This is a genomic window from Streptomyces sp. NPDC043726 (assembly GCF_056436565.1).
On sequence record NZ_JBWKCI010000004.1, the window covers coordinates 1 to 57671 of the forward strand.

The 57671-nt window shown below is 71.5% G+C and carries 48 protein-coding genes (1 of these 48 running past the window's edge); 20 read left to right on the forward strand and 28 right to left on the reverse strand.

The features are described from left to right. Nucleotides 1-329: 329 nt before the first annotated feature. The gene (locus AC068Z_RS12335; protein WP_478554553.1) at nt 330-1337 is read right to left on the reverse strand and encodes a stage II sporulation protein M; all 1008 of its coding nucleotides are present in this window, start codon (nt 1335-1337) and stop codon (nt 330-332) included. A gap of 131 nt (nt 1338-1468) precedes the next feature. Here AC068Z_RS12335 and AC068Z_RS12340 point away from each other — a divergent pair, with 131 nt between their 5' ends. Continuing rightward, on the forward strand, nt 1469-2530 hold the full coding sequence (locus tag AC068Z_RS12340; RefSeq protein ID WP_478554554.1) for an RDD family protein: 1062 nt from the start codon (nt 1469-1471) through the stop codon (nt 2528-2530). Nucleotides 2531-2573: 43 nt separating this feature from the next. On the opposite strand, the gene AC068Z_RS12345 is transcribed toward AC068Z_RS12340, so the two are convergent. Continuing rightward, nucleotides 2574-3188 carry a hypothetical protein gene (locus tag AC068Z_RS12345; RefSeq protein WP_478554555.1) on the reverse strand — a complete coding sequence of 205 codons (615 nt, stop codon included), beginning with the start codon at nt 3186-3188 and terminating at the stop codon, nt 2574-2576. 177 nt (nt 3189-3365) lie between these two features. Further along, nucleotides 3366-4823, reverse strand: a complete 1458-nt coding sequence (gene ahcY, locus AC068Z_RS12350; RefSeq protein WP_478554556.1) for an adenosylhomocysteinase — start codon at nt 4821-4823, stop codon at nt 3366-3368. Between the two features lie 506 nt (nt 4824-5329). Between ahcY and AC068Z_RS12355 the strand changes: the two genes are divergently transcribed. Then, on the forward strand, nt 5330-7534 hold the full coding sequence (locus AC068Z_RS12355; RefSeq protein ID WP_478554557.1) for a fructose-specific PTS transporter subunit EIIC: 2205 nt from the start codon (nt 5330-5332) through the stop codon (nt 7532-7534). Between the two features lie 140 nt (nt 7535-7674). Then, nucleotides 7675-8352, forward strand: a complete 678-nt coding sequence (gene lepB, locus AC068Z_RS12360) for a signal peptidase I (protein WP_478554558.1) — start codon at nt 7675-7677, stop codon at nt 8350-8352. Nucleotides 8353-8418: 66 nt separating this feature from the next. Here the strand turns inward: lepB and AC068Z_RS12365 are convergent, their stop codons facing one another. The 6 genes from AC068Z_RS12365 to AC068Z_RS12390 all read right to left on the reverse strand — a co-directional run bounded on the left by AC068Z_RS12365 (nt 8419) and on the right by AC068Z_RS12390 (nt 14806). Then, nucleotides 8419-9399 (reverse strand): cation diffusion facilitator family transporter, encoded by a 981-nt coding sequence (locus AC068Z_RS12365; protein ID WP_478554559.1) that lies wholly within the window; start codon nt 9397-9399, stop codon nt 8419-8421. A 125-nt stretch (nt 9400-9524) separates the two neighbouring features. Continuing rightward, on the reverse strand, nt 9525-10676 hold the full coding sequence (manA, locus tag AC068Z_RS12370; protein WP_478554560.1) for a mannose-6-phosphate isomerase, class I: 1152 nt from the start codon (nt 10674-10676) through the stop codon (nt 9525-9527). Between the two features lie 66 nt (nt 10677-10742). Further along, nucleotides 10743-11870 (reverse strand): SIS domain-containing protein, encoded by a 1128-nt coding sequence (locus AC068Z_RS12375; protein ID WP_478554561.1) that lies wholly within the window; start codon nt 11868-11870, stop codon nt 10743-10745. Nucleotides 11871-11905: 35 nt separating this feature from the next. After that, nucleotides 11906-12076, reverse strand: a complete 171-nt coding sequence (locus AC068Z_RS12380; RefSeq protein WP_020940431.1) for a Trm112 family protein — start codon at nt 12074-12076, stop codon at nt 11906-11908. A gap of 533 nt (nt 12077-12609) precedes the next feature. Continuing rightward, nucleotides 12610-14226 carry an L-lactate permease gene (locus tag AC068Z_RS12385; protein ID WP_478554562.1) on the reverse strand — a complete coding sequence of 539 codons (1617 nt, stop codon included), beginning with the start codon at nt 14224-14226 and terminating at the stop codon, nt 12610-12612. A gap of 157 nt (nt 14227-14383) precedes the next feature. Further along, on the reverse strand, nt 14384-14806 hold the full coding sequence (locus AC068Z_RS12390) for a DUF3499 domain-containing protein (protein ID WP_478554563.1): 423 nt from the start codon (nt 14804-14806) through the stop codon (nt 14384-14386). A 294-nt stretch (nt 14807-15100) separates the two neighbouring features. Between AC068Z_RS12390 and AC068Z_RS12395 the strand changes: the two genes are divergently transcribed. Further along, nucleotides 15101-15550: a metallopeptidase family protein gene (locus AC068Z_RS12395; protein ID WP_451725970.1), complete on the forward strand. Its 450-nt coding sequence runs from the start codon at nt 15101-15103 to the stop codon at nt 15548-15550. Between the two features lie 69 nt (nt 15551-15619). Here AC068Z_RS12395 and AC068Z_RS12400 read toward each other — a convergent pair whose 3' ends face one another. The 4 genes from AC068Z_RS12400 to AC068Z_RS12415 form a co-directional block, all read right to left on the reverse strand. Next, nucleotides 15620-16420, reverse strand: coding sequence for an HAD-IIB family hydrolase (locus AC068Z_RS12400; RefSeq protein WP_478554564.1), 801 nt, complete (start codon nt 16418-16420; stop codon nt 15620-15622). Nucleotides 16421-16621: 201 nt separating this feature from the next. Continuing rightward, complete coding sequence (locus AC068Z_RS12405; RefSeq protein ID WP_478554565.1) at nt 16622-18145, reverse strand: DUF5719 family protein; 1524 nt, start codon at nt 18143-18145, stop codon at nt 16622-16624. Then, a complete protein-coding gene (locus tag AC068Z_RS12410; protein WP_478554566.1) occupies nt 18142-21777 on the reverse strand; it encodes a glycosyltransferase family 2 protein in 3636 nt (1211 codons plus the stop codon). The genes AC068Z_RS12405 and AC068Z_RS12410 overlap by 4 nt, the downstream gene beginning before the upstream one ends. Nucleotides 21778-21956: 179 nt before the next feature. Then, a complete protein-coding gene (locus AC068Z_RS12415; RefSeq protein ID WP_003975777.1) occupies nt 21957-22220 on the reverse strand; it encodes a WhiB family transcriptional regulator in 264 nt (87 codons plus the stop codon). Nucleotides 22221-22835: 615 nt separating this feature from the next. Here AC068Z_RS12415 and AC068Z_RS12420 point away from each other — a divergent pair. From AC068Z_RS12420 to AC068Z_RS12435, 4 genes are all read left to right on the forward strand, one after another. Continuing rightward, on the forward strand, nt 22836-23366 hold the full coding sequence (locus AC068Z_RS12420) for a cysteine dioxygenase (protein WP_478554567.1): 531 nt from the start codon (nt 22836-22838) through the stop codon (nt 23364-23366). A 34-nt stretch (nt 23367-23400) separates the two neighbouring features. Continuing rightward, the gene (cofD, locus tag AC068Z_RS12425) at nt 23401-24360 is read left to right on the forward strand and encodes a 2-phospho-L-lactate transferase (protein WP_478554568.1); all 960 of its coding nucleotides are present in this window, start codon (nt 23401-23403) and stop codon (nt 24358-24360) included. Continuing rightward, the gene (locus tag AC068Z_RS12430; RefSeq protein WP_478554569.1) at nt 24357-25667 is read left to right on the forward strand and encodes a coenzyme F420-0:L-glutamate ligase; all 1311 of its coding nucleotides are present in this window, start codon (nt 24357-24359) and stop codon (nt 25665-25667) included. The genes cofD and AC068Z_RS12430 overlap by 4 nt, the downstream gene beginning before the upstream one ends. 115 nt (nt 25668-25782) lie before the next feature. Then, nucleotides 25783-26784, forward strand: a complete 1002-nt coding sequence (locus AC068Z_RS12435) for a DNA-3-methyladenine glycosylase family protein (RefSeq protein WP_478554570.1) — start codon at nt 25783-25785, stop codon at nt 26782-26784. 67 nt (nt 26785-26851) lie between these two features. Here AC068Z_RS12435 and manB read toward each other — a convergent pair whose 3' ends face one another. Both manB and AC068Z_RS12445 read right to left on the reverse strand, forming a co-directional pair. Then, the gene (gene manB, locus AC068Z_RS12440) at nt 26852-27934 is read right to left on the reverse strand and encodes a mannose-1-phosphate guanylyltransferase (protein WP_478554571.1); all 1083 of its coding nucleotides are present in this window, start codon (nt 27932-27934) and stop codon (nt 26852-26854) included. A gap of 171 nt (nt 27935-28105) precedes the next feature. Beyond that, complete coding sequence (locus tag AC068Z_RS12445; protein ID WP_478554572.1) at nt 28106-29497, reverse strand: peptidoglycan recognition protein family protein; 1392 nt, start codon at nt 29495-29497, stop codon at nt 28106-28108. 140 nt (nt 29498-29637) lie between these two features. On the opposite strand from AC068Z_RS12445, the gene AC068Z_RS12450 reads away from it, so the two are divergent. From AC068Z_RS12450 to AC068Z_RS12475, 6 genes are all read left to right on the forward strand, one after another. Then, nucleotides 29638-30393, forward strand: a complete 756-nt coding sequence (locus AC068Z_RS12450) for a TIGR03089 family protein (RefSeq protein ID WP_478554573.1) — start codon at nt 29638-29640, stop codon at nt 30391-30393. A 157-nt stretch (nt 30394-30550) separates the two neighbouring features. Continuing rightward, nucleotides 30551-31699: an LCP family protein gene (locus AC068Z_RS12455; RefSeq protein WP_478554574.1), complete on the forward strand. Its 1149-nt coding sequence runs from the start codon at nt 30551-30553 to the stop codon at nt 31697-31699. Nucleotides 31700-31918: 219 nt separating this feature from the next. Beyond that, nucleotides 31919-33676 (forward strand): LCP family protein, encoded by a 1758-nt coding sequence (locus AC068Z_RS12460; protein WP_478554575.1) that lies wholly within the window; start codon nt 31919-31921, stop codon nt 33674-33676. A gap of 218 nt (nt 33677-33894) precedes the next feature. After that, complete coding sequence (locus AC068Z_RS12465) at nt 33895-35622, forward strand: LCP family protein (protein WP_478554576.1); 1728 nt, start codon at nt 33895-33897, stop codon at nt 35620-35622. Between the two features lie 116 nt (nt 35623-35738). After that, nucleotides 35739-37322 carry an LCP family protein gene (locus tag AC068Z_RS12470; RefSeq protein WP_478554577.1) on the forward strand — a complete coding sequence of 528 codons (1584 nt, stop codon included), beginning with the start codon at nt 35739-35741 and terminating at the stop codon, nt 37320-37322. 147 nt (nt 37323-37469) lie between these two features. Then, complete coding sequence (locus tag AC068Z_RS12475; RefSeq protein ID WP_478554578.1) at nt 37470-38915, forward strand: LCP family protein; 1446 nt, start codon at nt 37470-37472, stop codon at nt 38913-38915. Nucleotides 38916-38991: 76 nt separating this feature from the next. Here AC068Z_RS12475 and AC068Z_RS12480 read toward each other — a convergent pair whose 3' ends face one another. Beyond that, nucleotides 38992-39549 carry an acyl-CoA thioesterase gene (locus AC068Z_RS12480; RefSeq protein WP_478554579.1) on the reverse strand — a complete coding sequence of 186 codons (558 nt, stop codon included), beginning with the start codon at nt 39547-39549 and terminating at the stop codon, nt 38992-38994. A gap of 120 nt (nt 39550-39669) precedes the next feature. Between AC068Z_RS12480 and AC068Z_RS12485 the strand changes: the two genes are divergently transcribed. Further along, nucleotides 39670-40941, forward strand: coding sequence for an LCP family protein (locus tag AC068Z_RS12485; RefSeq protein ID WP_478554580.1), 1272 nt, complete (start codon nt 39670-39672; stop codon nt 40939-40941). Nucleotides 40942-40997: 56 nt separating this feature from the next. Here the strand turns inward: AC068Z_RS12485 and AC068Z_RS12490 are convergent, their stop codons facing one another. Together AC068Z_RS12490 and AC068Z_RS12495 are read right to left on the reverse strand one after the other, a co-directional pair. Then, a complete protein-coding gene (locus AC068Z_RS12490) occupies nt 40998-41828 on the reverse strand; it encodes an SAM-dependent methyltransferase (RefSeq protein ID WP_478554581.1) in 831 nt (276 codons plus the stop codon). Between the two features lie 148 nt (nt 41829-41976). Then, entirely contained in the window at nt 41977-43134 is a 1158-nt protein-coding gene (locus AC068Z_RS12495) for an acyl-CoA dehydrogenase family protein (protein WP_478554582.1), read from the reverse strand. 192 nt (nt 43135-43326) lie between these two features. Here AC068Z_RS12495 and AC068Z_RS12500 point away from each other — a divergent pair, with 192 nt between their 5' ends. After that, entirely contained in the window at nt 43327-44670 is a 1344-nt protein-coding gene (locus tag AC068Z_RS12500) for a UDP-glucose dehydrogenase family protein (protein ID WP_478554583.1), read from the forward strand. A 4-nt stretch (nt 44671-44674) separates the two neighbouring features. On the opposite strand, the gene AC068Z_RS12505 is transcribed toward AC068Z_RS12500, so the two are convergent. Further along, nucleotides 44675-45031: a winged helix-turn-helix transcriptional regulator gene (locus tag AC068Z_RS12505; protein WP_478554584.1), complete on the reverse strand. Its 357-nt coding sequence runs from the start codon at nt 45029-45031 to the stop codon at nt 44675-44677. Between the two features lie 65 nt (nt 45032-45096). On the opposite strand from AC068Z_RS12505, the gene AC068Z_RS12510 reads away from it, so the two are divergent. Beyond that, a complete protein-coding gene (locus AC068Z_RS12510; RefSeq protein ID WP_478554585.1) occupies nt 45097-45747 on the forward strand; it encodes an NADPH-dependent F420 reductase in 651 nt (216 codons plus the stop codon). A 293-nt stretch (nt 45748-46040) separates the two neighbouring features. Here the strand turns inward: AC068Z_RS12510 and AC068Z_RS12515 are convergent, their stop codons facing one another. Continuing rightward, nucleotides 46041-46541 carry a CGNR zinc finger domain-containing protein gene (locus AC068Z_RS12515; protein ID WP_478554586.1) on the reverse strand — a complete coding sequence of 167 codons (501 nt, stop codon included), beginning with the start codon at nt 46539-46541 and terminating at the stop codon, nt 46041-46043. Nucleotides 46542-46631: 90 nt separating this feature from the next. On the opposite strand from AC068Z_RS12515, the gene AC068Z_RS12520 reads away from it, so the two are divergent. Continuing rightward, entirely contained in the window at nt 46632-46991 is a 360-nt protein-coding gene (locus AC068Z_RS12520; RefSeq protein ID WP_478554587.1) for a VOC family protein, read from the forward strand. Between the two features lie 83 nt (nt 46992-47074). On the opposite strand, the gene AC068Z_RS12525 is transcribed toward AC068Z_RS12520, so the two are convergent. The 4 genes from AC068Z_RS12525 to AC068Z_RS12540 all read right to left on the reverse strand — a co-directional run bounded on the left by AC068Z_RS12525 (nt 47075) and on the right by AC068Z_RS12540 (nt 51195). Further along, complete coding sequence (locus AC068Z_RS12525) at nt 47075-48199, reverse strand: dipeptidase (RefSeq protein ID WP_478554588.1); 1125 nt, start codon at nt 48197-48199, stop codon at nt 47075-47077. 154 nt (nt 48200-48353) lie between these two features. Then, a complete protein-coding gene (locus tag AC068Z_RS12530) occupies nt 48354-49532 on the reverse strand; it encodes a dipeptidase (RefSeq protein ID WP_478555344.1) in 1179 nt (392 codons plus the stop codon). A gap of 5 nt (nt 49533-49537) precedes the next feature. Then, nucleotides 49538-50059, reverse strand: coding sequence for a 5-(carboxyamino)imidazole ribonucleotide mutase (purE, locus tag AC068Z_RS12535; protein ID WP_478554589.1), 522 nt, complete (start codon nt 50057-50059; stop codon nt 49538-49540). Then, the gene (locus AC068Z_RS12540) at nt 50056-51195 is read right to left on the reverse strand and encodes a 5-(carboxyamino)imidazole ribonucleotide synthase (protein WP_478554590.1); all 1140 of its coding nucleotides are present in this window, start codon (nt 51193-51195) and stop codon (nt 50056-50058) included. Before AC068Z_RS12540 ends, purE begins: the two co-directional genes overlap by 4 nt. Before the next feature lie 128 nt (nt 51196-51323). Here AC068Z_RS12540 and AC068Z_RS12545 point away from each other — a divergent pair, with 128 nt between their 5' ends. Next, nucleotides 51324-51848: a GtrA family protein gene (locus tag AC068Z_RS12545; RefSeq protein WP_478554591.1), complete on the forward strand. Its 525-nt coding sequence runs from the start codon at nt 51324-51326 to the stop codon at nt 51846-51848. 13 nt (nt 51849-51861) lie between these two features. Here the strand turns inward: AC068Z_RS12545 and AC068Z_RS12550 are convergent, their stop codons facing one another. Together AC068Z_RS12550 and AC068Z_RS12555 are read right to left on the reverse strand one after the other, a co-directional pair. Further along, entirely contained in the window at nt 51862-53130 is a 1269-nt protein-coding gene (locus AC068Z_RS12550) for an ATP-binding protein (protein ID WP_478554592.1), read from the reverse strand. Between the two features lie 91 nt (nt 53131-53221). Next, complete coding sequence (locus AC068Z_RS12555) at nt 53222-53899, reverse strand: response regulator transcription factor (RefSeq protein WP_478554593.1); 678 nt, start codon at nt 53897-53899, stop codon at nt 53222-53224. A 501-nt stretch (nt 53900-54400) separates the two neighbouring features. Here AC068Z_RS12555 and AC068Z_RS12560 point away from each other — a divergent pair. Continuing rightward, nucleotides 54401-55897, forward strand: coding sequence for an oligopeptide:H+ symporter (locus AC068Z_RS12560; RefSeq protein WP_478554594.1), 1497 nt, complete (start codon nt 54401-54403; stop codon nt 55895-55897). 61 nt (nt 55898-55958) lie between these two features. Here AC068Z_RS12560 and AC068Z_RS12565 read toward each other — a convergent pair whose 3' ends face one another. Further along, nucleotides 55959-57224, reverse strand: a complete 1266-nt coding sequence (locus tag AC068Z_RS12565; RefSeq protein WP_478554595.1) for a hypothetical protein — start codon at nt 57222-57224, stop codon at nt 55959-55961. Next, nucleotides 57221-57671, reverse strand: partial view of a hypothetical protein gene (locus AC068Z_RS12570; RefSeq protein WP_478554596.1) — the 3' end only. The gene runs 617 nt beyond the window's last position; only the last 451 of its 1068 coding nucleotides appear in the window; its start codon lies off the right edge, out of view; the stop codon is at nt 57221-57223. Before AC068Z_RS12570 ends, AC068Z_RS12565 begins: the two co-directional genes overlap by 4 nt.

The following is a 57671-nucleotide window of genomic DNA, read 5'->3' on the forward strand; positions in this document are numbered from 1 at the left end:
TCGTTCTTGCGTTTCCGACTCTATCAGATCTTTCCGATCCGATTTCCTCGGTGCTTTCCAGGTTCTCGCTTTCGCGTTTCCCTTTCCGGCGGTTCCGACTTTATCAGAAGTTTCGAGCCGGTCTGGCCGGCCATGCTTTCCGATTCATCGGGGGTGCTTCTCAGTAATCGATTTGCTCGACACTTCAAGAAGCCGACAGATTGTCACTGTCACCGACCGGACCAGGTCCAGTCCAGGCAACTGTTCGAATCTACCTCCCCGCGCGATCCGTGTCAACGGCTCTCTCGGGGCGAAGAGGAGACTAGCAGCTCATCAGGTGTGTCCGCACATCAGGCGGCCGCCGGAAGAGTGGCGCCGCGGTCGGCCTCCTCCACATCCCCCGTCTCGCCGGCCCGCGCCGCACGGCCGCCGACTGCATAGACGTAGGCCAGGAATGCCAGCTCCGCGACGACGCCGATGGTGATGCGGGCCCATGTGGGCAGGCCCGACGGGGTGACGAAGCCTTCGATGGCGCCCGAGACGAAGAGGACCACGGCGAGGCCTATCGCCATGCCCACGGCGGCTCGGCCCTCCTCGGCGAGGGCGGTGCGGCGCGTGCGAGGGCCGGGGTCGATGACGGTCCAGCCGAGGCGCAGACCCGTGCCCGCAGCGACGAACACCGCTGTCAGTTCGAGGAGGCCGTGCGGCAGGATCAGGCCCAAGAAGGTGTCGAGACGGCCCGCGGAGGACATCAGGCCGATTCCGACACCGAGGTTGAGCATGTTCTGGAAGAGGATCCAGAGGACCGGGAGCCCGAGGAAGACACCCAGGACCAGGCAGAGCGCGGCGGCCTGGGCGTTGTTCGTCCACACCTGGGCGGCGAACGACGTCGCGGGGTGGCTGGAGTAGTAGGTCTCGTACTGGCCACCGGGGCGGGTGAGCTCGCGCAGTTCGCTGGGGGCCGCGATCGAGGCCTGCACTTCGGGGGTGGCGCCGATCCACCAGCCCAGGAGGGCGGCCACGAGGGTCGACAGCAGGGCCGTGGGTACCCACCAGTGGCGCGCCTTGTAGACGGCCGCCGGGAAGCCATGGGTGAAGAAGCGGGTCGCGTCGCGCCAGGAGGCGCGACGGGTGCCTGTCACGGCGCTACGCGCGCGTGCCACGAGTTGGCTGAGCCGACCGGTCAGTTGTGGATCCGGGGCACTCGACTGGATCAGGGAGAGGTGGGTGGCGGTGCGCTGGTAGAGAGCGACGAGTTCGTCCGCCTCCGCGCCGGTCAGGCGGCGCTGGCGCTGGAGCAGGGCGTCGAGGCGGTCCCACTCGGCGCGGTGCGCGGTGACGAAGACGTCGAGGTCCATCTGTGTGCTTGCTCCTCGGCTGTTCGTCGGCGGCCCGTCGTGGATGTCAGCTTGTCGTACTGGCGCGCGATGCGCTCTCAGCTTGGCAGACTGGCCGTTCCAGGGGGCAGGTCAGGGAAGGACGGGCAGGCGTGAGTGAGCTGGTGACGGGCGAGGCGGTGGCGCTTGAGCTGCGCCCCGCAAAGTTGCCCAGCAGGGCCCTCGCCGTGTTGCTCGATCTGGTCGTCGCCGTCGCCGTCTACATCGCCGTGACGATCGGTCTGGTCGCGGCCACCGCGTCCTTGGACGAGGCCGCGCAGGTCGCGCTGTCGATCGCCTCCTTCGTTCTGGTGCTCGTGGGTGCGCCGATCGCGGTCGAGACGCTCAGCCACGGACGTTCCCTCGGGAAGCTGGCCTGCGGGCTACGGGTGGTGCGGGACGACGGCGGGCCGATCCGGTTCCGGCATGCGCTGGTACGGGGTGCGATCGGTGTCATCGAGATTCTGCTGACCTTCGGGGTCGTCGCCTGCGTCGCGTCGCTGGTCTCTGCTCGGGGTCGGCGACTCGGGGACGTGTTCGCGGGCACGCTCGTGGTGCGGGAGCGGGTGCCGCAGGCTCAGGGTGGCTTCGTACCGCCGCCTCCGCCGTGGCTGGCCGGACGGTTCTCGGAGCTGGACCTCTCGGCGGTTCCCGATGGTCTGTGGCTCGCCGTACGTCAGTACCTGACGCGGATGCAGCAGCTGGATCCCCAGGTCAGCTGGACCATGGCGGAACGGCTCGCGTCCGATCTGGCGGCCCGTACGGCTACGCCGGCGCTGCAGGGTGTGCCGCCGGCTGCGTATTTGGCGGCCATGTTGCAGGAACGGCAGGCCCGCGAGGCCCGGCGCGCCTTCGCGAACGGGGCGGCGGCGCCGACGGGCCCGACTCCGCGTCCGATCGGTCCGACGCCGACCGGTCCGACACCGACGGGTCCGACACCGACCGGTCCGTCGGCTGGGACGGCGGCGGCCGGCGGCCGGCCTCAGCCCGCACCCGCGCCCGGTCCCTACCCGGCTCCGACGTCAGGCGTCCACGGCTCCCCGACCGACCGGCCCGCCGTCGAAACCCCACCCGCGCCGAGCAACCAGCCTCACACCGCCGCGACTCAGCAGCCGGCTCCCGATGAGGAGCCCGCCGCCAATCGGCCGGGCACCGGGTTCGTGCCGCCTGCATGACCTTGGCCTGACGTCCCGGACCAGCCAGGCCGCCAGCCCTCGCTCAAGCGAACGACGACGGCGGCGACTCGAGGTCTTCCAACTCGATCCCCGGTGCTGAGAGCACCACGTCCCCGGCGATGTGGACGGCGTGCTGTTCGCCCGTGTCCAGGGCTGTGACCTGGTACTCGTCCACGGTCAGAGGGCCGTTGTCAGTGGCGTGTGCTTCTCTTTTCAGCAAGGCCCAGGACTGGTCGACGGTGCGCGGGGCGAGCACTGGGTCCGTGAAGGCGACGAGGCGTACGCGAGTGGCGGAGCCGGAAGGGGTGAGGCGCAGGAGACGGGTGGTGGCGACGAGGAACGCGGGGGACGTGCCGGTGAAGGCGTGGGCGCGCACATTGCCTTCCGTGGCGTGAGCCCCGGTCGGGTCCGTACGGACCCAGGTGACGCCGTCGAGCGCGGCACCGCGCACCTGCCAGCCGCCGGCGTGCAGTTCGAGGCGGATGGGGCGGCCGAGTTCGTCGAAGGTGAGGTCGACGGAGCCGCTGTGATCGCCCGAGGGGGTGGTCAGCTGGGATACGTAGCGCCAGCCGGAGGGGCCGGGCGCGCAGTGGAAGTGCTCTTCTGCGAGGGGGGTGTGATCGTGCGGATCGTGGAGCGAATAGCGGCCGCGGGGCATGGGGGTCCTGAGTCGTGACGGGCTGGTCCGGCCGCTGAGGGCCAGACGGGCAGGCCCCCGGCACGGGGGTGCGGGGGCCTGCCCTGAGGACCTGCTGCTGGTGAGCGCGTCAGTGCACGGACGCGCTCGTCACAGGCGACGGCTCGAGCGCTGTGTCAGTAGCGTTCGAGAGCCGTGTCAGTAGCGGTAGTGGTCCGGCTTGAAGGGACCGTCGACCTCGACGCCGATGTAGGCGGCCTGCTCGGGGCGGAGCTTGGTGAGCTTCACGCCGAGCGCGTCCAGGTGGAGGCGGGCGACCTTCTCGTCGAGGTGCTTGGGGAGCACGTAGACGTCGGTCGGGTACTCGTCGGGCTTGGTGAACAGCTCGATCTGGGCCAGGGTCTGGTCCGCGAAGGAGTTGGACATCACGAACGACGGGTGGCCGGTGGCGTTGCCCAGGTTCAGCAGGCGGCCCTCGGACAGGACGATGATCACCTTGCCGTCGGGGAAGGTCCAGGTGTGGACCTGCGGCTTGACCTCGTCCTTGACGATGCCCGGGACCTTGGCGAGGCCGGCCATGTCGATCTCGTTGTCGAAGTGACCGATGTTGCCGACGATCGCCTGGTGCTTCATCTTGGCCATGTCCGCGGCCATGATGATGTCCTTGTTGCCGGTCGTGGTGATGAAGATGTCGGCCTTGTCGATGACCTCGTCGAGGGTCGTGACCTGGTAGCCGTCCATCGCCGCCTGCAGGGCGCAGATCGGGTCGATCTCGGTGACGATCACGCGGGCGCCCTGTCCGCGCAGGGACTCCGCGCAGCCCTTGCCCACGTCGCCGTAGCCGCAGACGACCACGGTCTTGCCGCCGATGAGGACGTCGGTGGCGCGGTTGATGCCGTCGACCAGGGAGTGGCGGCAGCCGTACTTGTTGTCGAACTTCGACTTGGTGACGGCGTCGTTGACGTTGATCGCCGGGAACAGGAGGGTGCCGTCGCGGTGCATCTCGTACAGGCGGTGGACGCCGGTCGTGGTCTCCTCGGTCACGCCGCGGATCTCCGAGGCGAGCTGGGTCCACTTCTGCGAGCCGTCGGTGATGGTGCGGTGCAGGAGTTCGAGGATGACGCGGTGCTCGTCGGACTCGGCGGTGTCGACGGAGGGGACCTTGCCGTCCTTCTCGTACTCGACGCCCTTGTGGACGAGGAGGGTGGCGTCGCCGCCGTCGTCCAGGATCATGTTCGGGCCGCCGGTGGGGGTGTTCGGCCAGGTCAGCGCCTGCTCCGTGCACCACCAGTACTCCTCCAGGGTCTCGCCCTTCCAGGCGAAGACCGGGACGCCCTGGGGGTTGTCGGGCGTGCCGTTCGGGCCGACGGCGATGGCGGCGGCCGCGTGGTCCTGGGTGGAGAAGATGTTGCAGGACGCCCAGCGGACCTCGGCGCCGAGGGCGACCAGGGTCTCGATGAGGACGGCGGTCTGCACGGTCATGTGCAGGGAGCCGGTGACGCGCGCGCCGGCGAGGGGCTGGGCCTCGGCGTACTCCTTGCGGATCGCCATGAGGCCGGGCATCTCGTGCTCGGCGAGGGTGATCTCCTTGCGGCCGAATTCGGCCAGGGAGAGGTCGGCGACCTTGAAGTCCTGTCGGTTCTCGACAGTCGTCATTGCGAGCTGCTCCTCGGGGTTGGGGCGAGGTGGGTAGGGCTGGTCTGCGCGGCGGCGGACACAGGGGTGCCCGAAGAGGACACAGGCATGCCCGCGTGCGCGCAGCGCAGTCCGTCGGAGGCCCTCTCTCCCTCGGCCGGCCCGTGTCGGGACCGACCGACCGCCATCAGCAGCGACGTCTGGCTCTGTCCCAAGCTACACCGGACGACCCGGCGGCCCCAGTCCGCACCGGGAAGATCACGTCACCGAGGGCGGCTTCGGAAGCCCGGTGGACCGGGTGGGCGGGGGTTCGCGGGACCGGTGGAGGAGCGGTGACAGGACACCTACGAACGGCGGGACGGGAGGCCACAGATCGGGATGTGCCGGGACTTTCGGGCCTTTGAGCGGGGCCGGAGATGTTGCAGGATGCGGGGTGATCGGCAGGGCCGAGGGATCGGGACTGCTGATCGATCTTGCGGGGCGCCCGGGACGGCGTTCCGAGAGGACAGAGGCGTTAGGAGAACGACGTGACTAGTCCGGCCGGCCCTCCCCCCACGGGCGGCGGCAGTGCGCAGCGGCGGTTGAAGCTGCTCGCGGTGACCGCCTGCCCGACCGGCATCGCCCACACGTACATGGCGGCGGAGAAGCTCACGCAGGCCGCGGCGAGCCGTGGCATCGAGATGAAGGTGGAGACCCAGGGATCGATCGGGACCGAAAACGTCCTCGATGACAACGATGTCAACACCGCGGACGGCATCATCGTCGCCGCGGACAAGGACGTGGACCTGAGCCGTTTCGTCGGCAAGCGGGTCCTCACCGTCGGGGTCGCGGAGGGCATCCGCCATCCCGAGCGGCTGATCGAGCGGGTGCGCTCGGCGCCCGTGCACACGGCGGGAACCGCGCCCGCGCCCAAGGAAGGCGGCGCCGGCAAGGAGCGGAGCGTCGGGTACAAGGCGCTGATGAACGGGGTCAGTTACATGATCCCGTTCGTCGTGGTCGGCGGGCTGCTGATCGCGATCTCGCTCTCGCTCGGCGGGCACACCGACCCGTCGGGCGGTCTGGTCATCCCGGAGGACTCCTTCTGGATGGACGTGAACAACATCGGCGTCATCGGCTTCACGCTGATGGTGCCGATCCTGTCCGGGTACATCGCGTACGCCATCGGGGACCGTCCGGCGCTCGTCCCCGGCATGATCGGCGGCTGGATGGCGAACACGGGGTCGCTGTACGACTCCAAGGCGGGCGCCGGGTTCATCGGGGCGATCGTGACCGGGTTCCTGGCCGGGTATCTGGTGCTGTGGATCAAGAAGGTCAGGGTCCCGAAGTTCGCCCAGCCGATCATGCCGATCATCGTGATCCCGATCGTGGCGACGACGGCGCTCGGCCTGTTCTTCATCTACGTCATCGGCCGGCCGATCTCCTGGGTGTTCGAGCACCTGACCGACTGGCTGGGCGGGATGACCGGGACGAGCGCGATCCTGCTCGGCGCGATTCTCGGGCTCATGATCGCCTTCGACATGGGCGGGCCGGTCAACAAGACGGCGTTCCTGTTCGGCGCGGGGCTCATCGCGACCGGCAACCAGGCGGTCATGGGCATGTGCGCGGCGGCGATCCCGGTCATGCCGCTGGGCCAGGGCGTGGCCACGCTGCTCCGGAAGCGGCTGTACACCGAGCAGGAGCGGGAGACCGGTCTGGCCTCGCTGTTCATGGGCTGCTTCGGCATATCCGAGGGCGCGATCCCGTTCGCGGCGGCGCGGCCCGCGCAGGTCATCCCGGCCAACATGCTCGGCGGCGCGGTGGCCGGCGCGGTCGCGGGTCTCGCCGGGGTCGAGGACGCGGTGCCGCACGGCGGGCCGATCGTGGCGGTGCTGGGCGCGGTGAGCGGCGTGCCGATGTTCTTCGTGGCGGTGGCGATCGGCACCGCGGTGACCGCGCTGACGACGGTCGCGCTGGTCGACCTCGGTGAGCGGAGGCGGCGGGGCGAGCCGGTAGTCGGCGCGCCTGCCGTCGTACCCGAGCTCGCGCTGGTCGGCGCCGCAACGGCGGCCACGAAGGGCGGGGCGGTGCCGATGGCGCGTACGCCCGAAGAGGCCGCGCGCGAGGAGTCCGGGCCCGAGGAGTCCGTACCCGAAGAAACCGCGCCCCGGGGGTCCGTACCCGAAGATGCCGTACCCGAAGCGGCCGCGCCCGAAGCGGCCGCGCCCGAAGCGGCCGCGCCCGAAGCGGCCGCGCCCGAAGCGGCCGCGCCCGAAGAGGCGGCTGAAAAGGAGGCGGCCGAAGTCCTCTCCGGCTATCTCACCCCGGCCACCGTCAAGGTCCGGCTCGACGCCGATGAAAAGGGCGCCGCCATCCGGGAGATGGCCGAACTGTTGGCTCGTACCGGCAAGGTCGCGGACGTGGACGAGTTGGTCGCGACGGCGCTGCGGCGGGAGGCGCAGGGGACGACCGGGCTCGGCGAGGAGATCGCGATTCCGCATGCCAAGACGGACGCGGTGGCCGTGCCGGTCGTCGGGTTCGCGCGGTCCGCCGAGGGCGTCGAGTGGGACTCGCTGGACGGTACGAGGGCGAGGCTGGTCTTCATGATCGCCGTACCGGAGGCTGCCGCGGGCGATGAACACCTGCGGATTCTGGCGCTGTTGTCGCGAAAGCTGATGGACCCGGGGTTCCGGGAGCGGCTGACGGCGGCCGCGGACGAATCCGCGGTGCTCCGGGTGCTCAGCGAGATCGAGTAGCCGGGCGTCGGTCCCACGCGGGTGCCGCGCGGGCTTCCAGCAGCGGCCGTACGGGTCCGTGCACCGCGGGCCCGTACGGCCGTTCGCGTCGGGCCGATACTCTCTGCCGCCGCGGGAGTTCCGCGTGGGGAGGGAGTGGCATGGACGCGAGCACGGCGCGCAGGCTGACGGTGACGGCGTGGGTGATGGGACTGTTGGGACTGGCGATGGTGGCCGGATCCCTGGTGTGGCTGCGGACGGGATATGTGCTGTCCACCGTCAGCAGCGACAGCATGTCGCCCACGTACGGCGTCGGGGACCGGATCGTCGCCGAGCGCGTCGGCGGGGACGAGGTGCGGCCGGGCGATGTGGTGCTGTACTCGGCGCCCGAGCGGTACGGGTCCGGGGTGAACGTCATGCAGCGCGTCATCGGCGTGGGCGGCGACCGCGTCGTCTGCTGCGAGAACCAGGACACGCCCCGGGAGACGCTCACCGTCGACGGCGAGCCGCTGCGCGAGCCGTACGTCAAGGACGGCATCGCGGACGGGCTGCGTCGGCCGTACGAGGTGAACGTGCCCGAGGGTCGGCTCTTCCTGCTCGGCGACTACCGGCAGAATTCGCGCGATTCGCGGATGTTCCCCGAGGACCACGAGGGGACGGTCGCGCTGGATGCCGTACGGGGTCGGGTGATCGACAGCTACGCGGGGCCCCTGCTGCTGGGTGCCGCCGCCCTGATCGGGCTGGTGCTGGCCCTGATCGGGCTGATTCTCGCGATCGGGGTGCGGATCAGGCGGCGGCGTCCCGCGGTGGACACGGTGTTGTGGCCCGACCATCTGTGACGCGTCCGTCGTACGACGAAGGGGTCCGCCGAGTCACCTCGGCGGACCCCTTGTGCGTGACGGGCGTCAGTGGCCGGTGCTCTCCGGGGCCGGGCCTCCGGGCGTCGCCTCGCGGTCGGCGCCGCGGGCCGCCTCGGCCTCGCTGTAGACGTCCGGCTCCAGGTAGATGACACGGGCGATCGGGACGGCGTCGCGGATACGGGCCTCGGCGGCGTCGATGGCGGCGGCGATCTCGGTGGCCGTGTCGTCGTGCCGGACGGCGATCTTGGCGGCGACGAGCAGCTCCTCGGGGCCGAGGTGCAGCGTGCGCATGTGGATGATGCGGGTGACGGTGTCGCCGTCGACGATCGCGGCCTCGATCTTCTGGGTCTCCTCGGCGCCCGCGGCCTCGCCGAGCAGCAGCGACTTGGTCTCGATGGCCAGGACGACCGCGATCAGGATGAGGAGCACACCGATGCAGAGGGTGCCGATGCCGTCCCAGACGCCGTCGCCGGTGGCGAGGGCGAGGCTCACGCCGACCAGCGCCAGGATCAGACCGACCAGCGCGCCGAGGTCCTCCAGGAGGACGACGGGCAGCTCGGGGGCCTTGGCGTGGCGGACGAACTCCTTCCAGGACTTCTTGCCGCGCAGGGCGTTGGACTCCTTGATGGCCGTCCGGAAGGAGAAGGTCTCGGCGATGATCGCGAAGACGAGGACGCCCACCGGCCAGTACCAGTGCTCGATCTCGTGCGGGTGCTTGATCTTCTCGTAGCCCTCGTAGAGGGCGAACATGCCGCCGACGGAGAAGAGGATGATCGAGACGAGGAAGGCGTAGATGTAGCGCTCGCGGCCGTAGCCGAAGGGGTGTTGCGGGGTCGCCTCGCGCTTGGCCTTCTTGCCGCCGACGAGCAGCAGGCCCTGGTTGCCGGAGTCGGCCAGCGAGTGCACCGACTCCGCGAGCATCGAGGACGAGCCACTGAACAGGAACGCCACGAACTTCGCTACCGCGATTGCGAGGTTGGCGGCGAGTGCCGCCACGATCGCCTTGGTGCCGCCTGACGCGCTCATGTGTTCGCGTTGTCCCTTCGTACGCCGTCCCGGGCGCGGCCCCTTCTGGCTTTGCCCGTCCTTTGCCGGTGCGCCATTGTTGCAGCCTCGCCGGGGTGCGGTGCGTCAGGTGTCCACAGTGCCGGTCATACGATCACAGTGGCGCGGAAGAGCGTGCCCGTGCCGGACACTTCCGCCTTCTCCCCCGCCGCCGCGAAGACCGACTGACCGGGGCTCAGTTCGTGCTCGCCGACCCGGACGGAGCCCGCGGTGCAGAGCAGGATCTGCGGGGTGGCGCGGGTGAGGTCGTGGCGGGCGGTGCCCTCGGGCAGGACGTACCGCGACAGCCGGAACTCGTCGATCGGGGTCTCGTACACCTCCTCGCCGTCCGGGGCGGCCTCCGGGCGCAGGACGCCGGGGTCGGCGGGCTCGAAGCGGACGATGCGCAGGAGTTCGGGGACGTCGACGTGCTTGGGGGTCAGTCCGCAGCGCAGCACGTTGTCGGAGTTGGCCATGATCTCGACGCCGAGGCCGTTCAGGTAGGCGTGCGGGATGCCCGCACCGAGGAACAGGGCCTCGCCGGGCTGGAGTCGGACGTGGTTGAGGAGCATCGCGGCGATGACACCGGGGTCGCCCGGGTAGTGGTGGGCGAGATCGGCGTACGGCGCCCAGGCGCCGCCCAGGCGGTCGCAGGCGGCCGCGGTCTCGGTGACCGTGCGGGCCATCTCGTCCGGGTCGGCGGTGAGGATCGCGGTGAGGACCTCGCGCAGGGCAGCGTCCTCGGGATGCGCGTGCAGCAGATCGACGTACGGCTTGAGGGAGTCGACGCCGAGCCCGTCGAGCAGATCGGCGGCCTGCACCGGGTCGCGGAAGCCGCACAGGCCGTCGAACTCGGTGAGGGCGCAGATCAGTTCGGGCTTGTGGTTGGCGTCCTTGTAGTTGCGGTGCCCGGCGTCGACGGGGACGCCTCGGCGCTCTTCCTCGTCGTATCCCTCCTTGGCCTGAGCCAGATTCGGGTGGACCTGGAGGGAGAGCGGGGCGCCGGCCGCGAGGAGCTTCAGCAGGAAGGGCAGGCGCGGGCCGAACTTGGCCACGCACGCGTGCCCGAGTTCCCGCTCCGGGTCGGCGCCGATGATGTCGACGAGGGTGCCCCGGCCGGTGCGCGACGGAGCGCCCGGGTGGGCGCCCATCCACATCTCCGCCTGCGGTTCGCCGGTCGGTTCGACCCCCAGCAGCTGCGGGATCGCGGTGGTGGAACCCCAGGCGTAGGGGCGGATGGTGTTGTCGAGGCGGTCCATGCGGTTCTCTCTGCGTACGACGCGGGTTTCGCTCCGCGTACGACGGTCAGGGCGTCCTGAGCAAGATCAGGCGCCCGAAGCGAGCGCCAGGTAAACGGCGGCGAAATCCGTGATGGCGATCATCTCCGCGAGGTTCTCCAGCTCGCCGCCGGGCTCCGGTTCCAGTTCGCTGATCGGCGTGTCGTGGCTGAGGGCCAGTTCACGGGCGGCGGGGGCGGCGCTCAGCCCGCCGCTGGGGCGGTCCCGGAGCAGCACCACGCGTGCGTGGATCACGGGGGCCTCCTCCACGCGGTCGCGGAAGAAGTCGTCCGGGTCGGCGCTGGCGGCCAGCGGACCGGCGAGCAGGGTGCTGTGCGTGGCGAGCGCCTCGGGGAGTTCGGCGACGACGGCCGGGCGGCCGGCGAGTTCGGCGAGGGCTGCGGCGAAGCGACGGCCCGCGGGGCCGGCCGAGGTGCCCTCGGTCCAGATCACCGGGAGGGCGTCGGCGAGTTCGGCGGCCAGGGTCTTGGCAGGGTTGCTGTACGTCGCGATGGCGGGCCCGCAGCGCTCGGCGATGTGGTCGAGTCGGTCGGCGACCTTCTCCAGGGCGTCGGCCGGGGCGGTCAGCAGCCCGATCCGGTCCAGCAGCGCGAGCAGCGGGGTGAGCAGGGCCCACAGGACGCCGGGGGCGGAGGCGGCGAGGGGGGTGTCCTCCTCGTACGGCGCTGTCGCCATCGGTACGAACAGGCCGTGGGCGGTCTCGAGCGCCTCGGCGAGCGGGGTGCGCGGCGGGGCCACGGCCACGACGGTGCAGCCGCGGCGGTAGGCCTGCTCGGCGAGCAGGGACAGGCCCGGTTCGGTGCCGTCGGGGGTGGCGATGAGCAGCAGGTCCACGGAGCCGGCCCAGCCGGGCAGCTCCCAGCGCAGGGCGCCGGCGGCGGGGGCGACGCCCGCGGGGGCCAGCCGGGTGACGGGGCTGCCGGCGCCGGCGAGGGTCCCGAGGAGGTCGGCGACGCAGATGGCGGCGGCGCCGGGGCCGGCGATGAGGACGGCGCGGGGGCGGCCGTCGGGTTTGAGGTCCGTCACGCCGGCCTCGACGGCGTGCCGGGCGGCGGTGCGGACCCGGGCGCCTGCCTCGGCGGCGCCGCGGAGCAGCCCGCGACGGTCGGCCTCCGAGAGGGCCTCGGGGGTGTCGAGCAGCGATTCGTCGAGCACGGTCGGCAGCCTCCGATCGCCGGGGGGTTGGCGGGTTACGCGGGGCGGCGGGCCTCGTCGACCAGGAGGACCGGGATGCCGTCGCGGACGGGGTAGGCCAGGCCGCAGTCCTGGCCGGTGCAGATCAGCTCGGCGTCCTGCTCCTTGAGGGGGGCGTGGCAGGCCGGACAGGCGAGGATCTCCAGGAGACCGGCTTCGAGCGGCATGGGGGTCCCTTCGGGGCGGTGGGTGTCGCGGATGTGCCTGGTCAGGGTACCGCTGGTGAGGGCCGGACGCCGGGGGTTGGGGCGGGTCGGGTCCCGGGGGTGGGGGCGGGTCCGGTTCCGGGGGTTGGGGCGGGATGCCCGGGGGTTGGCGCGGGTCGGGTCCCAGGGGTTAGGGCGGGTCCGGTTCCGGGGGTGGGGGCGGGTCCGGTTCCGGGGGTTGGGGCGGGTCCGGTTCCGGGGGTTGGGGCGGGAAGCCCGGGGGTTGGGGCGGATCGGGTCCCAGCGGTTAGAGCGGGTCCGGTTCCGGGGGTTGGGGCGGGAAGCCCGGGGGTTGGGGCGGATCGGGTCCCAGCGGTTAGAGCGGGTCCGGTTCCGGGGGTTGGGGCGGGAAGCCCGGGGGTTGGCGCGGGTCGGGTCCCAGCGGTTAGGGCGGGTCGGGTTCCGGGGGTTGGGGCGGGTCCGGTTCCGGGGGTTGGGACGGGAAGCCCGGGGGTGAGGCACGCGTGAGCGTGGGGACGGCTCGCCCGCGACGATCACGGCAGCATCCACCCGAGCACCGGCGAGCTCTGCCCCACCACGATCAGGCACATCACCATCAACAGGCCGATGCTCCACGGCAACACCTTGCGCAGCAGGTCACCCTCCTTGCCCGCCAGCCCCACGGCCGCGCAGGCGATGGTGAGGTTCTGCGGCGAGATCATCTTGCCGAGGACCCCGCCGGAACTGTTCGCCGCCGCCAGCAGCTCGGGCGACAGGCCCGACTCGCGGGCCGCGGTCACCTGGAGGGCTCCGAAGAGCGCGTTGGCCGAGGTGTCGGAACCGGTGACGGCGACACCGAACCAGCCGAGGACGGGTGAGAGGAAGGCGAGCCCCGCCCCGGCCGCCGCGACGAAGTGGCCGATGGTGGCGGCCTGCCCCGAGAGGTTCATGACGTAGGCGAGCGCCAGGACGCTCGTCACGGTCAGCATCGCGAACCGCAGTTCGTACACGGTCGCCGCCCACTCCCGGACCGCCACGCGCGCGTGCACGCCCAGCACGAACGCCGTGCACACCCCGGCGAGCAGCACGAGCGTGCCGCCGGTGGACGCGACGGGCCAGGTGAACACGTTCCCGCCGACGGCCTCCCCGTCCGGACCGACGACGTCCAGGAAGGGCCAGTCGTACGTCTGCGTCGCCTCGGCCAGCCAGTCCTTGACGGCCGGGATCTGCGCGACGGAGAAGACCGCGACGATCAGGGCGTACGGCGAGTAGGCCCGTACGACCTCCCCGCGCGGGTCGGCCTCGTCGAGCTCCTCGCTGCGCGCCCCGGTCAGCACGGCCGCGCGCACCGGCTCCTCGGCGGGCCTGCGCGCCCGCGGTACGGCGACCAGGGCGCCCGCGCCGGCCAAGGCGGCGCCGATGTCGGCGAGTTGGGCGGAGACGTAGTTCGAGGCGGCGAACTGGGCCACGGCGAAGGCGATGCCGCACACCAGGGCGGGCACCCAGGTCTCGCGCAGTCCGCGCCGCCCGTCGACCAGCCAGACCAGCACCAGCGGCACCACGAGGGCGAGCAGCGGCGTCTGACGGCCCACCACGGCGGCGACGTCGTCCAGCGGCAGTCCGGTGACCTGGGCGAGCGTCACGACCGGTGTGCCCATGGCGCCGAAGGCGACCGGCGCGGTGTTGGCGACCAGCGCGACCACGGCGGCGCGCACGGGCTCGAAGCCCAGTGCGACGAGCATGACCGAGCAGATCGCGACGGGCGCCCCGAATCCGGCGAGGGCCTCCAGCAGGGCGCCGAAGCAGAAGGCGACGACCAGCGCCTGGATGCGGGGGTCGTCGGAGAGCCGCCCGAAGGAGCGGCGCAGGATGTCGAAGTGCCGGGTGCGGACGGTCATCCGGTACACCCACAGGGCGTTGACGACGATCCACAGGATGGGGAACAGCCCGAAGACAGCGCCCTGGGCGGCGCTGGAGACCGTCTGGCCGAGCGGCATGCCGTACGCGAGCCAGGCGACCAGCGCGGCCGCCAGCAGGCCCGTCAGGCCCGCCAGATGGGCCTTCACGCGGACGCCGCCGAGCAGCACCAGGACGATCACTAGGGGCAGGGCCGCCACGAGCGCGGACAGGCCGAGCGAGCCGGCGACGGGTTCCAGTTCCTGGACGTACACGGGCGCCTCCCGGGAGCCACGGATTCCGTCATGCGGAAAGCGATTTCTCACCTCGGCTGAAACGGAATGGTCGTGTCCGCGACAACGCCACGTCAATGGTCGTGCGTCATTCAATGGAACGCGCAGGCAAAGAGTTGCCGGAAAGAGTGACGCGCGGTCAGTTGTCCGGAGAGCGCAGGACCCTGAGGTGACCGCGGCGCGCGACCTCCATCGAGTCCGCGGAGCGGGCCCCGCCACCGGCCTCCGCGGCACGTTCCTGCGGGCGGGCCGCCTCGCGCACGGCGTTGGCAAGCGCTTCCAGGTCGTCGCCGCTGGGGCGGGCCGGGGCGGAGCCGTCGAGGAGGCGGACGACCTCCCACCCGCGCGGGGCGGTCAGGCGCTCGGAGTGCTCGGCGCACAGGTCGTAGCAGTGGGGTTCGGCGTAGGTCGCGAGCGGGCCGAGGACCGCGGTCGAGTCGGCGTAGACGTACGTCAGCGTCGCGACGGCGGGGCGGCCGCAAGCGGTGCGCGAACAGCGACGTACAGGGCTCACGACGTTGGACGGTACCGCACTCTTGAGCGGGCCGCGACGACTCTCCATCAGGTCACTCCACCGTGTCGTGGCGCGAAACGCCCCACACGCCCCATCTGACGCACCTCCCTGACCTGCGGCGACGGCGATTTTCGGCCGGTCGCGCAGAAGGGGGTCCGGTCATCACTTGGTACAAACCACGTCATTTGCCTGGAGATCGCCGGTCCGGGAGAGATACGGAATCGAGCCCAACCTTGGCTGGAATGGTCATCCGGCGACATGGCGTGCCGGGTGGGCGGGCGGTGGCCGCGAAGGGTGCGGCGCGGGGCACCCGGCCCCGGCGAGGACTACGCTTCACCAGTGATGGACAACCCCGTACCGCCCCGTGCCGCCGGCCCCGGGCCCCGCCGTCGTGATCGCCACGGTCGGGGCATGCGTGGGCCGATCGCGCCCCCGCAGGTGCCCCTGGCGGCGAGCCGTGCCGAGGCCTTCGCGGACCTGGTGCAGGACTCCGTGGAGCGTCTGGAGCGGCGGTGGCCGCAGCTCGCCGAGATCGACTTCCTGGTGCTGGAGGTGCCGCCCCTGAACGGGCGCGGGCAGGCCTGGAACGACGAGGCGGTGCCCCTGGGCGGCACGATCGCGGCGCGCGAGGGGCGCCCCGCGCGCGTGGTCATCTACCGGCGGCCGGTGGAGATCCGCACCAAGGGACGCGACGAGCGGGCGGCACTCGTGCACGAGGTCGTCGTCGAACAGGTCGCCGAGATCCTCGGGCTCACCCCGGAGACGGTCGATCCGCGGTACGGCGAGGACTGACCCCGCTGCCCGGACGTACGCGGAACCGCCGGGCGGCTGGGACCCGAACCACCCGGGAGCGAGGACACGTCAGCGCAGGTCCAGCGGCTCCAGTACGGGAGGAACCGGGCCGCCCGGGGTCTCGCCGAGCAGGGTGTCGATGTAGTCGGCGGTCTCCTCCCAGCCGGTGACGGCGACGCACGGGACGCCCATCTCCCGGACCGGGTAGTCGTTGCCGCCCTCGTCGAGGCGGTCGCCGATGAAGAGGACGTCCTCCAGCCGCAGATCGAGGTGCTCGAGCAGCCGCTGCATGCCGTACGCCTTGTCGATGCCCTTCTTCGTCACGTCGATGGACGTGGAGCCGCCGCTGCGGACCTCCAGGCCGGGCAGTCGCTCGGCCGCGTACGCCCGCAGCGCCGCGCGGCGCGAGCCGTCGGGGTCCCAGGCGGCCTTGGCCTGGTGGGGGGCCTGCTGGCCGAGGGCCGAGAAGGTGACCTGGCTGCCCCGGTCCTCGATCACCTCACCCCAGGTGTCGTCCTCCCAGAGCCCCAGGGACTTGGCGCCTTCCGTCAGCACCTCGATGACGAGGGACTTCTCGTCCTCCGAGAGGTTCTCGCAGTAGATGTCCTGCCAGCCGTCCGACTCCCACCGGAGGTAGCGCGTACCGCACGTGGGCATGAGGTGGAGGCGTTCGGCGAGCTCGGGGGTGAGCGGCAGTTCCTCCAGGACCTGGGTCTGGAACTGCTCGTACCGGCCGCCCGAGATGATGCAGACCTGCTTCTGGGACAGCAGGCGGATCAGGCACTGGGACATCCGGGGAGTGATCTTCGCCTTGGAGAGGGCGAGAGTGTCGTCCAGGTCGAACACCACGATGCGAGTCGACGGTTCCAAAGCGCATTCCTCTTCTTCATGATCGCCATCGGCCGGGCGGAGTCGTCTCCGGTGGCCGAGCCTGATTCTGCCGACCTCCGCGGCCGGCCGGACCAGGAACCCCCCAACCGCCTGATCTGAGCGCAACCTCCTCATCCTCGGAAAATTTGAACAACGCGTCAAGATTCGTCGGACGGGGCTCGGCGCGCCGGCCACGGGCCCTCAGTTGAGGACCGACAGATCCTGTTCCGCCTGCGGTACCTCCACCGTGCCCCGGTCGTCCGGCAGGGGCTGGATCGTGAAGGCGGGAACCTCTCCCTGGGGTGCGGACAGGGTGCGGGAGCCGTAGACCGGGCCGCCCGAGACCGTCTCGACCGTGAGCGCGTAGGTGCCCTTCAGGCCCGACGGCACCGGCAGGGCGACGGCCTGGGTCGTGCCCTTCTTGATCGTGTACGTCTTCGTCGACGCCGTTCCCGCCTCGGTGCCCGCGGACGCCGTGACCTTCACCTGGGCCGTCGCGGTCGGCGCCGTGAGCGCGAGGGTCGTGCCCTTCGCCGTGTTCTCCGCCGAGGTCGCGCGCGTGCCCACCGCGCGCGTGGCCGGGATGAACGCGGTCTCCTGGTCGGCGCCCTTGCCGCGGGTCACCCTGAGCGCGGCCACCACCGGGACCGAGCGGTCGGTGGGGGTCAGGACCACCGAGCCCGGCTCGCCGCGCGTGACATCGCCGAGGTCGACCGCGGCGGTCATGCCCGCCTTCACGTGCAGCGTCTCGTTGCCGGCCGGGGTGATCAGGCCGGACGGGGAGGCGAGCTGGACCTTCAGGTCGGCGTCGGAGTCGCCGGGGGTGAAGGCGACCAGGCGGACCGCCGTGGCGTCCTTGGGGATGCCGGGCAGGACGAGGCTGGCCGTGGGGTCCTCGGACGCCGCCAACCAGTCGCCGCCGAGCTTGTCGTCCAGGGCCTGCACCGCGGCACCGACCCGCCCGCTGCGGACGCTGACGTGCACGGTGAGGTTGGTCTCCCGCTTGCCGTCGACGAGCGTCGACAGCAGGACCGGCTCGGTGGAGTGCGGGTCGACCTGGACGCCGTCCGGGATCGACGTCTCCAGGGCGCCGTCCTTGCCGTACAGCTCGATGTCGACGACGGCCGCGGAGTCGTCCGGGTTGGTCAGGTGCACGTAGTCCGTGCGGTCGGCCGCCGTGCTGGCGCCCGGGAACCAGAACTCGGTGTCCGGCGCGGTGCAGTTGACGCCCTGGAGGCCGCGTCCGGTGCCGGCGGAGACGTCCGTGGTCTGCTGCACGGTCCAGCCGGGCGCGAACTTCCCCTCGGCGGTGCCGACGAGGGCGGGCGAGTCGGCCCCGGAGGCGTCCCCGGTGACCGGCTTGCCGGGCTCCTTCGGCTCCAGGACGGACTTGCCGTCACCCTTGGCGTCGCCTGTCCCGTCGTCCTTGGCGTCGCCCGTCCCGTCGCCCTTCTCGTCCGTCGACGTCCCGTCCGCGGCCCGCAGTTCCGCCGTTCCGTCGCTCCCCGTGCCCTTGGTGACCGGGGTGAAGGACGTGTACGTCGTCTCGGCGAGGTCCGAGGTGCTGGGCGTGGGGCAGAGCAGGCTGGTGCGCTCCACGGGCAGCACGGCGGCCGCCTCGGCGCTGTCCTTGCCGGACGCCTCGGGCGCGCTCAGCGCGGCGAACCCGGTGACGGCGGCGAGCGCGGTCACTCCGGCGAGCAGGGAGAGGGTGGTGCGGTTCACTGCTGGCTCCCGTCAGGACGCTCGTGCGGCTGCGCCGGGTCGTAACCGGGGTCGTACCCCTGCTGCTGATACCCCTGGTCGTAGGCGGTCTGGTCGTACGTGCCCTGCTGGGCCTGTCCGCCGTACGCGTACGGGTCGTACTGGCCCGCCTGGTACGGATCCGCCTGGTAGGCCTGGTCGTAGCCGCCCGCCGGGTACGCCTGACCGCTCTGGTACTGGTCGCCGTAGCCGCCGTACTCGGGGGCGCCCGCGTAGCTCGGGGTGTCGTAGTCGCCGTAGGGCTGCTGCTGCGGGACGGGGGCGGCGGGCGCCCCTTGCGGAGGTGCCGGGAACTCCTCGGGCCCGTCCTGTTCCTCGGCCTCCGCCTGGGCGCGCAGGCGGCGGGCGCGGCGGCCCTCGCCGGCCACGGCCTGCGCCGGGACGGAGGGCTCCTCGGGGAGGTCGTCGTCGATGTCTCGGCGGCGGCCGGGCAGGGCGAGGACGACGAGGACGACGGCGAGGGAGCCCTGGGCCCACAGCCAGGCGGTGTGGCCGAACGGGTCCTCGAAGGTGACGTCCAGCTGCCCGCCCGAGGCGGGCAGTTCGAAGCCCTGGGCCCAGCCGTCGACGGTGGTGCGGGTGAGCGGCTTGCCGTCCAGGGTGGCCGTCCAGCCCTCGTCGGCGGTGTCGGCCAGGCGCAGGATCCGGCCGTCGGCCCCCGCCTTGATCTCGGTGTGGATCTCGACGGGACCGGCGGCGACGGGCTGCGGGGCCGCCGACCCGGCGACGATCATGGCCCGCGCGACGTCGTCGCCGACCCGCCACAGCGCGGTCCCGCTCTTCTTGCTGAGCCGCTTCAGGCCGGGGGTGGCGTCCAGCACGCGCGCGACCTCGCGCGGGGAGCCCTGCTGGACGAGGACGTAGGCCACGGCGTACTTGCCGAGCTGGTCGGCCTGGTCGGCGCCGGAACCGGCGACCAGGTTGGCGACGGCCTTGTCGAGCCCGGTGTTCTCACCAGCGGCGGCGGCGAGTTCGGCGTCGCCGAGACGGGCGCCGGAGCCGCGGACCAGGGTGTAGCTGACGTGGGCCGCGGAGTCGCTGTCGAGGACCAGGGTGCGGCCCTGGTCGCGGTTGCCGCTCTCCTCGGCGACGAACGCCGGCACCTGGACCGGCTCGCGCCGCTCCACGGGTCCGTCGGCGCCGTCGATCATCCAGCCGGCGGCGGCGAGCAGCGGGCCCACGGCGCAGGCCAGGGCGATCAGCGCGGCCACCGGCTGGCGCCAGCCGAAGCTCTGCTCGGCCACCCGCGAGCGCGCCCCGTCGGCACCGAGCAGGGCGGCGGCCAGCAGGGCGAGGCCGTAGACGAGGGTGGCGGGTCCGGCCCAGGTGGAGTTGTTGGACAGGACCGCGAAGACGAGGCCCACCAGGGCGACCGCCCAGGCGGTCCGGACGCCGAACTGGCGCTCCGAGCGCAGCAGGGCGGCCAGCGCGGCGAGGACCACGCCGATCAGCATCAGTCCGCTGACCGTGCCGGGGCCGCCGGGGCTGGCGCCGAGCAGGTCGAGGGCGGAGGCGGCCGAGGAGCCGTACTCCAGACCGGCCTCCTGGAAGAAGCCGAACGGCAGCAGGGTCAGCGACCAGGGCGCGAGGACCAGCAGCGGGGTGCCGAGCTGGGCCAGGAAGCGCGGGCCGTAGGCGGTGATCTCGGTGCGGCGCACGGCCAGCAGGGCGACGCCCAGCAGCAGCGCGACCGGCCACACGATCGGGGTGAACGCGGTGGTGACCGTCAGCAGCAGGGCGTACGCCCAGGTGGCCCGCCAACTGCCGCGCGCGCCGGAGGTGTTCGCGAGGCCGCCGGCGGCGACGCCGGCCCGCGCGACGAGCGGCAGCAGGACGGCGAGGACGGCGGTGCCGATCCGTCCGCCGGCCAGGGCGCCGGTCGCGGCGGGCAGGAAGGCGTAGACGACGGCCGCCCACGCGCGCAGCAGGCGCGACTCGACGAGCGGACGGGAGGCGAAGTAGGCGCTGATCCCGGCGAGCGGCACCGAGCAGACGAGCAGGACGGTCACCGCGAGTCCGGTCGAGCCGAACAGGACGGAGGCCAGCATCGCCACGAGGGCCAGGTACGGGGGCGCGGACGCGGTGCCGCCGGCGCCGACCGGATGCCAGGAGTCCAGGTAGTGCGACCACAGGTCGGCGGAGTCGGCCGGGGCGGGCAGCAGGGCGCCGCCCGCGAGGGCCCCGGCGCCGAGCAGGGCACGGCAGGCGGCGAGCGAGACGAGCAGCAGCACCAGGAAGAGCACCGGTCCCGGCTTGCGGGCGACGCGCTTGAGGCGGGCGAACTGCTCGATCTCCAGGAAGTCGGCGTCGTCGCCGCCGGGTCCGGACTCGATGCCGCCGCCGTGCCGTCCGGCGCCCGCGGTGGTCTCGGTGTCGGAGCTGCCGAAGAGGCTGCCCGCGGCCTGCTCCACGGTGGCCCGCACGGTCGCGCCGGGCGGCGGGAACAGCGGCCGCAGCTCACCCTTGTCGACGACCGGGCGGCCACGGGTGCGCCGTCCGGCGATGATCCGCTCGGGCCGCAGCAGTACGCCCAGCAGACCGCGGATCTCGTCGACGGCCTGTCCCGGCACCTTGCCGACGAGGTAGGCGACGGTCCTGAGCAGGGTGCCGAGCACCAGGCGCAGCAGCACCCAGGGCAGCACGGCCGAGCGCGTGTTGACGAGCAGGGTGTAGACGGCGCCGGCCTTGTCGACCTTGTGCGGGGAGGCCGTGGTGCGGCCCGCGCAGTCGACGGTACGGCGCTCGCGGGAGGCCGCCTCGGCATGGCGTACGACCGCCTCGGGGGCGACGAGGACGCGGTGGCCGGCGGCCTGGGCGCGCCAGCAGAGGTCGACGTCGTCGCGCATCAGGGGCAGCCGCCGGTCGAAGCCGCCGAGCTGTTCGAAGACGTCGCGGCGGATCAGCATGCCTGCGGTGGACACCGAGAGCACGGACCGGACGTGGTCGTGCTGGCCCTGGTCCTGCTCGCGGCGGTCCAGGCCGGTCCAGCGGCGGCCGGAGTGGGCGATGGAGACGCCGACCTCCAGCAGCTGCCTGCGGTCGTACCAGCCGCGCAGCTTGGGGCCGACGACGGCGACGTCGTCCCGGCCCAGCTCGAGTTCGTTCTCCACGACGCGCAGCAGCTGGGCCAGGGCGTCGGGCTCGGGGGCGCAGTCGTCGTGCAGGAGCCACAGCCACTGCACCGGCTCGCCGTGCGGGAGCTCGGGCAGGTCGTAGGCGTCGTCGCGCCACGTGCGCGTGACGGGGTCCCAGCCGCTCGGCCGCTTCAGGTACGGCAGCTCCTCGGGGGTGAGGAGGGGAGCGGTGCGGGCCGCTTCCTCGACGGCCTGGCCGAAGCCGGTGCGCCGGGCGAGGTGCAGCACCCGGTCGGCGCCGAGGGTCTCGGTGACCAGTTGCGCGGAGTCGTCGGCGCTGCCGGTGTCGGCGGCCATGACGGCCTGCACGGGGCGCTCCTGGCCGAGCAGCCCGGCGAGCGCGTCGGGCAGCCAGCGGGCACCGTCGTGGGAGACGAGGACCGCGGTCACCACATGACGCGGGAACTCTGGTGTGGCAGCGGCGTCTTGACGCGCTGTCGGGTGGCTGTGCACGGACATCGAGGTACGGGCCCCGGTTCGGTGGACTGCGGTGGACGCCTGTGCCTCCTCGGGTGCGAGGGGACAGCGGGGCGTCTCGGACGAGCGACCACACTATCGGCTGGGCACGACGGCGGCCCGCCGCCTGTGGATTACCCACCTGCGACGGGCCGCCGGTTGCGTGCGAAGGGGCCGTTCGGTCAGACGGCGGCCTTCTTCAGACGTCGTCGTTCGCGTTCGGACAGGCCGCCCCAGATGCCGAAGCGTTCGTCGTTGGCGAGGGCGTACTCGAGGCACTCGGAGCGGACCTCACAGGCGAGGCAGACCTTCTTGGCCTCGCGGGTGGAACCGCCCTTCTCGGGAAAGAAGGACTCGGGGTCGGTCTGGGCGCACAGCGCGCGCTCCTGCCAGCCGAGTTCCTCGTCCGCGTCGTCGACCAGCAGTTGCTGCACCAGCTCGGTCATGTGCGCCCCTCGTCTGTCTTTCGCGTCCCCGTGATGTAGCCGTTACCGATTTCGGCTGAACGACACGAGTGAAATTACAAGTGTGCTGCTCCGGGCGAGTCAAGCCGAGATCTGCTATTGGGCCCCTTATTCACTCTGCGGAACCAAGGCCTAGCGGAAAGTGTTCAAATCGGCATAAACCTTGACACGCGGACGAGACCCGGGAGGGCCTCCGGGGCCGTACAGACCTAGTACGGAAAAAGACGCCCAGGAGTTCGATCTCGTTCCGGCGCGCGCTCGGTGGTGCCCCATGTGTCCCGGGTACGTCCTGCACAAACCTTTCACCAGCCAGATGAACCGGATGAGGTGAACCACGTCCCACAATCCGGGCGTCGAGTTGACAGTGGAGGTGTGAACCGCTGTCCTTGTGGGCATGCTCGCGAACTTGGCACTCACCTCGACCCGCACCGCCGGGTCCCTCGGTGCTGCCCACGCTCGCTGTAGCTGTTGTTGCTGTCCCAGCTGTTGAGCCACCCCTGCTCCAGCTGTCGGCCGAGCCCCGACGTCCCCCGCGGCCCGGCGTTCCGTTCCCTCTGACCTTCTCCGCCTGAGTCTCACTGAGGAACCACCGCACCCATGAACAGCGACAGCGACCTCCAGATCGCCGGCGACATCCTCGAAGTCCCGCACCTCCTCCAGCCTCCGCGCGAGCACCCGGCCACCGTCGCCGAGTTCGTCGGCCTGGCCCGCGCCATCGCCGCCGACCGCTCCCAGTGGGAGCACCTCGTCCGGTACGACGCCACCTCCCGCTGGTACCACCGGCTGCGCACCGGCCCCGGCTACGAGGTGTGGCTGCTGTCCTGGGTGCCCGGACAGGGCAGCGGACCGCACGACCACGGCCCCTCCTCCGGTGTGCTGACCGTCCTGGAAGGCACGCTGACCGAGCGCACGGAGCGCGGCACGCGCGCGTTGACGCCCGGGGCGGAGCAGGTGTTCGCGCCGGGGTACGCGCACGAGGTGGCCAACGACGCGCTGGAGCCGGCGGTCAGCCTGCACGTCTACTACCCGGGCCTCACCGAGATGCCGATGCTCCCCCAGTCTCACCTTCGTTCGACCGGGGCGACCCCCATGGCCGCCCGCTGCGAGGCGCGTCCCGTGACCGCCTGACGCGTTGTCGGACCCGCCTGCCATGCTTGCTTCCATGCGCATTGTGGTTCTGGCAGGCGGCATCGGCGGTGCCCGGTTCCTGCGCGGTCTGAAGCAGGCCGCGCCGGACGCGGACATCACCGTCATCGGCAACACCGGCGACGACATCCACCTCTTCGGGCTGAAGGTCTGCCCGGACCTCGACACGGTGATGTACACCCTCGGCGGCGGCATCAACGAGGAGCAGGGCTGGGGGCGGGCCGAGGAGACCTTCCGCGTCAAGGAGGAGCTCGCGGCGTACGGCGTGGGCCCCGAGTGGTTCGGGCTCGGCGACCGGGACTTCGCCACGCACATCGTGCGGACGCAGATGATCGGCGCCGGATTCCCGCTGAGCGCGGTGACCGAGGCGCTGTGCGACCGGTGGCGGCCGGGCGTCCGGCTGATCCCGATGACCGACGACCGCGTGGAGACCCATGTCGCCGTCGAGATCGACGGCGAGCGCCGGGCCGTCCACTTCCAGGAGTACTGGGTGCGGTTGCGGGCCTCCGTCCCCGCCGAGGCCGTCGTGCCGGTGGGCGCCGAGCAGTCCAAGCCCGCGCCGGGCGTGCTGGAGGCCATCGCCGAGGCGGACGTCGTGCTGTTCCCGCCGTCCAACCCGGTCGTCTCCGTCGGCACGATCCTCGCCGTGCCCGGCATCCGCGAGGCCATCGCCGAGGCCGGAGTGCCCGTGGTGGGCCTCTCCCCCATCGTCGGGGACGCTCCGGTGCGCGGGATGGCCGACAAGGTGCTCGCGGCGGTGGGCGTGGAGTCGACGGCCGCGGCCGTCGCCGAGCACTACGGCTCGGGGCTGCTCGACGGCTGGCTCGTCGACACCGTGGACGCGGCCTGCGTGGAGCGGATCGAGGCGGCCGGCATCCGCTGCCGGGCCGTACCGCTGATGATGACCGACCTCGACGCGACCGCGCGGATGGCCGCCGACGCGCTGGCGCTGGCCGAGGAGGTGCGGGGGGCGTGAGCGAACTGCCGTCCGAGGGCTTCCGGGTCTGGGCCGTGCCCGGGCTCCCCGAGGTCGCCGCGGGCGACGACCTCGCCAAGCTGATCGCCGCCGCGGAGCCCGCGCTGGCCGACGGTGACGTGCTGCTCGTCACCTCCAAGATCGTGTCCAAGGCCGAGGGCCGGGTCGTCGAGGCGGCCGACCGGGAGGCCGCGATCGACGCCGAGACCGTACGGGTCGTGGCCCGGCGCGGGACGCTGCGGATCGTCGAGAACCGGCAGGGCCTGGTCATGGCCGCGGCCGGTGTGGACGCCTCCAACACCCCGTCCGGGACGGTGCTGTTGCTGCCCGAGGACCCGGACGCCTCCGCGCGCGGCATCCGGGACGGGCTGCGCGACGCCCTCGGCGTCAACGTCGGGGTGATCGTCACCGACACCTTCGGGCGACCCTGGCGCTCGGGGCTCACGGACATGGCGATCGGCGCCGCCGGAGTGCGGGTGCTCGACGATCTGCGCGGCGGCACGGACGCGTACGGCAATACGCTCGGCGCGACCGTCGTGGCGACCGCGGACGAACTGGCCGCGGCGGGCGATCTCGTCAAGGGCAAGGCCGCCGGGCTCCCCGTCGCCGTGGTGCGCGGGCTGCCGCACGTCGTGGCCGACGAGCACGGGGAGGGGGCGCGCGCCATGGTGCGCGGCCGGAACGACGACATGTTCCGGCTGGGGACCTCGGAGGCGGTGCGGCTGGCGGTCACCCAGCGCCGTACGGTCCGGGCCTTCACCGACGACCCCGTCGACCCCGGCGCGGTCCGGCGGGCGGTGGCCGCGGCGGTGACCGCGCCCGCGCCGCATCACACGACGCCATGGCGGTTCGTGCTGCTGGAGTCCGCCGAGTCGCGGCTGCGGCTGCTCGACGCGATGCGGGACGCCTGGATCACTGATCTGCGGCGGGACGGCAAGAGCGAGGAGTCGATCGCCAAGCGGGTGCGGCGCGGGGACGTCCTGCGCAACGCGCCGTATCTGGTGGTGCCGTGCCTCGTCATGGACGGATCGCACACGTACGGCGATCCGCGGCGGGACGCGGCCGAGCGGGAGATGTTCGTGGTGGCCACCGGGGCCGGGGTGCAGAACTTCCTGGTGGCACTGGCCGGCGAGCGGCTGGGGTCGGCGTGGGTGTCGTCGACGATGTTCTGCCGGGACGTGGTGCGCGAGGTGCTGGGGCTGCCGGAGTCGTGGGACCCGATGGGCGCGGTGGCGGTCGGGCGGCCCGCGGAGGAGCCGAGGCCCCGGCCGGACCGGGACGCGGGGGCGTTCATCGAGGTGCGCTGAGCCCCACCGGCCGCGTCGCCCTCGGTTCCTCGGCGGTTTCGCCCGACCTCGTGAGGCCGGTCCCGGGCTTCTCGTAGGGTGGGCCTCTCTTCCCCGGATCCCTAGGACCTCATTCGTGGCTGGACGTTTCTCTCCCCGGCCCACGCGGACGACCGTGCGCGGTGGGCATGTCGGTGTGCCCGCCGGGGTGCCCCGGCAGGCTCCGGTGGTGGGGCGGGTGCGGACGTGGGTGCCGGAGGGGCCGCTCGACCTGGGGCTCGTGCTCGGGCCGTTGCGGCGCGGGCCCGGGGATCCGACGTTCCGGGCGACGCCGGACGGGTCGGTGTGGCGGGCGTCCCGGACGCCGGGTGGCCCCGGCACGCTGCGGATCGCGCTGACGGGTTCGGCGGTGCGGGCCGAGGCCTGGGGGCCCGGCGCCGAGTGGCTGCTGGAGCGGGTGCCGCAGTTCCTCGGGGCCGCGGACGACCCCTCGGCGTTCGTGCCCCGGCACCGGGTGGTGGCCGAGGCCCGGCATCGGCGGCCGGGGCTGCGGCTGACGCGGACCGGGCTGGTGATGGAGTCGTTGATCCCGTCGATCCTGGAGCAGAAGGTCACGACCGATGAGGCGTACCGGGCGTGGCGGTTGCTGGTACGGAAGTTCGGGGAGCCGGCGCCGGGTCCCGCGCCCGCGCGGATGTCCGTGATGCCGGACGCGCGGACGTGGGCGTCGATCCCGTCCTGGGAGTGGCACCGGGCGGGGGTCGACAACAAGCGGGCGTCGACGATTTTGCGGTGCGTGCGGGTCGCCGCGCGCATGGAGGAGGCCTCGGCGATGGCGCCGGAGGCCGCGCAGGCGCGGCTGGAAGTGGTCGCGGGGGTGGGTCCGTGGACCTCCGCGGAAGTGGTGCAGCGCAGTCACGGGGCGGCGGACGCCGTGACCGTGGGGGATCTGCATCTGCCGGGCATCGTGGGGTTCGCGCTCGCCGGGGACCGGGACGCGGACGACGCGCTGATGCTGAAGCTGCTGGAGCCGTACGCGGGGCAGCGGCACCGGGCGGCACGGCTGATCCTGCTGAGCGGGCGGGTGCCGGCGCGGCGGGCGCCGAAGATGCCCCGGTGGGACATCGGGCGGCTGTGACGGGGAAACCGCCGGACGGGCTGGGGGGACGGCCCGACCGGCGCTCGAGGACCTGACGGCAGGATGCTTACTGGTCCGGGGAGAAGCGGAGAGCCCTCGGGGGGATCTGGGCGTCGCACCAGACCCGGGCGCCGTCGGTCAGCTCGTTGTCGGGGCCCACTATCGCGCCGTCCCCGATGACCGTGCCCGTCAGGATCGAGCGTTCGCCCACCACGGCCCTGTTGCCGATCAGGGAGTCGGTGACGACCGCGCCCGGTTCGATCACCGCGCCCGGGAGGATCGTGCTGCCGAAGACGCGGGCGCCCTCCGCCACGAACGCTCCCTCGCCGACCACCGTGCCGCCGGCCAGCTTCGCGTCCGGCGCGACCCTGGCCGTCGGAAGGATGAGCCGGTCCCCGCAGCGGCCCGGCACCGCCGGGGAGGGGGCGCGGCCCAGGACCAGGTCCGCCGATCCCCGTACGAAGGCCGCCGGGGTGCCCAGGTCGAGCCAGTACGTCGAGTCCACCATGCCCTGGAGGTGCGCCCCCGCGGAGAGGAGGTCGGGGAAGGTCTCCCGCTCCACCGACACCGGGCGACCGGTGGGGATCGTGTCGATGACCGAGCGGCGGAAGACGTACGCGCCCGCGTTGATCTGGTCGGTGACGATCTCCTCGGGGGTCTGCGGCTTCTCCAGGAACGCCGTGACGCGGCCCGTCTCGTCCGTGGGGACCAGGCCGTACGCCCTCGGGTCGGTGACCTGCGTCAGATGCAGGGAGATGTCGGCCGCCGTGCGCCGGTGGGTGTCCACCAGGGCCCTGATGTCCAGGCCCGTCAGGATGTCGCCGTTGAAGATGAGGACCGGGTCGTCGGGGGCGGAGTGCAGGCGGGAGGCGACGTTGCGGATGGCGCCGCCGGTGCCGAGGGGCTCCTCCTCGGTGACGTACTCGATGTGCAGGCCCAGTGAGGAGCCGTCGCCGAAGTACGGCTCGAAGACCTCGGCCAGGTACGACGTGGCGAGGACGATGTGGTCCACCCCGGCCGCTCTCGCTCTCGCGAGCTGGTGGGTGAGGAAGGGGACCCCGGCCGCCCGGACCATGGGCTTGGGCGTGTGCACGGTGAGCGGACGCAGCCGTGTGCCCTTGCCGCCGACCAGGAGGATCGCTTCTGTCACCTGTTGTCTCCGCTTCCTGCCGGGACCGGCCGAACTGTCTTTCGGCCGGTCAGTGTATGCAGACCGTGGTGTGCGGACCGTGTGTGGTGCCCTCGACGGCAGTGCGGCGTTCAAGTTGTTCCGCCTTGTCCCCCGATGGCGGTGAATGTGCTCCGACGACCGGCTACGGCGTCAGCGCCCCTGGAGCTTGGCAGCTGTCGTACGGGTGCTGCCGAGCTTTCGGTACATCTGCCAGCCCGGGCACTCTGTGGCGAAGCCGTCGCGGTGGCCCGAGATCACATTCAGTCGTACGTTCCTACCTTTTGCGTAGAGATTGCCACCTCCGGACTTCAGGTATGTCTTTCCGCGCGGATTGGCGCCGAAGAGACCGAGTTTCCAGGCCGTGAGCCGGGCCACGGCCTTCACGGCGGCAGCGGACGGCTTGGTCGAGGCGTGGCTGCCGAGGAGGGCGATCCCCATGCTGTGGGTGTTGAAACCGAGGGTGTGGGCGCCGAGGACGGGCTTGGCCACGCCACCGGCCCGGCCCTCGTAGATGTTTCCGCACTTGTCGACGACGAAGTTGTAGCCGATGTCCCGCCAGCCCATGCTCATCACGTGGTAGCGGTAGATACCGCGAATGACGGAGGGCGCCTGCGAACACTTGTATCCGTTGCCGGACGCCGTGTGGTGGACGAAGGCCGCCTTCACCTTCTTCGTGTAGACGAACTTCTTCTCCCGCCACGACTCGTTCGCGCCCCAGCCGCCGCGGGTGACGATGCGGGGGCGGGGACCGATGTACGGCTTCGCCCTCTGTTCCGCCGTCAGTTCCGTGCCGCGGAGGGCGAACAGTTCTTCGCGGGTCTGGTCGGCGGTGAGGGCCGGGATCTCCGGCGCGCCCATGGGGGCCAGTTCGGCGTTGGCGGCGGAGGCGGCGGCCGTCTCGGCGGTGAGGGTGGTGGCGGGGGTGTCCAGGACGTCCTGCGGGGCGTCCTGAGGGGCGGCGGCCCGGGTGGGGGGCCGGGGCGCGTCTTCGCCCGGGTCGACCAGCTCCAGGCGCAGGCCGGTGGGGAGCGGCGGTGTGTACGGGTCCTGCTGCTCCGCGCTGACGCGCACCTCCACCCCGTCCGAATCGCCCACCCACAGAGGGGCCGTGGCGCCGCGCACCCGGGACGAGGCGCGTTCGGCCGTGTCCGGGTCGGCCGCGTGTTCGGCGTTGTGGGTCTCCAGGTCCTGCCAGGCGGACCAGGTGCCGGTCGCCGTCGCGCGGGTACGGACCTGGACCAGGCCGTGCAGTTCGACGTCGGGGTCGTCCCAGACGACGCCGACCAGGGAGAAGCGTCGTACGTCTCGCGGGGGCAGGCCCTGTTCCGGGACGGCGGGGGTGGCGGTGGCCCTGGTCGTACCCCCGAGCGGGGCCAGGGGGAGGGACTCGGTGTGGCCGGGGGCCGGTCTCTCGCCTGCTGTCGTGGCCGCCTCCGCCGTCGGCGCGGGTCTCGTGGTCGCCGCGGCGGCGGAGGGTGGCAGCGGAAGGGCGAGAACGGCCGCGCAAGTGACACCGATCGAGGAAGTAAGGAATCCACGCATGCCCCTGATGTTGGACATAGTCATACAAATCTGTCTATCGGGGATTTGACGGTGCGTCGGGTGGCGTTCGCCCGAACCGGTGGTGGGCGCGGGGGGCGGGCGAGGGGTGCGGGGGGCTCGGCGCGCGTACGCTGACTCGGGTGAATGCCACCGATCGCACCCCTGCCGACCTGCTGCGTTCCGCGCTCGCCGCGGATCCCGGGCGTCCCCTGGTGACCTTTTACGACGACGCCACCGGGGAACGGGTCGAATTGTCCGTGGCCACCTTCGCCAATTGGGTGGCCAAGACCGCGAATCTGCTCCAGGGCGACCTGGGCGCCGGCCCCGGCGACCGGGTGGCACTGCTGCTGCCCGCGCACTGGCAGACGGCGGTGTGGCTGCTGGCCTGTTCCTCCGTGGGGGCGGTGGCGGACGTGGCCGGGGACGCGGCGGCGGCCGATGTCGTGGTGAGCGGACCGGACACGCTGGACGCGGCGCGGGCGTGCGGCGGGGAGCGGGTCGCTCTCGCGCTACGGCCGCTGGGGGGCCGTTTCCCGCAGACGCCGGCCGGGTTCGTGGACTACGCCGTGGAGGTGCCGGGGCAGGGGGACCGGTTCGTGCCGTTCTCTCCCGTGGACCCCGAGGAGGCCGCGCTGATCGTGGCCGGACGGGAGTTCACGGGTGCGGAAGTCGTGGAGCGGGCGCGCGACGAGGCGACGGGACTGGGACTGACCGGGCCCGGGTCCCGGATCCTGTCCGGCCTCGGCTACGACACCTGGGAGGGGCTGAACGCCGGCCTGTTCGGCGCACTCGCCACCGGCGGTTCCGTGGTGCTGTGCCGGAACCTCGACGCCCTGGGCGAGGAGGAACTGGCCAAGCGGATCGAGAGCGAACGGGTCACGGCCGTCGCACGGTGACGTGACCCGCCAGGACCGCCCGGGAGAGGCGCGGCCTCTCGCGCCCCCTCCCCCATTCGGCCCAGCAACACCCCGCACCCCGGGCCCCGCCCCCGCATGGTCGTAGAGGAGACCAAGGCAGACATCGGCCCGTACGCCATGAGGGGTGGACGTCGACGTGACCGAGAGTGTTGGTGGGGCCAGGGCCAGTGGGGTGGGGCTCATACGTCGGCGTCGGCGGCGGTGGATCCGGGGGGCCGGGGCGGGCGTGGGGGTGCTGCTGGCCGGGGGGCTCGGGGTGGGCGCGGTGCTGTACGCGAAGCTGGACGGGAACATCACGCCCGACCAGGCCGCCGCCGCCGAACTCGCCCGGTACGAGAGCGAGCGGCCCACCTCGCTCGTCAAGGACGCGCAGAACATCCTCGTCATCGGTTCCGACTCCCGGGCCGGCCGCGACAACCGGCGCTACGGGCGGGACTCCGGCACCGAGCGCTCCGACACCACGATCCTGCTGCATCTGTCCGGCGGGCGGCGCAGTGCCACCGCCGTCTCGCTGCCCCGGGACCTCATGGTGGACGTGCCCGCCTGCCTCCAGGGCGACGGGAAACGCTCCGAACCCATGTTCGCCATGTTCAACTACGCCTTCGAGATGGGCGGTTCGGCGTGCACCATCCGAACCGTCGAGAAGCTCACCGGCGTGCGGATCGACCACCACATGGTCGTCGACTTCCGCGGGTTCAAGAAGATGGTGGACGCCGTGGGCGGCGTCCAGGTCTGCCTCGCGGAGCCCATCCACGACAAGGCCGCCAAGCTCCGGCTGCCCGCCGGACGCGTCACGCTCAATGGGGAGCAGGCCCTGGGGTACGTCCGCGCCCGCAAGTCGCTCGGCAACGGCAGCGACACCGACCGGATGGACCGCCAGCAACGCTTTCTCGGGGCGCTCGTCAACAAGGTGCAGAGCAATGACGTACTGCTGAATCCGGTGCGGCTGTATCCCGTTCTCGACGCCGCCACCTCGTCACTCACCACGGACCCGGAACTGGCCAGTCTGCGTGGTTTGTACGAACTTGTGCGGGGCGTGCGCGATATCCCCACCGAACGTGTGCAGTTCCTTACCGTCCCCCGGGAGTCGTACGTCTACAACTCCAATCGCGACCAGCTCGTGGAGCCGGAAGCTGAAAGGCTGTTCGAGCGGCTGCGGAACGACACGCCCGTCGAAGTCAGTCAAAAGGGTCCTACGGAAGCATCCGGCGGTCCCGGTCGCGACCCCGCCTCCCCCGCCCCCACCTTCAGCGGGAACACCGCGGCCCAGAACGCCTGCGGGTAAAGCGCTCACCAAACCGGCGAACCCCCCTTCAGGGAAATGCTCCGTATTGACCGGTTGTAGGGGCGTGGAATTTGTCACGGGCGTCGCTCGACGCTGAACTGGGCGGATAGTGTGAGCGACCCGGTGCACCCGGCCACGAGGTCGCGCACTGTGTGAACCGATCCGGGCGCCTTGGAGGGGGAAGGCGCCGCGTGGCCCCGACGGAGGATTCGGACAACCGTGGACGCGCAAGGCCGTGGGCGGGCGGAGAACATCGACCCCGCAGACCAGTGGGTGCTCAATCCGACCACCGGCGAATACGAACTGCGACTGACCCCTTCCGCAGCGCGGTCGGCCGTTCCAAGCCCTCGCAGAGCCTCCAGGGCCGCCAGATCCGCAGGAGCCAAAACCGCCGGATCCGCCGCCCGGACCGCGACACCCGTACGCGACCCGCGTCCCGGACGTGAGGTCCCGCCGCCCCGACGGCGGCGCGGGGCGCCCGAGGAGCCCCTGCCCGGGCGCCGCGGACGGCGGCCGGGGAAGAAGCAGTCCAAGGTCAAGAAGGTCCTGTTGTGGACCGGCGGAACCATGGCCTTCCTGCTCGTCGCCACCGCCGGGGCCGGGTACCTCTACCTGGAGCACCTCAACGACAACATCGACTCCGTCTCGGACGACGGCGCGAGCACCGGTGGCTTCAAGAAGGACCAGGCCATCAACATCCTGCTGATCGGCACCGACAAGCGCACCGGCTCCGGCAACGAGGGCTACGGCGACAGCGGCAGCGTCGGCCACGCCGACACCACGATCCTGCTGCACGTCTCCAAGGACCGCTCGAACGCCACCGCGCTGAGCATTCCGCGCGACCTCGTCGTCGACATCCCGGACTGTCCGACGACGCAGGAGGACGGCTCCCAGAAGGTCATCGCCGGCTCCACGGGCGTCCGTTTCAACACCAGCCTCGGCCAGGACGGCCGTACGCCCAGCTGCACCATGCGGACCGTGACCGAGCTGACCGGGATCACCCCGGACAACTTCATGGTCGCCGACTTCAACGCGGTCAAGACGCTGACCAGCGCGGTCGGTGGCGTCGAGGTGTGCCTGGCCAAGGACATCGACGACCCGGACTCGCATCTGAAGCTGTCCAAGGGCACTCACACCATCGAGGGCGAGCAGGCGCTGGCCTTCGTGCGCACCCGGCACTCGGTCGGCTTCGGCGGCGACCTGAGCCGGATCGGGATCCAGCAGCAGTTCCTCGGCTCGCTGATGCGCAAGCTGAAGTCCAACGACACGCTCACCAGCCCGACGAAGATGGTGAAGCTGGCGGAGGCCGGCACCGAGGCGCTCACCGTCGACTCCCAGCTCGACAGCATCGGCAAGCTGAAGGACCTGGGTCTGGAGCTGGGCAAGCTCAACACCAAGAACCTGACGTTCACCACGGTTCCGGTGATCGACAACCCGGCCGAGACGGTGAAGGCGACGGTCGTCGTCAACGAGTCGACGGCTCCCGAGGTCTTCGACATGATCAAGAACGATGTGTCGTTCACCGAGGTCAAGGCGCAGAAGAAGAAGGAAGCTGCCGCCGTCGCCGCCCGGCTGAAGGGCACCAAGGCGGACCCCTCCGAGGTGCGGGTGCAGGTCCTGAACGGCGGCGCCGAGACCGGCAGCGCCCAGGAGGTGCTGACCTGGCTGCAGACCGAGGAAGGCGTCACCAAGTCGGAGAACGCGGGCAACGCCGACGCCGTACAGGCGAAGACGACGCTGGAGTACGCGCCCGAACAGGCCGATCAGGCGCGGCGGTTGGCGGACCTGATGGGGCTGGCGGGCTCCGCGATGAAGCCCGGGGAGAGCGTCACCAACTCCCAGGGGCTGCCCACGATGACGCTCACCCTCGGCAAGGACTTCAAGGGCGCCGGCGTCCCGATCACCGGGTCGTCGTCGGGGAAGGCCCCGGAGGGCGTGGACAAGTCCACGGCGGATCAGGTCGAGTGCGCCAAGTGACCTGACGTGACCGGTCAGTTCAAGGAGAGCGACCGGTTCGACCAGGGAATTGGCCCGAATTGACCGCTTGTAGGGACACCGGAATCGGTTGTACGCACGTGGAATTTCTCACCGACGTCGCTCGGCGTCGAAGTGTGCGGATAGTGTGAGCGATCCGGTGCATCGGGCCGTGTGGCAATTCCCGCGCGGCGCCTTCCCGACGGAGGATTCGGACAACCGTGGACGCAGGCCGTGGGCGGTCGGAGAACATCGACCCCGCAGACCAATGGGTGCTCAATCCGAACACCGGTGAATACGAATTGCGACTGGGCCCTTCCGCACCGCAATCGCCGCACCCCGGCCGGACTCCCGTCCCCGGCCCGCGCCGACGGACCCCGCAGCGCCCCGACGCCTCCACCGCGAGCCCCGCGGCCCCCGGCCGTGAGGTGCCGCCGCCGCGTCGGCGCCGGCCCGCGCCCGAGGAACCGGGGCGCCGCGGGCGGGGACCCGGTAAGCCGAAGGCGTCCAAGGCGAAGAAGGCCGTGCTGTGGACCGGCGGCGCGATGGCGTTCGTTCTCGTCGCCGCCGCCACCGGCGGCTACCTCTACCTCAAGCACCTGGAAGGCAACGTCGACACGATCGACGTCGGTGACGCGGGCGCGAGCAGCTTCCGGAAGGACGAGGCCTTCAACATCCTGATCGTCGGCACCGACAAGCGCACCGGCGCGGGCAACGAGGGCTACGGCGACAAGGGAAGCAGCGGGCACGCGGACACCACGATCCTGCTGCACGTCGCCAAGGACCGGTCGAACGCCACCGCGCTGAGCATTCCGCGGGACCTCATCGTCGACATCCCGGACTGCGAGACGACGCTGGAGGACGGGTCCAAGGAGACGATCTCCGGGCTGCAGGGCGTCCGCTTCAACCGCAGCCTCGGGGAGAGCGGCCGGGACCCCGGCTGCACGATGCGCACGGTCAAGGAGTTCAGCGGTATCCAGGTCGACCACTTCATGATGGCCGACTTCAACGCCGTGAAGACGCTGACCACGGCCGTGGACGGGGTCACGGTGTGCCTGGACCGCGCCATCGACGACGACAAGTCCAAGCTCAAGCTGCCCAAGGGCGAGTCGACCGTGGAGGGCGAGGAGGCGCTGGCCTTCCTGCGCACCCGCAAGAGCTTCGGCAACAGCGGTGACCTGGACCGGATCAAGGCGCAACAGGCCTTCCTGGGCTCGCTGATGCGCAAGATGTCCTCCAGCGACACCCTCACCAGCCCCACCAAGCTGCTGAAGCTGGCCGAGGCGGCCACCGAGGCGCTCACCGTGGACAAGGCCATAGGCAAGGTGGGCACGCTCAAGGATCTGGCGCTGGAGTTGAAGAAGGTGCCGACGAAGAACATCACCTTCGCCACCGTCCCGGTCAAGGACAACCCGGCCGAGGTGGTGAAGGCGACCGTCGTGGTCAACGAGGCGACGGCGCCCCAGGTCTTCGACATGATCAAGAACGATGTGTCGTTCACCGAGGTCAAGGCCCAGCAGAAGAAGGAGGCCGCCGCCGTCGCCGCCCGGCTGAAGGGCACCAAGGCGGACGCCTCCGAGGTGCGGGTGCGCGTCCTCAACGGCGGGGCCGAGTCCGGCAGCGCCCAGGACCAGCTCCTCTACCTCCAGACGCAAGAGGGCGTCACCAAGTCCGAGAACGCGGGCAACGCCGACGCCGTACAGGCGAAGACGACCCTGGAGTACGCTCCTGACCAGGCCGATCAGGCCCGCCGGCTGGCGGACATCATGGGTCTGTCCGGTTCGGCGCTCAAGCCCGGCGAGAGCGAGCTCAACGCCCAGGGCCTGCCGACGATGACCCTGATCCTGGGCAAGGACTTCAAAGGGGCGGGCGTCAAGCTCAACGCCGCCTCGGCGAAGACGCCGGACGTGGAGAAGTCGACGGCGGACAAGGTGCAGTGCTCCGGTTGACCCGGGTACTCGGCGACTGAGGTGACCTGAAGGGCCTGTCGAGCGTCTGACATGACGTACGACAGGCCCGTGCCGTGGGGGGCGATCAGGGTGATCAGGGTGGGGAGGGACAGGGAGTGACGCAGAGCAGTGTGCGTGAGGCCGCTCCGGAAGCCGCGGGGGGCGGCGCGGGGGCGGCCGACGGCGGGGAGGCACAGGCCGGCCGCCGCGGAAGCACGCCCGGGCGGGGGCGGCGGATCATGAAGTGGTCCGCGGCCGTGCTCGCGGTGCTGATAGTCGGTACGGCGGGTGCGGGGTACGCCTACTACCAGCACCTGAACGGCAACATCAAGCACGACGACCTGAACCTGGGGGACAACAAGGTCGCCGGGCCGACCCCGAACGCCGCCGGGCAGACCCCGCTGAACATCCTCCTCATCGGCTCCGACGCCCGGGACACCGAGGAGAACCAGAAGCTCGGCGGCGCCAAGGAGACCTTCGGGTCGGCGCCGCTGGCGGACGTGCAGATGCTGCTGCACCTGTCGGCGGACCGCTCCAACATGTCGGTCGTCAGCATGCCGCGCGACACCCTCGTCCAGATCCCCAAGTGCACCGACCCGGACGACAACGAGGTGTACCCGGCGAGCGACGGCCGGACGCTGACCAACCAGAGCCTCGGCCACGGCGGCCCGGGCTGCACGGTGGCCACCTGGCAGGAGCTCACCGGCATCCACATCGACCACTTCATCATGGTCGACTTCGCCGGCGTGGTGTCGATGGCGGACGCCATCGGCGGCGTCCCGGTGTGCGTGGACGCCAACATCCACTCACGCGACAGCCAGGGCCACGGCTCGGGCCTGAAGCTGGAGAAGGGCACGCACCCGATCAAGGGCGAGCAGGCCCTGCAGTGGCTGCGCACCCGGTACGGCTTCGAGGACGGCAGCGACCTCGCCCGCGCCAAGGCGCAGCACATGTACATGACCTCGATGGTGCGCGAGCTGCGCGAGAACGCCACCCTCAGCAACCCGATGAAGCTGCGCCGGCTCGCCGAGGAGGCCACCGACGCGCTCACGGTCGACCCGGGCCTGGACGACGTCAAGAAGCTCTACGACCTCAGCAACGAGCTGCGGAAGGTGGAGCCGGAGCGCATCACCATGACCACGATGCCGAACCGGTACGTGGGCGCGCGGGTGGAACCCACCGAGGACGCCGAGCAGTTGTTCCGGCTGGTGCGTGAGGACATCGCGCTGGACGGCAAGGACGAGAAGAAGCCGAAGACCGAGGAGAAGGTCTCCGACGACCCGGCGGCGCCCGACGCGGAGATCGGCGTCCAGGTCCAGAACGGCACCCGCACCGACGCCCTCGGCCCGGCGAGCGGACGGGCGAACACGGTCGCGGGGCTGCTGAACGAGGAGGGCTTCACGCGGGCCGCCGCGGACGGCTCGGTGGTGCTGAGCGAGGACCGGACGGTCGTCCGCTACCCGAGCGCCGAGCTGGAGGGCGACGCCCAGCGGGTCGCCAAGTCGCTGGGGATCCCGCTGAGTTCGGTGAAGCGCTCCACGGCCGTCTCCGGGGTGACGCTGGTCGTCGGCGCGGACTGGCGCGAGGGTACGGCGTACGAGGCGCCGAAGCAGGACGACAAGCTGCCCGACTCCGACGACAACCTCAACGGCGCCGACGACACGGCCTGCATGCACGTGAACCCGGGCTTCACCTTCTAGGCCGGGTTCCGCTCGCCCGTCGGACAGCGCGCGTTACCGCGAACGGGGGACACCGGTGCGCGCCCCCGGGGCGGTGCGCCGGGCGGCAGATCGTATGGGCCTACGGTGCTCAAGATCCCACGTACGGCCCTCGCGGAGGTGTCCCCCATGCCCACGCCGCCCCGCTCCCCCGCCAGACCCCGGCGGCGCCGCCCGCAGCCCCCCGTACGGCGGAAGAAGCCGCGCTGGGCCATGCGGGCGGTGACGACCCTCTCCGTGGTGGTGCTGGCGTCCGCCGGGATCGGGCACGCGGTGATGTCCAGCCTGGAGGCGGACATCGCGCGGGTGGACCCCTTCAAGGACATGAAGAACCGGCCGCGCGCCGGGCACGGGATGAACGTGCTGCTCGTCGGCACCGACGGGCGGGACCAGATCTCACAGACCGAGCGGCGCAAGTACCGGCTGGGCGGGGCGCCTTGCCACTGCACGGACACGATCATGATCGTGCACATCTCGGAGGACCGGGAGCGGGCGAGTGTGGTGAGCCTGCCGCGGGACTCGTACGCGATGACACCGCCGCACGTGGACGGTACGACCGGGGAGCGGCACCACGGGCATCCGCTGAAGCTGAACGCGGCGTACGCGGAGGGCGGGCCGCAGCTGACCGTGCGGACGGTCGAGTCCATGACCCGGGTGAAGATCGACCACTACCTGGAGGTCGACTTCACCAGCTTCATGAAGACGGTGGACGTGCTGGGCGGGGTCAAGGTGTGCACGGCGAGCCCGCTGAAGGACTCGTACACCGGCCTCGACCTCCCGGCGGGCACGCACGACCTGAAGGGCGGCGAGGCGCTCCAGTACGTCCGCGCCCGGCACGCCGACGGCTCCTCGGACCTCGGGCGCATGCAGCGCCAGCAGCGCTTCCTGGCGGCGCTCGTCGAGCGGGCGACCTCGTCCGGGATCCTGCTGAACCCGATGAAGTTCCGGGACGTGACACGGGCCGTGCTGGGGTCGGTGCGGGCGGACAAGGGCTTCGGCACGGACGAACTGCTGGACCTCGGCCGGGCGATGCGGAACTTCTCCCCCTCGTCGTCGGAGTTCACGACGGTGCCGATCGGGCGGATGGGATACGTCGTGGAGGGCGTCGGTTCCACGCTGCGCTGGGACCCGGAGAAGTCCGGCCGCCTGTTCGCGGCCCTGCGCGCGGACCGGCCGCTCGCGGCGCACAAGCCCCGCAGCGAGGCCCTGGAGGTGGACGTCGCCCCGCAGCAGATCCGGGTCCAGGTGGAGAACGGGACGGCGACGGCGGGCCTGGGCAAGCGGGTGGACTCGGCGCTGGCCTCGACGGGCTTCCGGACGACGCGGGCGCCGGTGAACGGGACGGACCGCGCGGTGAAGCGGACGGTCGTGGCGTACGACCCGCGCTGGGACCGGTCCGCGAAGTCACTGGCCACGGCTCTGCCGGGCAGTGAACTGCGGGCGGTGAAGGGGCTGGGGCCGACGCTGAAGGTGATCGCGGGGGCCGACTTCGAGCGGGTGCGGAAGGTCCGGGCGGACAGCCCGGCGCAGGGGGAGTCCGGGGTGGTGCGGGGCGACGAGGTGGTGTGCAAGTAGCAGCACCGCACATGCTCCGGGGCGAAGGAGGTGGGTCGGTGCCACACCCTTCGCCCCGGGGCTGTGAGGTGTCCGCCTAGTCCTCGATGCCCTCCGCCGCCCGCTTCTGCCGGAGTTCCATGATGGCCCTGCGGCGGGCCAGGCGGTGGGTGCGGCGGATCTGGGCCTCCTGGTAGCGGCGCTTGTCACGCTCCGTCTCCGGGAGGACCGGGGGCACCCGGCGGGGCTTGCCGTCGGCGTCGACCGCGGCGAAGACCAGGTAGGCCGAGCCGACCTGGGTGGCCGGGGTGGACTCGTTCCAGCGTTCCGCGAGGACCCGGACGCCCACCTCCATGGAGGTCCGGCCGGTCCAGTTGACCTGGGCCTTCACATGGACCAGGTCGCCCACCCGGACCGGCTCGAGGAACGCCATCTCGTCCATGGACGCCGTCACGGCGGGGCCCCCGCTGTGGCGGCCGGCCACGGCGCCCGCCGCGTCGTCGACGAGCTTCATGATCACACCTCCGTGCACGGTCCCCAGCAGGTTGGTGTCACTGTGGGTCATGATGTGGCTCAAGGTGGTGCGGGACGCGGACGTCGGCTTGCCCGGGATGTCCGGGGTGTCCGCTTCCGCGGTGGAGACCTGGTGTGTCATGTCCTCCACCTTATGCCGAGGGACAATCCGTCGACTTTTGTGTTGGCTTCGCAACAGCCGTGCCCCTATTTTTCGTCGACCCTTGTAAGACGCACAGTCGTTCCCTGCACACTGGGGCGCATGAACAACTGGCCCGAGGGATGGTCCGACGACAACCGCGGTGGCGGCTACGGACACGGCAGCGCGAGCGCACAGCCTGATGGCGCCCGCGTCATGCGGCAGGTCCGCCGCGGTCCGACGGCACCGCCCGGCGGGGGCCAGGCGGCACCGCCGTACGGAGTGCCGCAGCAGCAGCCGTACTACGGCGGTCAAGGCGATGACGGCTACGACAGCGGCTACAACACCGGACAGGTCTACGGCGGGCCCCCGAGCGGGCCCGGCGGTGCCGGGACGCGCGAGCCGCAGCCCGCGCCGAACTGGAGACGCCGGATCAAGGTGACCGCGATCACCGTCGTGACCGCGCTCGTCGTCGTCACCGTCGGCACCTACTTCTGGGCCGACTCCAAACTCAACCGCGAGGTCGACCTCTCCAAGGTCATCGACCGGCCGGAGGCGGGCGAGGGCACCAACTACCTGATCGTCGGTTCCGACAGCCGTGAGGGCATGTCCGCCGAGGAGAAGAAGGAACTGCACACCGGGTCCGCCAAGGGCAAGCGCACGGACTCGATGATGATCCTGCACACCGGCGACAACGGCCCGACACTGATCTCGCTCCCCCGCGACTCCGACGTGGAGATCCCCACCTTCGTGGGCTCGGAGTCCGGCAAGACCTACCCGGGCACCGGGCGGCACGTGAAGCTGAACGCCGCCTACGCGGAGGACGGCCCGGAGCTGCTGGTGCGCACGGTCGAGTTCAACACCGGGCTGCACATCGACCACTACGTCGAGATCGGCTTCGCGGGCTTCGCCAACATCGTGGACGCGGTCGGCGGCGTGGAGATCGAGATCCCGAAGGGCGGCATCAAGGACTCCAAGTCCGGGGCCGACCTGAAGGAGGGCAAGCAGACCCTGAACGGCGAGGAGGCGCTCGCCTTCGTCCGTACCCGGTACGCGCTGGCCGGCTCCGACCTGGACCGCACCAAGAACCAGCAGAAGTTCCTCGCGGCCCTGGCCAACCAGACCGCGACGCCGAGCACCGTGCTGAACCCCTTCAAGCTGTACCCGACGATGAGCGCCGGTCTGGACACCCTGATCGTCGACAAGGAGATGGGCCTGTTCGACCTGTCCTCGATGTTCTGGGGCATGAAGGGCGTCACGGGCGGCGAGGGCACGTCCATGAACATGCCGATCTCGGGCTCCTCCGGCGGCAACCTCGTCTGGGACAAGGCGAAGGTGAAGACGCTGGTGGAGCAGCTCAACAACGACGAGAAGGTCACCGTCTCCGGGAACTGAGACCGCGTGACGGACAAGGGCGGTCCCACCGGGCTCGGTGGGACCGCCCTTCGCGTTCACGCCTTGCGGCCCACTCCCCCGAAGTGCGTGACGTCCACGATCTCCGCCTCCGGGGTGTCGGGGCGCCAGCGGGAGCAGGAGACGATGCCGGGCTCCAGCAGTTCCACGCCCTCGAAGATCCGGACCAGGTCGGTGCGGCTGCGCAGGGTCATGGCGGCCGAGCCCTGGCCGTTCCAGTACTCCACCGCCGTCTTCATGGCCTCGCCGTCCACCTCGGTGGTGGGGTGGGAGACGACCAGGTAGCTGCCGGCGGGGACGCCGTCGAGGAGTCGGCGGACGATGGCGGCGGCCTCGTCGGTGTCCAGGACGAAGTTCAGGATGCCCAGCATGGTGATGGCGACCGGGCGGGTCAGGTCCAGGGTGCGGGCGGCGCCCGCGAGGATCGCCTCCGGGTCGTGGACGTCCGCCTCGATGTAGTCCGTGGCGCCCTCCGGCGCGCTGGTGAGCAGGGCGTGCGCGTGGGTGAGGACCAGCGGGTCGTTGTCGACGTAGACGATCCGGCAGGCCGGGTCGACGGACTGGGCCACCTCGTGGGTGTTGTCGGCGGTCGGCAGTCCGGTGCCGATGTCCAGGAACTGCCGTATGCCCGCCTCCCCCGCGAGGTGCCGCACGGCGCGGGCGAGGAAGTGGCGGTCGGCCACCGCCGAGCGGGGCAGGGCCGGCACGAACGACAGGATCTGGTCGCCGACCTCCTCGTCCACCGGGTAGTGGTCCTTGCCGCCCAGCCAGTAGTTCCAGATCCGCGCCGAGTGGGAGACGTCGGTGCGCAGCCGGGCGGTGCGGGCCACGCCCTCGTCGTCGGGCGATGGCGTGGTGAGGTCGGACATGCGTCGGCGCTCCTTCGGACACATACGGTCGGGATGCGCACCAACGTAGGCACAACTCGGCCTCTTCGGCGGGAACTTGACCAAGGTCCCACACAAAGCGAAGGCCCCCGGCGGCTGTTGCGCACCGGGGGCCTCACACGTCCTGCGGTTACGGCAGGTTGCGCGCCATGACGATGCGCTGGACCTGGTTGGTGCCCTCGTAGATCTGGGTGATCTTGGCGTCGCGCATCATGCGCTCGACCGGGTAGTCACGGGTGTAGCCGTAGCCGCCGAGGAGCTGGACGGCGTCGGTGGAGACCTCCATGGCGACGTCGGAGGCGAAGCACTTGGCGGCGGCGCCGAGGTAGGTCAGGTCCGCGTCGCCGCGCTCGGAGGCGGCGGCGGCCTGGTAGGTCAGGGCGCGGGCGGCGGAGATCTTCATGGCCATGTCGGCGAGCATGAACTGGATGCCCTGGAAGTCGGCGATCGGCTTGCCGAACTGCTTGCGCTCCTGGACGTAGCCCTTGGCGTAGTCCAGGGCGCCCTGGGCGATGCCGAGGGCCTGGGCGGCGATGGTGATGCGGGTGTGGTCCAGGGTCTTCATCGCGGTGGCGAAGCCGGTGCCCTCCTCGCCGATCATGCGGTCGGCGGGGATGCGGACGTTGTCGAGGTAGACCTCGCGGGTCGGGGAGCCCTTGATGCCGAGCTTCTTCTCCGGGGCGCCGAAGGAGACGCCCTCGTCGCCCTTCTCCACCACGAAGGCGGAGATGCCCTTGGAGCGCTTGGCGGGGTCGGTGACGGCCATCACCGTGTAGTACTCGGATACGCCGGCGTTGGTGATCCAGCGCTTGACGCCGTTGAGGACCCAGGAGTCGCCGTCGCGGACCGCCTTGGTCTTCATGCCGGCCGCGTCGGAGCCGGCGTCGGGCTCGGAGAGGCAGTAGGAGAACATGCCCTCGCCCTTGGCGAGCGGGGTCATGTAGCGCTTCTTGAGGTCCTCGGAGCCGGAGAGGATCACGGGCAGCGAGCCGAGCTTGTTCACGGCCGGGATGAGGGAGGAGGAGGCGCACACCCGCGCGACCTCCTCGATCACGATGACGGTGGCGAGCGCGTCGGCGCCGGCGCCGCCGAACTCCTCGGGGACGTGAACGGCGTGCAGGTCGTTGGCGACCAGCGCGTCGTGCGCCTCCTGCGGGAAGCGCGCCTCCTCGTCCACCGCGGCGGCGAACGGCGAGATCTTCGCCTCGGCCAGGGAGCGGACGGCGTCGCGGAGCATGTCGTGCTCCTCGGACGGGCGGTACAGGTCGAAGTCAGCCGATCCGGCCAAGGTCTCTCACGCTCCAAAGACGCTGTGATGCTGGCGCTAATTACCGTTAAGTAACTCAAATTTTAGAGGTCCGCCTCCGCCCGTGATACGTGAGCTTGGCGACAGCGGGAAAAGTGCCCGGTGGGGCGCACTCCCACGCCCCGACTATGCTCGGGCGGGCACCGCCGCCGTACCAGTCAATGGAGTCCCCCCATGGCCCTCAAGATCACCGTGATCGGCACCGGCTACCTCGGCGCCACGCACGCCGCGGCCATGGCCGAACTCGGTTTCGAGGTCCTCGGGCTCGATGTCGTGCCCGAGAAGATCGAGCTGCTCCGGCGCGGCGAGGTCCCGATGTTCGAGCCGGGCCTTCAGGAGCTGCTGCGCAAGCACGTGGCCGGGATCGAGGGCTCCACCGGACGGCTGCGGTTCACCATGGACTTCGCCGAGGTGGGGGCCTTCGGCGATGTGCACTTCGTCTGCGTGAACACCCCGCAGCGGCACGGCGAGTACGCGTGTGACATGAGTTACGTCGACGCCGCCTTCGCCTCGCTCGCCCCGCACCTGAAGGAAGCCGCGCTGGTCGTCGGCAAGTCGACGGTGCCGGTCGGTTCCGCGGACCGGCTCGCCGACTACCTCGCCGCGCACGCTCCGGCCGGGGCGGGCGCCGAGCTGGCCTGGAACCCCGAGTTCCTGCGCGAGGGCTTCGCCGTCAACGACACCCTGCACCCCGACCGGATCGTGGTCGGCGTGCGCAGCGAGCGGGCCGAGCAGCTGCTGCGGGAGGTGTACGCGGCGCCGATCGCCGACGGGTCGCCGTTCGTGGTCACCGACTTCCCGACCTCCGAGCTGGTGAAGACCTCGGCGAACTCCTTCCTGGCCACGAAGATCTCCTTCATCAACGCGATGGCGGAGATGTGCGAGGCCTCCGGCGGGGACGTCGCCAAGCTGGCGGAGGCCATCGGGCACGACGACCGGATCGGGAAGAAGTTCCTGCGGGCCGGGATCGGCTTCGGCGGCGGCTGTCTGCCGAAGGACATCCGGGCGTTCATGGCGCGCGCCGGCGAGCTGGGCGCGGACCAGGCGCTGACCTTCCTGCGCGAGATCGACTCCATCAACATGCGCCAGCGCGGCCAGATGGTGGACCTGACCCGTCAGGCGCTGGGCGGGGGCTCCTTCCTCGGCAAGCGGGTCGCGGTGCTCGGTGCGACCTTCAAGCCGGACTCGGACGACGTACGGGACTCTCCCGCGCTGAACGTGGCCGGGCAGATCCACCTCCAGGGCGGCCAGGTCACGGTCTACGACCCCAAGGGCATGGTGAACGCCCGGCGGCTGTTCCCGACCCTCGGGTACGCGGACTCGGCGGTCGAGGCGGTGCGGGGCGCGGACGTCGTGCTGCATCTGACGGAATGGCGCGAGTTCCGCGAGCTGGACCCGGCGGCGCTGGGCGAGGTCGCGGCGGCACGGGTGGTGCTGGACGGGCGGAACGCGCTGGATCCGGTGCTGTGGCGGAAGGCCGGGTGGACGTACCGGGCGATGGGGCGTCCCAAGGCCTAGGCGCCTAGACCTCACCCGCGCGTTCCTGGGCGGCCATCACCTCGTCGCCGTGTTCGAAGGCCCACGCGCCGAACGCCTCTATCGCGGGGAGCAGGGTGCGGCCCAGGTCGGTGAGGGCGTAGTCCACGCGGGGCGGTGAGCCGGGGTGGGAGCGGCGGGTCAGCAGGCCGTTGAACTCCAGGCGGCGCAGGGTCTCCGTCAGGACCTTGGGGCTGATGCCGCCGATGCGCTCGCGCAGCACGCCCGGGCGCTCCGGGCCCTCCCGCAACGCCCAGATCACCACCGCGTTCCAGGTGTTGGCCAGCAGGTCGAAGGCCAGCCGGGCTCGGCAGTCGGCGAGGAAGCTCTGGTCGGCGGTCACTTACCGAATGGTGCCCGAGCCGGTGCCTAATGTCCTTTCCCGAGCGACGACTTGGGAGGGAAGCGATGAGAATCGGGATCATCGGAGCCGGGGCCATGGCCGAGGGGCTCGGTGAACAGTGGAGGCGGGCCGGGCACGACGTCCTCGTGGGGGCGCGGGACGAGGAGCGCGGGAAAGCGGTCGCGGCGCGGATCGGCGCCCGCGCCGGAAGCCTCCGGGAAGCGGTCCTGCACGGTTCGGACGCGGTGCTGCTCGCCGTGCCGTACGCGGCGGCCGTCCCGGTGGTGACCTCGCTGGCGGACGGCCTCGGCGGCCGGACGCTGGTCGACTGCACCAACCCCGTCGGCCCCGGCTTCCGGCTGGAGACCGGCGGCGGGACCTCGGCCGCCGAGCGGATCGCCGCCGCCGCGCCGGGCGCGTACGTCGTCAAGGCGTTCAACCTCTGCCACGAGAGTGTGTGGCGGCTGACCCCGCCCGTCTTCGACGGCCGCCCCCTCGCGGTCCCGCTGTGCGGCGACGAGGCCACGGCCCTTCAGTCCGTACGACGGCTCGTGCGCGACCTGGGCTGTGAGCCGGTGAACGGCGGCGGTCTGGAGCGGGCGGGCCTGCTGGAGGCGACGGCCGCGTTCCTGATCGGCCTGTGGGTGGGCGAGAGCGCCGACGCCCAGGCCATCGCGCCACCACTGCGGTACGCGGGGGTGCTGGGGCGGCCGTAGCGGCCGTCCGTGAAGTCGAGGCCGGTCCGGTACACGGGGGCGCCGGGACGCCCGCAGTGGGCCCTCCGTGAAGGCGACGCCGGTCTGGTACTCGGGGGTCAGCGCGGCCGTACCGGACCCTCCGCGAAGGCGACGCAGGTCCGGTACGCGGGGGTCAGCGCGACCGTAGCGGGCCGCCGTGCAGGCGACGCCGCTTCGGCCGAGGCTCAGTCGGCCGAAACGGCGTCTGCCCGCATTCTGCCGCACACCGGGGCGCACCGGCCCTGGAGTCGACAACAGGTACTCCCGTACCGCTACTTGGCCCGGTACCGCCGCATCTTCGCCCGCGCCCCGCACACCTGCATCGAGCACCAGCGGCCGCGGCCGGCCGGGCTGCGGTCGTAGTACGCCCAGTGGCAGTCGGCGGCCTCGCAGGCCTTCAGGCGGGACCAGGTGCCCGCGACCAGGGACTCGGCGACCGCCGCGGCGACGCGGGAGGCCAGCGGGCCGGCATCCGCGGGGGTGAGGGAGGCCGAGCCGTCGCCCTCGTCGACCGTGACGCGGAGCGGGGCGCGGGAGAGCAGATCCGTCAGGGGGGTCACCTCGCGGTGCGGCAGGTGACCGGCGTGGGCGAGCAGCGTCGCGCGCAGCGACTCGCGCAGTTCCCGGGCCGCGGGGAGCTCCTCCTCGGTCAGCCCCAGGCGTGCCCGGCCCTCCGCGGTGTCCAGCGCGTCGGCACCCGACTCCAGGTCCAGGGTGTTGACCAGCGACTGGACGAGTTCCAGGCCGCCGGGCGCGGGCACTCGGTCATTCATGGTTGCGACGTTACCTCCAATGCGGGAGCATGCAGTAACCGCGTTACCGGATAAGACGCTTTGCCGGTAACCACTCTTCGAGGAGGAGTCATGGCTCTCGCCACACTGGACGTCGTCGTCCTGGACTGCCCCGACCCGCGCGCCCTCGCCGGCTTCTACGCGGGCGTCCTCGGCGGCACCATCGAGGACCAGGGCGACTGGGTGGACCTCAAGCTCCCGGGCGGACGGCAGCTCGCCTTCCAGGAGGCGCCCGGCTTCGTACCGCCGAAGTGGCCCTCGCCGGAGCACTCCCAGCAGTTCCACCTCGACCTCCAGGTCGACGATCTGGACACCGCCGAGAAGGGGGTCCTGGAACTGGGCGCGAGGCCATTGGACACGGAGGACCGCGAGCGCACGTTCCGGGTCTACGCGGACCCGGCGGGCCACCCGTTCTGCCTCTGCGCCGGCTGACCCGGCGGAGGCCGGCGTGACCCTGGCGCGCTTCCGTTCCGTGGTGATCGACTGCCCGCAGCCGCCCGCGCGAGAGCGGAGCGCTACGCGTCCAGTTCCGCGATCTTCGCCCCGGACGGCTCCCGCCGCTCCTGTGCCGCCCGGGCGGTGAAGTCCGCCGTACGCAGGACCCGCTGGACGTTGCCCCAGGTCAGCAGGGCCAGGTCGGTCTCCGTCCAGTCCCGGCGCAGGAGCTCGGCGATCAGGTGCGGATAGCACCCCGCGTCGGTCAGGTCCTGCGGATGCGCCGTGCCGACGTCGTACGTGCCGGACAGGCCCACGCACTCGGTGCCCGCGACCGCGCGCACATGGTCGAGGTGGTCGGCGACGTCCCGCACCGACGGGCCGGTCTGCTCGGCGGTGAGCGGCACCATGCACAGCCCCTTCACCGCGCCCAGCTCGGCCAGCAGGTCGTCGGGGAGGTTGGCCGGGTGCGGGCGCAGGGCGCGGGCCGCCGAGCGGGTGCACAGCACCGGTGTCCTGGAGGCGGCCAGCGCCCGGCGGATCGTCTGCTCGGAGGCGCCGGAGAGATCGGCAAGGACACCGAGCCGGTTCATCTCGCGGACCACCTCCTCGCCGAACCGGGTCAGCCCCGCCTCGCTGGCCCAGGAGGTCCCGGACAGGGTGAGGACCCGCAGGCCCAGACTGTGCAGGACGCGCAGGATGCCGAGGGAGTCGTCCAGCGCGGCGGCCGTGGCCGGGCCCAGCAGCACCGCGGCGCGTCCGCAGTTGCGGGCGTCGATGACCTGGCCCGCGGTGCGCGCGAGCCGTAGCCCTTCGGGGTGGGCCGCGATGACCGTGCGCACCAGGTCCAGCTGCTCCAGGGTCGCGGCGACCGCCCGGTCCGCGGCCAGCCCTTCGGGCAGGTGCAGGGAGCAGAACAGGGCGCCGACATGGCCCTGCCGCAGCCGCGGTACGTCGGTGTCGACCGCGCTCTCCCCCAGTTCCAGGTCGTACCAGGGCAGGTGGCGCAGCGCCCAGGGCAGTCCGCTGTAGCCGTCGGCGACGGGGTGCGCGGCGAGGATGGCCCGGGCGCGTTCCAGGGGTTCGGCGTCCGGGTCGGTGCCGAGCGGGGCGGGCGGCTCCACCGGGAAGGGGTCGGCCAGGGGCAGCTCGTCGAGCGCGCCCACCTCGGCGGCGGTGTGCAGGTCGTCCTGGAGGTCTGCCATGGCGGGCTCCGTACGTGCGCGGTGATCGCTGTACGGCCACCGTCGCACGCGGTACCGGGGCCTTCCTGGTGGACGGGGCGTTCGGGGGTCCGCCGGTTCAGCGACTCCCCGCGGGGGGCGGGGACGAGTCTCCTCGCCCCCGCTCCCGGCGAGCTCACGCGTCCAGTGACTCGATCGTCGCGTTCGAAGGTGCCCGCGTGGCCCGGAGATCGCGGGCCACGTCCTCCGCGGCGCCCAGCACGCGCACGGAGTTCTGCCAGGTCAGCTTGGCCAGGTCGGCCGTGGACCAGCCGCGGTCCAGCAGTTCCGCGAGCAGGTTCGGATAGCCGGAGACGTCGTTCAGGCCGTCCGGGGTGAAGGCCGTGCCGTCGTAGTCACCGCCGATGCCGAGGTGGTCGATGCCCGCCACCTCGCGCATGTGGTCGAGGTGGTCCGCCACCGTCGAGACGGTCGCGACCGGACGCGGGTGGCGCTCCTCGAAGGCGCGGTGCACCTTCATCGCCTCGGCCGTGGTGTCGAGGTGGTGGAAGCCGTGCTCCCGCATGTTCTCGTCCGCCGCGGCCGTCCAGTCGACCGCCGCCTGGAGCACGAACTTCGGCACGAACGTCACCATCGCCACCCCGCCGTTGCCGGCCAGCCGCTCCAGGACGTCGTCCGGGATGTTGCGCGGGTGGTCGCACACGGCCCGCGCGGACGAGTGCGAGAAGATCACCGGCGCCAGGGTGGCGTCCAGCGCGTCCCGCATCGTCGTGGCGGCGACATGGGAGAGGTCGACCAGCATGCCCTCGCGGTTCATCTCCCGCACGACCGCGCGGCCGAACGCCGACAGACCGCCGACGCCGGGCTCGTCGGTCGCGGAGTCCGCCCAGTCCACGTTGTCGTTGTGGGTGAGCGTCATGTACCGCACACCGAGGGCGGCCAGCGCGCGCAGGGTGCCGAGGGAGTTGGCGATCGAGTGCCCGCCCTCCGCGCCCATCAGCGAGGCGATACGGCCCTCCCGCCGCGCCGCCTCCAGGTCGGCGGCGGTCAGCGCGGCCCGCAGGTCGGCCGGATGCCGGTCGATCAGCTGACGTACGCAGTCGATCTGCTCCAGTGTCGCGGTCACCGGGTCCGGCAGGTCCGAGCGGACGTACACCGACCAGTACTGCGCCCCGACCCCGCCCGCGCGCAGGCGGCCGAGGTCGGTGTGCAGATGCGCGCTCTGGTCGGCGGCGATGTCCCGGGCGTCGAGGTCGTAGCGGACCTGCTCGCGCAGCGCCCAGGGCAGGTCGTTGTGCCCGTCGACCACGGGGAACTCCCGCAGCAATTCCCGGGCGGCCGCCACGGAGCCCACGGCCGTCACTTCCCGAAGCCGAAGCCGTTGGACCCCTCGACCTTGGTGCGCAGCCGCCTGCCCTTCTCGGTCGCCTGGTCGTTCAGCTCCTGCTGGAACTCCCGCATCCGGCCGAGGAGCTCCTCGTCGGAGGTGGCGAGGATGCGGGCGGCGAGCAGTCCGGCGTTGCGGGCACCGGCGACGGAGACGGTGGCGACGGGGACCCCGGCCGGCATCTGCACGATCGACAGCAGGGAGTCCATGCCGTCCAGGTACTTCAGCGGCACCGGCACACCGATCACCGGCAGCGGGGTGACGGAGGCGAGCATGCCGGGCAGGTGCGCGGCACCGCCGGCGCCCGCGATGATCACCTTCAGGCCCCGCTCGGCGGCCTGCTCGCCGTACGCCACCATCTCGCGCGGCATGCGGTGGGCGGAGACGACGTCGACCTCGTACTCGATCTCGAAGTCGTCGAGCGCCTGTGCGGCGGCCTCCATGACGGGCCAGTCGCTGTCCGACCCCATGACGATGCCTACAACCGGGCTCATTCGGTGATCGTGCCTCTCAGATAGCCGGCAGCGTGACGGGCGCGCTCCAGCACGTCGTCCAGGTCGTCGCCGTAGGTGTTGACGTGGCCGACCTTGCGGCCGGGCTTCACGTCCTTGCCGTACATGTGGATCTTCAGCTGCGGGTCGCGGGCCATGCAGTGCAGGTACGCGGAGTACATGTCGGGGTAGTCGCCGCCGAGGACGTTGACCATGACCGTCCACGTGGCGCGCGGGCGCGGGTCGCCGAGGGGGAGGTCGAGGACCGCGCGGACGTGGTTGGCGAACTGGGACGTGATCGCGCCGTCCTGGGTCCAGTGGCCGGAGTTGTGCGGGCGCATCGCGAGTTCGTTGACGAGGATGCGGCCGTCGCGGGTCTGGAACAGCTCGACGGCGAGGTGGCCGACGACGCCGAGTTCCTTGGCGATGGTCAGGGCCATCTCCTCGGCCCGCAGGGCGAGGGCCGGGTCGAGGTCCGGGGCGGGCGCGATGACCGTGTCGCAGACGCCGCCGACCTGCTGGGACTCCACCACCGGGTAGGCGACGGCCTGGCCGTGCGGGGACCGTACGACGTTGGCGGCGAGCTCGCGGACGTAGTCGACCTTCTCCTCGGCGAGGACGGCGACCCCGGCCTTGAACGGCTCGGCGGCCTCCTCGGCCGAGTCGACGACCCAGACGCCCTTGCCGTCGTAGCCGCCGCGGACGGTCTTGAGGACCACGGGGAAGCCGTCGCCCTCCTCCGCGAAGGCCACCACGTCGGCCGGGTCGCTCACGATCCGGTGCCGGGGGCACGGGACGCCGATCGAGTCGAGTTTCGCGCGCATCACCCCCTTGTCCTGGGCGTGCACGAGCGCGTCGGGCCCGGGGCGCACGGGGATGCCGTCCGCCTCCAGAGCCCTGAGGTGCTCGGTCGGTACGTGTTCGTGATCAAAGGTGATCACATCGCACCCGCGCGCGAATTCACGCAGCGTGTCGAGGTCGCGATAGTCGCCGATGACGACATCGCCGACGACCTGCGCCGCGGAATCCTGGGGGGTGTCACTGAGGAGCTTGAACTGGATGCCCAGCGGGATGCCTGACTCGTGTGTCATACGCGCGAGCTGGCCCCCGCCGACCATGCCGACTACCGGGAACGTCACGCCCCTAGGGTATCGGCCACGCCGACGCGGCTGATTTGCGTGCCTGTATGCCGGTCCACAGGCAATCGCGCGGAGGGGTGGTTAGCATGGCTTGGTTGACGAAACCGACCGACGGGGGCTTTCACTCCATGGGACGTGGTTCCTCCGGACTGCTGCGACGCTATGCGCACGAGGTCGCCAAATTCGGCGCCGTGGGCGGAGCGGGGCTGCTGGTCAACCTCGGCGTCTTCAACCTTGTGCGGCACGTCACAGACCTTCAGGTGGTGCGGGCCAGCGTGATCGCGACGGTCGTCGCGATCGCCTTCAACTACGTCGGTTTCCGCTACTTCACGTACCGGGACCGCGACAAGAGCGGCCGTACCAAGGAACTCTCCCTGTTCCTGCTGTTCAGCGCGGTGGGCCTGGTGATCGAGAACGGCGTCCTGTACGCCGCGACGTACGGCTTCCACTGGGACAGCCCGCTGCAGAGCAACGTCTTCAAGTTCCTCGGCATCGGTGTGGCGACCCTGTTCCGCTTCTGGTCCTACCGCACGTGGGTCTTCCGCACCCTGCCCGCCCGGGAGGCGGTGGCCAGCGCCGAATCGTTCCTGGAGGAGGCGACGCCGCGCCAGCGCCGGGGCGGCACTCCCCAGACCGTGGGCCGCCGCCCCTGACGTCCGGGACGGGTCACCGCACGGTCGGGGTCGCGTCTCCCGTCGGCTTCGCCGGGGTGCGGGACAGGAACAGGCCGAAGACCGGGGGCGTGGCCTGGAGCATCTCCAGCCGGCCGCCGTCCGCCTCCGCCAGGTCGCGGGCCACGGCCAGACCGATGCCGGTGGAGTTGCGGCCGCTGATCGCCCGTTCGAAGATGCGCGCCCCCAGGTCGGCCGGGACTCCCGCGCCCTCGTCCGTCACCTCGATCACGGCCTGGTTGCCGGTGACGCGGGTGCGCAGCGCCACCGTGCCGCCGCCGTGCATCAGGGAGTTCTCGATCAGCGCCGCCAGGACCTGGGCCACCGCCCCCGGCGTCCCCACCGCCTGGAGGTTGCGCTTGCCGGAGCTGACGATCGCCCTGCCCGCGCTGCGGTACGCCGGGCGCCACTCCGCCACCTGCTGCTGGATCACCTCGTCCAGGTCGAAGGTGACCGCCGAGCCCGTACGCGGGTCCCTGGAGTTCGTCAGGAGGCGTTCCACCACGTCCGTCAGGCGTTCCACCTGCGTCAGCGCGATCGTCGCCTCCTCCTTCACCGTGTCCGGGTCGTCGGTGAGGGTGATCTCCTCCAGCCGCATCGACAGCGCGGTCAGGGGCGTGCGGAGCTGGTGGGAGGCGTCCGCCGCCAGTCTGCGTTCCGCCGTCAGCATCCGCGCGATGCGCTCGGCGCTGGCGTCCAGGACGTCGGCCACCCGGTCCAGCTCCTGGACGCCGTAGCGCTTGTGGCGCGGTCGCGGGTCCCCGGAGCCGAGGCGTTCCGCCGTCTCGGCGAGGTCCGTCAGGGGCGAGGCCAGCCGGTTCGCCTGGCGCAGGGCCAGCAGGACCGCCGCGATCACCGCCAGCAGCGCCACCGCCCCGATGATCAGCAGTGTCCGTCCGACCTCACGGGTCACCGTCGAGCGGGGCTCCTGGACGGTGACCGTCTCGCCCTCCTCGCCCTTGGCGGTGGAGCTGGTGGTGTCGCCGGTCGGCTTCCTGCCGATGGCGATGGGCTTCTCCCCGGGCACCCGGATCACCGCGTAGCGGTCCTTGGGCACCTGGTCGCGCAGCATGTCCGCGGTGACGGCCCCGGTCGCGATCAGCCTGCTGTCCACGATGGACGCGAGCCGCACCGCCTCGGAGTCCACCCGCTCCTGGGCGGTGCTGCTGATCGTGCGGGTCTCCACGATCACCAGAGAGACCCCGAACACGGCGATCACGACGAGCACCACGGCGAGGGTGGACTGGATCAGTCGGCGGCGCATGGAACTCGCTTACTCGGCATTTTCTCGAACCTGCCCGGCTCTCCCGGACCCGCTCAGCTCTTCTCGACCTGTCCGGCTCTCCCGGTCCCGCTCAGCTCTTCTCGAAACGGAAGCCCACGCCACGCACGGTCGCGATGTACCTGGGGTTCGCCGCGTCGTCGCCGAGCTTCTTGCGCAGCCAGGAGATGTGCATGTCGAGGGTCTTGGTGGACGACCACCAGGTGGTGTCCCAGACCTCGCGCATCAGCTGGTCCCGGGTCACCACCCGGCCCGCGTCCCGGACCAGCACCCGCAACAGGTCGAACTCCTTGGCGGTGAGCTGGAGCTCCTCCTCGCCCATCCACGCGCGGTGCGACTCGACGTCGATGCGCACCCCGTGCGTGGCCGGCGGCTGCTGCGGCTCAGCGGCGCCGCGCCGCAGCAGGGCCCGGACCCGGGCGAGCAGCTCGGCGAGCCGGAAGGGCTTGGTGACGTAGTCGTCGGCGCCCGCGTCGAGCCCGACGACCGTGTCGACCTCGTCGGCCCGCGCGGTCAGGATGAGGATCGGCACGCTGTGGCCCTCGGCCCGCAGCCGCCGGGCCACCTCCAGGCCGTCCATGCCGGGCAGCCCGAGGTCCAGCACCACGAGGTCGATGCCGCCCTTCATGCCGGCTTCGAGCGCGGTGGGGCCGTCCTCGCGCACCTCGACCTCGTACCCTTCCCGGCGCAGTGCGCGGGCCAGCGGCTCCGAGATGGACGCGTCGTCCTCGGCGAGCAGTACACGGGTCATGAGCTGATGGTAGTCCGCCCATGACAAGAGCCGGGGCGGGATGGCGGCGAGTGATTCTCACCTCGCGCCTACCGGCTTCTTACTTTGGTATGAACCATTGGTCACCTGGTGCGATCCTGGTAATGACCTTCGAATGGGGGTGTGCGGTTCCCTCGACACCTGTGATCCGCGTCTCAAGTCCTTCCATTTCAGGCACTGTCCTGCCGTATGGTGATTGAACGCCTGTAGCACCGCTGGGACCTTTCGCGACGCATCCGACGCTGAAGGTCTCTTTTGTGTGCGGGCCGGTTTCGGCCGGCCTCGAAAGGAATGACCTGTGGCCGGGCCTCGTAGCGCATCGTCGCGCGCAGAGGCGTGGATCCCGGTGGTCGGTGTCCCCCGCTCCGTGACCCGGAGCGGATTCCCCTGGGCGTGGGGTGGACGGTCCGGCCGTGCCGGTGCCGGCCGCCCCACCGGGCGCGCAACGCTCCAGCCGCGCGTCCCGACCAGCAAGGAACGACCATGGCGTCCAGCCTGACGAAGGACTCGGTCACCCCGGGCACCCCCGGCTCCGAGCGGACCTTCTTCGGCCACCCCCGCGGACTGGCCACTCTCTTCATGACCGAGATGTGGGAGCGGTTCTCCTACTACGGCATGAGGGCTCTGCTCCCGCTCTACCTCGTGGCGCCGGGTGGTCTCCACCTCGACGCGGCCACGGCCACAGCGATCTACTCCGTGTACGTGTCGCTCGTGTACCTGCTCGCCATGCCCGGCGGCTGGTTCGGCGACCGCGTCTGGGGTCCGCGCAAGACCGTCGCGGTCGCCGGTGCGGTGATCATGCTCGGCCACCTCACGCTGGCCCTGCCCTCCTCGGGCACCTTCTTCGCCGGTCTCGGCCTGGTCGCGATCGGCTCGGGTCTGCTGAAGGCCAACATCTCCACGATGGTCGGCCACCTCTACGACGGCCCGGACGACCCGCGCCGCGACGGTGGCTTCACCGTGTTCTACATGGGCATCAACCTGGGTGCCTTCGCCGCGCCGCTGATCATCGGCACCATCGGTGAGAGCGTGAACTGGCACCTGGGCTTCGCGCTCGCCGCGCTCGGCATGGCGCTCGGCCTCGCCCAGTTCCTGATCGGCAGCCGCAACCTCTCCGAGCGCTCCAGCGTCGTCCCGACGCCGCTGTCCGCCGCGGAGAAGTCCGCCACCCTGCGCAAGGCCGCGATCTGGGCCGGTATCGCCGTGGTCTTCTACGCGATCGTCGGCTTCTCCGGCAACTACACGCTGAACTGGATCCTGGTTCCGCTGACCCTGCTCGGCGTGATCATCCCGACGATGGTCCTGGTCCGCATAAAGCGCGACAAGGACCTGGACCGCACCGAGCAGAAGTCGATGTCCGCGTACATCTGGTTCTTCGTCGCCGCGGCCGTCTTCTGGATGATCTACGACCAGGGCGGCTCGACCCTGTCGATCTTCGCCGACTCCTCCGCCGAGAACTCCGTCCTCGGCTGGGAGTTCCCGGTCTCCTGGTACCAGTCGGTCAACCCGGTCCTGATCATGGCCCTGGCACCGGTCTTCGCCTGGTTCTGGCTCGCGCTGAACCGGCGCGGCAAGGAGCCCAGCACGGTCGTGAAGTTCGCCTCGGGTCTGGTCCTGGTCGGCGCGTCCTTCTTCCTCTTCCTCGCCCCGCTGTCGATCGCCGAGGGCGGTCACAAGGCGGCCGCGATGTGGCTGGTGGCGATCTACTTCGTCCAGACCGTCGGTGAGCTGCTGGTGTCGCCGGTGGGTCTGTCGGTGACGACGAAGATGGCGCCGGCGAAGTACGCCTCGCAGATGATGGGTGTGTGGTTCCTGGCGGTCACCGCCGGTGACGCCACGACGGGTCTGCTGTCCATCGGCGGTGTCGACCTGAACAAGACGGGTGTGGTGGCGCTCGAGGCCACGCTCGCCGTGGTCGCGGGTGTCGCCGTGTGGATGTACCGCAAGCGCGTCAAGGAGCTCATGGGCAGCGTCAACTGACGCCGGTCCGAGCCGGATGGGGCCGCTGCGATCCGACCGGGTCGCGGCGGCCCCGTCGCTTCTACCGGGTCCTTCCGCGGGGCAGCAGCGTGAAGATCGCCGCCCCCAGCAGCACCGCCGTCCCGGCCACCAGGCCCAGCGCCTTCAGGGTGCCGTCGTCCTCCGCGCCCGTCTCCGCCAGGCCGCCGTCCGGGGTCGTACCGCCCGAGGACGCGGAGCCGCCCGAGGCCGACGAGCCGCCGGCCGCGCCGCCCTCCTGCTCGGTCGTGTCCAGCGTCAGGGAGACCTCGGTCCGCTCCGGGGTGCAGGTCGTCGTCGTGCCCAGGGCCTCGATGGTCAGCACGCCCGGGGAGAGGGTCGACTCGCCGCTCGCGCCCGGCTTGTAGGTGCCCTTGAGGTCGGGGATCTCGATCGGCTCGCCCGCCTTGATGGCCTCGGCGTTGGCCGGGCCCTCGACGTGGACCGTGCCCTGGTCGGCGCCGCCCAGGGCCACCTCCATGGACGGCTTCACCGAGTCCTTGGGGATGTCGGCGGGGCTGTCCATCACCGACTTCTTGAACTGGACGGTCAGGTCGAAGCCGCCGCCGTCCCTCTTCGCGTCGATCTGCACCGGCGAGGTCGCGTTCTTGTCGCCGATGGGGGTCTTGCAGGCGTAGGGGACCTGGACCTCCTTGCCGGTGAAGTCGGTCTGACCGCCGCCGTCGCTCTCGGAGGGGGTCGCCGTGGGCGAGGGCGCCGGAGTCGTAGGCGCGGGGCTCGTAGGCGCTGGGCTCGTAGGCGTCGGCGTCGAGGGGTCGCCGTCCCCCGGAGTCACCTGGATCGTCGCCGCCGGCTTCACCGCCTCCGTCGGCGCGCACTTGGTGTCCGTCGACATGGCGTTGATGGCGTACGCGTCCGGCGTCAGCGTCACCTCCCCGGGCGCCGTCAGCTTCAGCGTGCCCTTCATGTCGGACAGCAGCATGTCGCCGCCCTTGGGGATCGCCGGGTTCTCCCGCGGCCCCCGCATCGCGAGGTCCGTGCTCTGGGCGCCCGCCGCCTTCAGCGTGCCGCTCGGCTGCACGGAGTCGGCGGGCAGGTCGATCAGGTCCGGATTCCTGGAGGCGGCCTGGACGAACGTCCACACCACCTCGACCTCGTCGCCGACCTTCGCGGCGGCGGGCGCGGTGATCTCCACCTTCGTCGTGCCCTGGACCGGCGGCAGCCCCGAGATGCCGGGCGGGACGCACTCGGTCGCGTACGACACCTCCGCCGCCTCGGCCGGCCCCGCGGCCAGGCCGAGCAGCAGCACCGCCGCGGCGACCGGCGGGACTCTCCTTCGCTTGCTCACGTGGGTCCTTTCCTGGTGGGAGTCGTAGGACTCGTCGGGCTGTCGTCGTGCGGTGCGGAGAACCGGCCGGCCGTCCCCGGATCGGCGTCCGGGGTGAACCACGGCAGAGTCGAGGAAACCGAATGCCTGGCCTGTGCGCGAGGCTTCAGCCCCGGCAGGCGCAGGGCGAGTCCGGGAGGGCGCGGGGCGCGCCGGCGGACGTGCGGGCGGGGCCGTACCCGGTCCACGACCGCCATGCCGACGCGGAACACCGCGGCCGGCACGACCAGGCAGACCAGGACCCAGAACAGGGTCACGCCCCAGGGGCGGCCCACGCCCCAGGGCTGCTCGGCCATCACCTTCCCGCCGTACTTCAGCGAGACGGTGTAGTCGCCGTGGGCGCCGGCGGCGAGTTCGACGGGCAGTTCGATCCGGGCCTTGCCGCCCGGCCGGATCGTGCCGCGCCAC

Excerpts from the sequence above, each read along its gene's own strand:
- AC068Z_RS12415 (WP_003975777.1), bottom strand. The coding sequence starts at position 22,220 with ATGACCGAGCTGGTGCAGCAACTGCTGGTCGACGACGCGGACGAGGAA.
- AC068Z_RS12395 (WP_451725970.1), top strand. The coding sequence starts at position 15,101 with ATGGACAACCCCGTACCGCCCCGTGCCGCCGGCCCCGGGCCCCGCCGT.
- AC068Z_RS12515 (WP_478554586.1), bottom strand. The coding sequence starts at position 46,541 with ATGAATGACCGAGTGCCCGCGCCCGGCGGCCTGGAACTCGTCCAGTCG.
- AC068Z_RS12510 (WP_478554585.1), top strand. The coding sequence starts at position 45,097 with ATGAGAATCGGGATCATCGGAGCCGGGGCCATGGCCGAGGGGCTCGGT.
- AC068Z_RS12365 (WP_478554559.1), bottom strand. The coding sequence starts at position 9,399 with ATGAGCGCGTCAGGCGGCACCAAGGCGATCGTGGCGGCACTCGCCGCC.
- AC068Z_RS12555 (WP_478554593.1), bottom strand. The coding sequence starts at position 53,899 with ATGACCCGTGTACTGCTCGCCGAGGACGACGCGTCCATCTCGGAGCCG.
- AC068Z_RS12390 (WP_478554563.1), bottom strand. The coding sequence starts at position 14,806 with ATGGAGAGTCGTCGCGGCCCGCTCAAGAGTGCGGTACCGTCCAACGTC.
- AC068Z_RS12550 (WP_478554592.1), bottom strand. The coding sequence starts at position 53,130 with ATGCGCCGCCGACTGATCCAGTCCACCCTCGCCGTGGTGCTCGTCGTG.
- ahcY (WP_478554556.1), bottom strand. The coding sequence starts at position 4,823 with ATGACGACTGTCGAGAACCGACAGGACTTCAAGGTCGCCGACCTCTCC.
- AC068Z_RS12420 (WP_478554567.1), top strand. The coding sequence starts at position 22,836 with ATGAACAGCGACAGCGACCTCCAGATCGCCGGCGACATCCTCGAAGTC.
- AC068Z_RS12475 (WP_478554578.1), top strand. The coding sequence starts at position 37,470 with ATGCCCACGCCGCCCCGCTCCCCCGCCAGACCCCGGCGGCGCCGCCCG.
- AC068Z_RS12345 (WP_478554555.1), bottom strand. The coding sequence starts at position 3,188 with ATGCCCCGCGGCCGCTATTCGCTCCACGATCCGCACGATCACACCCCC.
- purE (WP_478554589.1), bottom strand. The coding sequence starts at position 50,059 with ATGAGCCCGGTTGTAGGCATCGTCATGGGGTCGGACAGCGACTGGCCC.
- AC068Z_RS12545 (WP_478554591.1), top strand. The coding sequence starts at position 51,324 with ATGGGACGTGGTTCCTCCGGACTGCTGCGACGCTATGCGCACGAGGTC.
- AC068Z_RS12560 (WP_478554594.1), top strand. The coding sequence starts at position 54,401 with ATGGCGTCCAGCCTGACGAAGGACTCGGTCACCCCGGGCACCCCCGGC.
- AC068Z_RS12380 (WP_020940431.1), bottom strand. The coding sequence starts at position 12,076 with ATGCCGCTCGAAGCCGGTCTCCTGGAGATCCTCGCCTGTCCGGCCTGC.
- lepB (WP_478554558.1), top strand. The coding sequence starts at position 7,675 with ATGGACGCGAGCACGGCGCGCAGGCTGACGGTGACGGCGTGGGTGATG.
- AC068Z_RS12525 (WP_478554588.1), bottom strand. The coding sequence starts at position 48,199 with ATGGCAGACCTCCAGGACGACCTGCACACCGCCGCCGAGGTGGGCGCG.
- cofD (WP_478554568.1), top strand. The coding sequence starts at position 23,401 with ATGCGCATTGTGGTTCTGGCAGGCGGCATCGGCGGTGCCCGGTTCCTG.
- AC068Z_RS12480 (WP_478554579.1), bottom strand. The coding sequence starts at position 39,549 with ATGACACACCAGGTCTCCACCGCGGAAGCGGACACCCCGGACATCCCG.
- AC068Z_RS12335 (WP_478554553.1), bottom strand. The coding sequence starts at position 1,337 with ATGGACCTCGACGTCTTCGTCACCGCGCACCGCGCCGAGTGGGACCGC.
- AC068Z_RS12520 (WP_478554587.1), top strand. The coding sequence starts at position 46,632 with ATGGCTCTCGCCACACTGGACGTCGTCGTCCTGGACTGCCCCGACCCG.
- manA (WP_478554560.1), bottom strand. The coding sequence starts at position 10,676 with ATGGACCGCCTCGACAACACCATCCGCCCCTACGCCTGGGGTTCCACC.
- AC068Z_RS12410 (WP_478554566.1), bottom strand. The coding sequence starts at position 21,777 with ATGTCCGTGCACAGCCACCCGACAGCGCGTCAAGACGCCGCTGCCACA.
- AC068Z_RS12485 (WP_478554580.1), top strand. The coding sequence starts at position 39,670 with ATGAACAACTGGCCCGAGGGATGGTCCGACGACAACCGCGGTGGCGGC.
- AC068Z_RS12490 (WP_478554581.1), bottom strand. The coding sequence starts at position 41,828 with ATGTCCGACCTCACCACGCCATCGCCCGACGACGAGGGCGTGGCCCGC.
- AC068Z_RS12445 (WP_478554572.1), bottom strand. The coding sequence starts at position 29,497 with ATGCGTGGATTCCTTACTTCCTCGATCGGTGTCACTTGCGCGGCCGTT.
- AC068Z_RS12500 (WP_478554583.1), top strand. The coding sequence starts at position 43,327 with ATGGCCCTCAAGATCACCGTGATCGGCACCGGCTACCTCGGCGCCACG.